We start from the raw sequence: 57,671 nt of genomic DNA, 5'->3' as shown, positions 1-57,671 counted from the left end.
ACGTGCCCCTGGGCAGCGTACCCCTGGTGGGCGACAGCCTGCGCGACCTGCAGGCCGGTGCAGCCTGTGGGTGCGCCCCCTGGCTGGTGCTCACGGGCAAGGGCCGTGCCACCTTGCAGGCGGCGGGCGGCGTGGCGGGCCTGCCCCCTGGAACCCGGATCGGCGACGACCTCTCGTCTGTGGTCGATCAGCTGCTGGGTGAAGGCGCATGATCCGGCTGCGCTCCACGGCATACATGGCATTTCTGGTGATCACTGTCATTCCCTATGCCATTTGCTGTGTCCTGTGGGCGCCGCTGCCACTGGCCTGGCGCTACCGGCTCACGCTGGGCTGGCCCGCGCTGGCGCTGTGGGGCGCCAAGGTCATCCTGGGCATGCGGTACCGGGCCCTGGGCCGGGAGAACCTGCCCGATGGGCCAGCCATCATCCTGTCCAAGCATCAATCTGCCTGGGAGACCCTGTATTTTGCCGTCAAGTTGCCGCGCGACGTGGTCTTCGTCTACAAGAAAGAATTGCATTATGTGCCATTCTTTGGCTGGAGCCTGGCGCTGCTCAGCATGATCCCGATCGATCGCACGAAGGGGCGCGAGTCATTCGATCAGGTCGTACGCACGGGCAGCCGCAGGCTGGCCGAGGGCCGCTGGCCGGTCCTGTTTCCTGAAGGAACCCGGGTGGCGCCCGGCGAAACCGGTCGATACAAACAGGGCGGTACCTTGCTGGCCTGCAAAACCGGGGTTCCAGTGATCCCGGTGGCCCACAACGCGGGCGAATGCTGGCCACGCAATGCGTTTCTCAAAACCCCGGGCCTGGTTACCGTGTCCTTCGGGCCGCCCATATCCCCCCAAGGGCACAGCCCGGCCAGCCTGAACCGTGCAGTACGAGACTGGATCGAGGCCGAGATGCGCCGCCTGAACCCCGAGCGCTATGCAGACGAGCGCACGGAAATTCCGCCCGCAGCCCGGTGAATATTGCGTATGATGAACGGGTCATCTCAAAGGAGTCCTGCCATGCGCCTGTTGCATACCATGCTGCGAGTCGGCAACCTCGAGCGCTCACTCATGTTCTACACCGAGATTCTGGGCATGCAGCTGCTGCGCCGCAAGGATTATCCAGATGGCCGCTTCACCCTTGCGTTCGTTGGCTACCAGGCCGAATCCGAAGGCGCGGTCATCGAGCTCACCCATAACTGGGATACCGCAGAGTACGATCTGGGCAATGGCTATGGCCACATGGCCATCGAAGTCGAAGACGCCTACGATACCTGCGCCACCATCAAGGCGCGTGGCGGTCTGGTGGTGCGCGAAGCCGGCCCCATGAAGCACGGCAGCACGGTCATCGCGTTCATCGAAGACCCCGACGGCTACCGCATCGAGCTGATACAGCGCGGCAGCCGGGCCGACTGACCCCGGCATTCCTGCAACCGGGGCGCAGGGCCGGCACGCAAGGCGGGCACTGGGCCCGCGTGCCTGACAGCCCGCAATTGTGTTTATACTTGGTGGCTTCAGGGGTTTCAAAAGCAAAACAGGCCATCACGAGACATGCAAAGAAAAACCTTTCCCAGCTACGCCACGTGGCTGGACCGCACCTGGTTCTACGCCTATACCACCTTGTGCGTGCTGATACTGCTGTTTCTGCTGCTGCCCGAGCTCACCATCATCCCCTTGTCATTCAATCAGGATACCTTCCTGATCTACCCGATCAAGGAATTCTCGCTGCGCTGGTACGCAGAATTCTTCCAGTCCGACGTCTGGATGCGCGCCACGAAGAACACGTTCATCATTGCACCGGCGGCCACCCTCATCGCCACCGTACTGGGCACACTGGCTGCCGCCGGCATGACGCTGTACCAGTTCAAGGGAAAAGGCATCATCACCGCGATCCTGATCTCACCCATGATCGTGCCGCTGGTGGTCACCGGGCTCGGCATCTATCTGTTCTTTGCACCCTACGGCATGGTCAACAGCTATACCAGCATCATCATCGCCCATGCCGCGCTGGGTACGCCGTTCGTGTTCATCACCGTGCTGGCGACCATGCAGGGCTTCGACAAGAATCTGACCAAGGCAGGCTACAGCCTGGGGGCTGGCCGGCTGCGCACCTTCTTCGACATCACGCTGCCCATCATCGCGCCCGGTGTCATCTCGGGGGCGGTGTTTGCCTTTGCCACCTCATTCGATGAAATCGTGGTGGTGCTGTTCCTGGCGGGGCCCGAGCAGGTCACGCTGCCACGCCAGATGTTCAATGGGGTGCGCGAAAACATCAACCCCACCATTGCCGTGGTCGCTACCATACTGATGGTCTTCTCCACCACGCTGCTGCTCACGCTGCTGTGGCTGCGGGCCCGTGCCAGGCGGCGCACCGGCACCTGAGCCACGACGCTGGGCCGGCCTCGTCCGGTCGGACACGGGCACCGGCCATCCTGCGCCCCGCGCCCGCGTCAACGGCACGAAACGACCAACGGGGCAAAATGGCGGCGCGGTCAGGGTGCGTCAGGGTGCAACGCCGGCGTGCGCCGCCTGGTAGGCCATGCGCAGCTCGCGCTTGAGCACCTTGCCGATCTCGCTGCGCGGCAGGCTGTCGACCAGGCACACATCGGCGACACGCTGCACCTTGCCCACGCGCGAATTCAGCCAATCCCTGATCTGCGCGGTATCTGGCGCCGCCGCACCGGCACGGGCCACCACGAAGGCCACGGGGGTCTCGCCCCAGCGTTCGGACGGCACACCCACCACGGTGCAATCCTGCACCAGGGGATGCGCACACAATACCGCCTCGATATCGACGGGGTAGATGTTGAAGCCGCCGCTGATGATCATGTCCTTGACACGGTCACCCAGGATGATGAATCCATCTTCATCCAGCCGACCCACATCACCGCTGCGTATGAAACGCCGGCCAGCCTCATCGAACCATTCGATCTCCTGCGTTTTCCCGGGCATGTTGTAGTACTCGGTCATCATCAACCGGGAACGCCCGACCATCTCGCCCTGCGAACCGGATGGGCGTTCCCGACCCTGCTCATCGATGAAGCGTATATCCGCGGCCTGGGCGGGCCGACCCACCGTATGCAGCTTGTCGGGATGTTCGTGGCAGCGCAGCTCGCTGCTGACCCCGCCTTCGGTGAGGCCGTAGTATTCAACCAGCTGCCCGGGCCAGCGGCGCAGGACCTCTGCCTTGAGCGCGGCCGAAAATGGGGCGCTTGTGCAGAATTTGTACTGCAGGCTGCCCAGATCCGTGTGATCGAATGCGGGGTGAGCAAGCAGACGCCGGTACTGCACCGGCACCAGCATGGCATGCGTGGCCCGGTGCCGTTCGACCAGTTGCAGATAGTGGCCGGCATCGAACTTGTGCATGAGCACCACCGTGCCGCCCAGCGCCAGCGTGGGCATGACGGCCACCAGTGTGGTGTTGGAATACAGCGGGGTGGCGCAAAGCGATACCGCGCGCTGGTCATAGCCGTTGCGGATCGCGCGCAACACCTGCATCCAGCGCATCAGCCACGACTGCACGATCCCCTTGGGGGCACCGGTGGTTCCTGAAGAATAGATCAGATTGAAAGGCGATTGCGGCCCTGGAACGAACGGCTCCGGGCCGCTGCCCGGCTCGCTGAGCCAGGCCGACCAGGCCACCCCTGCCATTGCACTGTCATCCAGTGCCACGCACTGCGCATCGGCCGCTGGCGCCCACGCTGCCGTAACGTCTGCGTCGCGCAGCAGCAGCCGGGCACCCGAATTCGCGAGCATGCCATCGAGCTGCGCCGCACTGGCCGAAGGGGCCAGTGGCGCCACCATCAGACCAGCCTGCAGCGCCCCCAGGAATGCCTGCAGGTACTCGATCGATGTGCCGGCGCAGACCGCGACCACATCACCGGCGTGCAGACCGGCGCGCTGCAGGCTGCAGGCTGCTCGCCCCATGGTGTCATGCAGTTCGGCGTAGGATACCCTGCGGTCATCCAGGATCAGCGCGGGGTGCCCGGGGCGTACGCGCGCATGATGCCCGATCAGATCCGTAATGGCTGCAAAGCCCAGATTGCGAAGCAGTTCCTTTTCTGCCTGAACCCGATCCACTGGCGGATTTCCGGGGTTTCCGGGATTCCTGGATGAATCCGATGGATCGGGTGGATCGGATGCAGGGTTTCTGGACAGGTGCACCATGGAATGACATGAAAGGACGAAGGCCGCATCGCCCATGATACACGCCCGGCACGTGCCTGAGGCCGCTCTGCATGCCAGGCCGGCAAGTACACCGGGAACGCACCGGGCGGGCTCGAACCAGTGCCCGGAGCGGCGTCGGACAGGGCGCCCGATGCCTTGACACTGCATGCCAGCTGAGTAATGATGTCAGCGTCGAAACCGTGGTTTCCGGGTCTCGATGGCACACCGGCCGGCACTTGGCGGCGATGCGCCCAGGCCCGGGATTCAAACTCTCAAGCAGTCCGCTATGTTGCTCAAGCAGTCCTTTACGTTGTATGCAGAGCTCTTCCCATTGCCGGACGCCAGGTTTCCATCACGCCAGCGGTGCAGGAACGCCCACACGATGGACGCCACAGCAGAACGCCCCCAGCCCCTTCCAGGTCATTACCGGCACCCAGCCTCCCGTATGCCCGGCGCGCGCAGCAACAGGCCGCCGTGCGTCGGGCTGCAACCCCAAGATTGAATTCACACAGGAAAGTCACATGTCAAATCTGTCAACACTGGCCAGCACAGACGCCCAGCACCAGCTGCACTCGTATACCAACATGGTGCAACTGCGCAAGGAAGGCTCCATGGTCATCGAACGCGGCGAGGGCATCTACGTCTTCGACCAGGCCGGCAAGCGCTACATCGAGGGGCTCTCCGGTCTGTGGAGTGTGGCAGTGGGCTTCAGCGAACCGCGCCTGGCCGAAGTGGCCTACCGGCAGATGAAAGAATTGCCCTTCTACCATACGTTTTCGCACAAGACCAACATTCCGTCGATGGAACTGGCCAACAAGCTGGTGCAGCTGACGCGTGGCAAGATGGCCCAGGCTTTCTTCACCAACTCGGGTTCGGAAGCCAACGACACCATCATCAAGCTCGTGTGGTATTACAACAACGCATTGGGGCGCAAGAACAAAAAGAAGATCATCGCCCGCAAGCTGGGCTACCACGGCGTCACCATCGCCGCCGGCAGCCTCACCGGCATGGAGCGCAACCACAAAGACTTCGACCTGCCATTGCCCCGCATCCTGCACACCAGCACACCCTATTGGTATCGCAACGGCAAGCCGGGTGAATCCGAAGTCGACTACGCCACACGCTGCGCACAGGAGCTCGAAGACCTGATCCTGAGCGAAGGCCCCGATACGGTCGCGGCGTTCATCGGCGAACCCATCATCGGCGCCGGCGGCGTCATCGTGCCGCCGCAGACCTACTGGCAGAAAGTCCAGGATGTCTGCCGCAAATACGACGTTCTGGTCATCGCAGACGAGGTCATCACGGCGTTCGGTCGCACAGGCCACATGTTTGCCTCTGATCTCTACGACATCAAGCCTGATTTCATGACCCTGTCCAAGCAGATCACGTCGTCCTATCTGCCGCTGTCAGCCGTGCTCATGAACCAGAAGGTCGCCGACGTCATCAACAGGCACTCCGGCGAAGTGGGCGTGTTCGGTCACGGCTATACGGCCAGTGGCCACCCCGTGTGCACGGCTGTCGGCCTCGAGAACATCCGCATCATCGAAGAACGCAATCTGGTCGAGAATGCGCGCACCACTGGCAAGGTTCTCCAAGAGGGCCTGCGTGCACTGGCCGACCACCCTCTGGTAGGCGAAGTGCGCGGCCAGGGGCTCATTGCCGCAGTCGAAGTGGTGGCCGACAAAAAAACGCGGGCGCCGTTCGACCCTGCCCTGAAAGTGGGCCAACGCCTGCAACAACACTGCCAGGACAATGGCCTGATCCTGCGCGGCATTGGCGAGAACATCGCGTTCTGCCCGCCACTCATCACCACGCCAGAACAGGCCGGCGATATCGTGAGCATCTTCAAGCAGTCTCTCGAAGCACTGCACAAGGAGCTCTGAGCGGTGCAGGGCCGCGAGGCAGGCCCAGGTTTCCGGGTGTCGCCGCGGATCCAGGGCGCGCAGCCATCCATGGCAGCACCGGGCCGGTCTCCCCTGCCACCTCCTCCCGCGCAGCGGCATGATGCGCCGCCTCGGGGGGCGCCTTCCCGTACACGTTTCTTGTACAACCAGGAATCCCAGGACATGCAGACTTCCAACGAGGTACTTGTCAGCTTTCGTCAGGTCCAGAAATCCTACGATGGCACCAGCCTGGTCGTGGTCGACCTGAACCTCGACATCTACAAGGGTGAATTCCTGTCGCTGCTGGGCCCGTCCGGCTCGGGCAAGACGACCTCGCTGATGATGCTGGCCGGCTTCGAAGAGCCCAGCGGCGGCACCATCACCTTGCAGGGCCGGGATCTGCACGACGTGCCTCCGCACAGCCGCAACCTGGGTATGGTGTTCCAGAATTACGCCCTGTTTCCGCACATGACGCTGTACAAGAACATCGAATACCCGCTGAAAGTACGCAAGATGCCGTCCGAAGAACGCCGCACCCGGGTGCAGAAGGCGCTCGACATGGTCGAAATGGGCGAATACGCCAACCGCTATCCAGGGCAGATTTCCGGGGGGCAGAAACAGCGTATCGCGCTGGCGCGTGCACTGGTGTTCGAACCCTCTGTGGTGCTGATGGACGAACCCCTGGGGGCACTCGATAAAAAACTGCGTGAACGCATGCAACTCGAGCTCAAGGATCTGCACAAGATGCTGGGCATCACCTTTCTGTATGTCACGCACGACCAGAGCGAAGCGCTTACCATGAGCGACCGCATCGCGATCTTCAATCATGGCGTGATCCAGCAGGTCGACGTGCCGGCAGTCCTGTACGAAGAGCCCCGCAATCGCTTCGTGGCGGGCTTCATGGGCGACAGCATCCAGATCGAGGGCGTGCTCACGGCCACAGAAGGCGAATACTGCAGCGTGCGCCTGTCCCAGGGGCAGACCCTGCGCGCGCTCAACGTGCACTCACTGGCCACCGGAACAGCATGCGTGATCGCAGTCCGCCCCGAGCGGGTCACGCTCGCGCCCAACGACAGCGACAACCACTTCGTCGCCAATTTCGAAGAAGACGTCTACCAGGGCGACCACGTCCGCGCGCAATTCCGTCTGCCCCAGGGCGGCGACAAGATCTTCGTGAAAATCCCCCTGCAGGAATCCAGCCTGCCAAGAACTGAAAAAGCACCACACCGGCTCTATGTGGAACCCTGCTTCGTACGTGTCCTAGAGCCATGAAACCCGACTTCGAGTCATAGAACAAACAGGAGATCAATCAATGAATCTGAAACTGACGAGCGCACTGCTTATGGGCGCGGCACTGGCCTGGGGTGGTACGGCACACGCCAGGGACCTGACCGTGGTGAACTTCGGCGGCGCAGGCGGCGCAGCCCAGAAGGCCGCCTGGTTCGACCACTACACGAAAGATACGGGCAAACCCATCATCGAAGTGGCCTACAACGGCGAACAGGCCAAGATCAAGGCCATGGTGGATTCCAACAACGTGGTCTGGGACCTGGTCGAGGGTGAAACCGGCTCCATGCCGCAGGGCTGTGAGTCGGGCGTCTACGAAGACATCGACTGGGCCAGCGTCCTGGATGCCGATGACTTCCAGCCGGGCGCACTCGAATACTGTGGTGTCGGTACCTGGGTGTGGGGTTATGTGATGACCTACAACACCGAGCTCACCAAGGAAGCGCCCACCAGTTGGGCTGATTTCTGGGATGTCGAGAAATTCCCGGGCAAGCGCGGCATGCGCAAGACGGCGCTCTACAACATCGAGCCCGCACTGGTTGCCGACGGCGTGCCGGTCGAGGATGTCTACAAGGTGCTGTCCACACCCGAAGGGATCGACCGTGCGTTCAAGAAACTCGACGAACTCAAGCCCCACATCCAATGGTGGGAAGCCGGTTCACAACCTGTGCAACTGCTTGCTGCAGGCGACGTGGTCATGTCGCCCGTGTACAACGGTCGTGTCTATGATGCCCAGAAGGAAGGCTATCCACTCCAGGCCGTCTGGAACGCAAGCCTGTATGACTACGACTACTGGGTCGTACCCAGCGGCTCGCCCAACAAGGACCAGGCCATCGAGTTCGTCAAGTACATCACGCAGCCCGAACAGCAGGCACGCGCAGCCAGTGTGATCCCCTACGGCCCGGTGACCAAGTCCGGCCTGGCCGGTGTCAGCCCCGAAGTGCTGGCCCAACTGCCCAATGCCCCTGAAAACGCCAAGAATGCGATCCGCAACAATATCGAATTCTGGGCGGATCATGGCGAAGAGCTCGAACAGCGCTTTGCCGCCTGGGCTGCCCAGTAAGTTCATGCCCGTTCGGGTCTGTATCGCGTCAGGGCCCGCCAGGGCCCGCGCCCGACGCGATGCAGGCCTGACGGCGACGCTCTGCTGCCGGTGGCCTGCGTGCTCGTTCGCGGGCCACCCGACCTGAGGTAACCAAGGATGGAACTCACTGCGCCCGACAGTACGGCTTTATTGGCGAGCACACGGCGTGAAAAGCGCCGAGTGCGGCGGCGCGCGATTCTGTTGATCACGCCCTTGATGCTGTTTCTGCTCATTCTGTTCATCGTGCCCATCGGCACCCTGCTGGTGCGCGCGATGGCGAACCCCGAAGTCGTGGCTGGCCTGCCGCAGACGGTCAAGGTTCTGGCGCAATGGGACCGCCAGTCCCCCGTACCCGAAGCGGGCTTCAACGCACTGGCACACGACCTTGCGGCAATTCGCGGCGATCGCAAGGCGGGCGATCTGTCACGCAGGCTGAACTACGAAATCCCCGGCTATCGTTCGCTGATCTTCAAGACTATCAACCGGTTGCCCAAAGACCTGTCGGAGAGCCAGCAGTTTGGCTCGAGCGACATCCTGAAGATCGACAAGCGCTGGGCCGACCTGCAATACTGGCACGCCATCGCACGCAACGGTTCGGCATGGACCCCCTACTACCTGCTGACCTCCCTGGACCTGCGGGTCAATGACGACGGCAAAATCACGCAGGTACCGCCAGACCAGTCGGCATTCGTCAATATCTTCGCACGCACATTCGAAATCAGCCTGATCACGACGCTGATCTGTCTGGTGCTGGGCTATGCGCTGGCCTACTGGATGGTCCGCATGCCGGATACCATGGCCAACATCGTGTTCGTCATCATCCTGATCCCATTCTGGACGTCCGTGCTGGTGCGCATATCGGCCTGGATCGTGATCCTGCAGCGCCAGGGCCTGATCAACACCCTGTTGATGAAGCTGTCCCTGACCGACGAACCCATCCCGCTGCTGTTCAACCGCACCGGCGTCTACATCGCCATGATCCAGGTGCTGCTGCCCTACATGATCCTGCCCATCTACAGCGTCATGAAATCGGTATCCCCCAATCTCGAACGGGCAGCGGTATCACTGGGCAGCCATCCCTTGCAGGCATTCATCCGCATCTACCTGCCCCAGACCTATCGCGGCGTGGCTTCAGGCTGCCTGCTGGTGTTCATCATCGCAGTCGGCTACTACATCACGCCGGCGCTGGTGGGCGGCGCAAGCGACCAGTTCATCAGCTACTACGTGGCCTACTTCACCGATACCACCATCAACTGGGGCATGGCCAGTGCCCTGGGCTTGCTGCTGCTGATCAGCACTTTCATCATCTACACCTGCTACCGGTACTTTTCCGAGGAAGACGCGCTGTGACCGCAGAGACCGAACAGCCTGCCGTCCTGTCGACCCTGACTGACGGCATTTGCACGCTGACGCTCAACCGCCCCGGCCAGCGCAATGCGCTCACGGCAGAAATTCGCGCACACCTGACCACACTCATGCAGCAGGTCCGCGATGATTCAAACGTGCGCGTTCTGGTGGTTCGCGGTGCAGGCGGCGCATTCTGTGCCGGTGGCGACATGCAGTCGATGCTGCGCGACAGCCTGAGCGGGCCCGACTGGCGCAGCCGCATCCGCAAACAGCACGTCTGGCTGGATATTCTGACGGATCTCGAAAAGCCGGTCATCGCCTCGGTCGATGGTCCTGCCTATGGCGCGGGCCTCGGGCTCGCACTGGCTGCCGATTTCATTCTGGCCACGCAGCGGGCACGATTCTGTGCCATATTCGGCCGGGTGGGGCTGGCGCCCGATCTGGGCACCATGTACCTGCTGCCGCGCATCGTGGGCCGCCAGCGCGCCAAGGAAATCGTCTTCACCACACGCGTCATCGCGGCCACCGAGGCGCATGAACTCGGCATGGTGTTCCAGATCGTCGAGGATGCAGACGGGCTGGCACGTGCCACCAGCGATCTGGCACGGCGCCTGTGCGCCACATCGCCCGTGGCCTTCGGGGTGACCAAGTCCATCATGAACCAGTCATTCGAACTCGATGCCCGCGCCATGGCCGATCTGGAAGCCTACGCCCAGGCGGTATGCCACGATACCGATTATCACCAGGATGCCCTGCAGCGCTTTCGCGACAAGCGGGCACCGCGCCTGACATGGGACTGACAGCCCTGTCCTGCAGGCGGTCTGCACCCTCTCGAAGAACCCACGGAATTGAACATGAGCCGCAATGATGCCCCCTCGACACCTAACGATGCCCGGCACGATGCACTGGCGGGCATTCGTGTGCTGGATCTCTCGCGCGTTCTGGCCGGCCCTTGGTGCACACAGAACCTGGCCGATCTCGGGGCCGATGTCATCAAGATCGAAAAGCCCGGCGAGGGCGATGACACGCGGCATTGGGGGCCGCCCTACTTTCCCGATGCACAGGGCCGACCCACGGACCAGGGTTGCTATTTCGCCTCGTGCAACCGCAACAAGCGTTCAGTGACCGTCAATATCGCGAGCCAGGAAGGCCAGCAGATCATCCGCGATCTGGCACGCGAATCCGATATCCTGGTCGAAAATTTCAAGGTCGGCAATCTGGCACGCTATGGGCTGGACTACGCCAGCCTGGCTGCCGACAACCCACGCCTGATCTACTGTTCCATCACGGGTTTTGGCCAGACGGGGCCCTTTGCCGGCCGTGCCGGCTACGACCTGCTGATCCAGGCCATGAGCGGCATGATGAGCATCACGGGCCGCGGCGATGACGAACCGGGTGGCGGCCCGGTACGCGTCGGGGTGGCGATCACCGATCTGATGTCGGGGATGTACGCCACCATCGCGATCCTGGCCGCACTCGAAATGCGCCACCGTACCGGGCGCGGCCAGTACATCGACACCTCATTGCTGGATGTGGGCATGGCCATGCTGGCCAACCAGGCCTCGGGCTTCCTGAACACCGGCGAAGTGCCGCCGCGCCTGGGTAACGTACACATGAGCCTGTCGCCCTACCAGGACTTTCCGACGGCGGATGGCCGCGTACTGATGGGGATTGCCAATGACGGCCAGTTCACTCGATTCTGCCAGGCTGTGGGGGTCGACTGGATGCATGACGAGCGCTTCCGCAGCAACGCGGTGCGGGTCGAGAACCGCCCGGTTCTGGTGGCCCTGATGAGCGAACTCCTGCGCACGCGGACCACCGCAGAATGGGTCGAACTGTTCCAGGACAAGGCCGTACCCTGCGGCCCCATCAATGACATCGGGACAGCCTTCGAGAACCGGCAGGTCCATGCCCGTGGCCTGCGTATCAGCCAGGAGCGCTATCCGGACGGGGCCGTGCCGGAGGGCGAGATCATCAATGAAATCGTGGGGGTCGCAAGCCCCCTGCGCCTGTCCGACGCGCCTGCCCGGCTGCGCCATGCGCCACCCGCATTGGGCCAGCATACGGATGAGGTCCTGCGCGAGCGCCTCGATCTGACGCCCGCGGCCCTGCAGGCGCTGCGCGCAAGGGGCGTGCTTTGACCCGGTGCGCGCAGATGCCGGTTCAGCGGTTTTTCGGGCCGCGCCCCTGTTTGCCATCGAGAAACGCCTGCATCAGCTGCCGCGGTTCCGTGCCGTTGTAGCTGCTGGCAAAGGCCGCCACACTGTCTTTGATGTCGCGTTCGATGTGCGGATCTTCCCAGGCCCGCAACAAGGCCTTCTGGCTGCGTATGGCCCCCGGGGCACAGGCCAGGATCTGCGCCACGGCGTCGGCCACGGCGGCGTCCAGCCGCCCGGCTGGCACCACCTGATTCAGCAGCCCCCAGCCCAGCGCCGTATGCGCATCGATGGCCCCACCGGTGAGCACCAGCCAGCGCATATTGCCTTCGCCCACCAGGCGCGCCAGCAGCCTGGCGTGGATGACCGACGGAATGCCAATGCGCACCTCGGGCATAGCGAACCTGGCCGCGTCGGAGCCGATGCGCAGGTCGCAGGCCGCGGCAAACTCGAGGCCCCCACCAATGCACCAGCCCTGAATACGCGCCACTGTGGGCACGGGAAAATCACGCACGGCCTCGCAGAGACTGGACAGGTCGGTGATGAATGCCGCGGCGCCGGCCGTATCCAGGCCGGCCATGACTTCGATATCGACCCCGCCCAGAAAGGCCTTGTCGCCCGCCCCCGAGAGCACCAGAGCCCGAATTGACGGATCATGCGCCAAATGCAGCAAGGTGTCGGTCAATTCAGCCAGGGTGGCTCTGTCGAGCAGGTTCAGCGAACTGCCATTGTCGACCGCAAGGGTCACCACGCCATTGTCGGCATGCGAAACAGTCAGGTTTTGCGAGTTCATGGGGCCTCGAAAAGAAGTTGGGATCACCGCACGGGTATCATAGTGCCCATCATATCAATTGCCAGGTCGACCCACCGGGCCGCACTGGTCATCGAGATTCTGTCGATATTCCGCCCAAGTACAAGCTGCGAGTGCAACCCCATGGCCATCGATTACCACCATCTGAAAAACCGTGAATTTCCTCCTGTCCACCAGCATTACACCGAGCGTGACAGCATGCTTTATGCGCTGAGCCTGGGGCTTGGCAACAACCCCCTGGACGAGCACGCACTCGCCTTCTGCTACGAAGGGGTGCCCGGCGGCCTGCGTGCCCTGCCCACGCAGGCCGTGGTATTGGGCTATCCGGGCTTCTGGGCGCGCGAACCGGACACCGGCATCGACTGGACCCGTCTGCTGCACGGCGAGCAGCGCCTGCGCATCCATCGGCCCATTGCCGCAGCGGGCCACGTGGTCGGCCATACGCGCGTCACGCGCCTCATCGACAAGGGCGCCGATAAAGGCGCCATCATGGTCAGCGAGCGCCGCCTGGATGACCAGGCCGGCAATCGCCTGGCCACCATCGAGCAGGTCACCTTCCTGCGCGGCAATGGTGGCTACAGTACCCAGGGCGCTGGCCAGCCCAGCGACGATCCCCTGCCGACCCTGCCTGCCAGCCCGAGTGACCGCGCCCCCGACTACAATGATTCTTTCGAAATCCCGCACGACACTGCGCTGCTGTACAGGTTGTCAGGCGACCTGAACCCTTTGCACGCAGACCCGGCCATCGCTCGCGCAGCGGGCTTCGAGCGCCCCATCCTGCATGGCCTGGCGACCTATGCCCTGGCCGCCCATGCGCTGGTGCGCCAGTGCTGTGATCATGATCCGGCGCGCTTGCGGGCCTTCGATGTGCGTTTTTCGGCGCCGGTCTATCCGGGCGAGACGCTGGTCACCGAAATCTGGCGCGACCCGCACGAATCCACCCGCCTGTATCTGCGCGCTCGTGTCCCGCAACGCAACATCGAAGTGCTCAGCCGCGGCTGTGCGGAATGCCTGCACGCCTGATGCCGGCGGCCACGCTTGATGACGGCCCGTCATGGGCCCGCGGTTCCGGCCAGCGCGATGCGTGCGCAGCCAGGGTACGCAGCGCGCTCAGGGCCGTATGGACACCCCTGCGGCTGCCAGCGCATCGGCGAGATCCAGGAACTGGCCGATCGACAGCTCTTGCGGGCGGGCCGTGGGCTGTACGCCCAGCGCCTGCCAGTCGAGCAGCCGCGCCCAATCGCCCAGGCTGCCCCTGAGCATTTTCCTGCGCTGCTCGAACACCCTGGCCAGCAAGACCTCGAACAGGGGTTCACTGAGCGCCTGCCGTTGCGCGGACAAGGCCAATGGGCGCATCCGCACCACCGATGACATCACCCGCGGCGGTGGATCAAACGCATCCGGCGGCACATCAAACAACGAGGTGAGCCGATAGCTGCGCTGCAGCTGGATCGAGAGACGCCCATACGCACTGCTGCCGGGCTTCGCCACCATGCGCTCGACGACTTCCCGCTGCAGCATGAAATGCTGATCCTGTACCAGGCCAGCGAAGGCGCGTAGATGAAACAGCAGCGGAGTGGAAATGTTGTAGGGCAGGTTGCCGACGATGCGCAAGGCACCTGCACCCGTATCGGCGGCCAGCTGCCCGAAGTCGACGGACAGCGCATCCGCACAGCGGACCCGCAGGCGGGATTCGGGCCATTGCGCCTGCAGGCGGACCGCCAGATCGCGATCGAGCTCGATGACCGTCAGTTGCCTGACCCGCTGCAGCAGGGGCGCTGTCAGGGCGGCCATGCCGGGCCCGATCTCGACCAGAACGTCGTCGGGCTGCGGATCGATGGCACGCACCATGGCATCGACCACCGACAGGTCTGCCAGAAAATGCTGGCCAAAGCGCTTGCGGGCCCGTTGCGCCATCGATCAGTCTTCTGGGTGACGCCGCTTTTCCAGGCGGTTATCGATGTACGCCTGACTGCGCAACTGATCGATCCAGTCTTCGTAGGCCGGCCCGATGCGACGCTGCAGTAATTCATCGCGAGCCTGCATGCGACGATACTCGCCTTCCATGTCCTTGCTCTGGCGCTTGACCACCTGGATCAGGTGCCAGCCAAACGGGGACCGTACCGGCTCACTGACTTCGCCCTCTTTCAGGGCATCCATGGCCTGCTCGAAGCCTGGCGCGGCCTCGCCGGGGTTGAGCCAGCCCAGGTCGCCCCCCTGAGGGGCCGAGGCGTCCTCGGAATAGCGCTTGGCGAGTTCTTCGAATGATTCACCGTGTTCGATTCTGGTACGCAAGCCTTCGAGCGTCTGGCGTGCCATGTCATCGGTGACCACCTGGGACGTTTTGAGAAGAATGTGGCGCGCATGCGTCTGGGTGACCATGACGGGCCCGGGCGCAGCGACCGGCGGTGGGGTCGGCTTCGGCGGCGGTGCCTTGCGCGCCTGCTTCGGTAGTGCGGGTGGCTCGGCCCAGCCGCGCTGCAGCACTTTGAGGATGTGGAAGCCGCGGCCACTTTGAATCACCCCGCTGACCCCGCCGGGCGGAATATTGGCGATGGTCTTCGCGAACAGATCGGGCCAGTCTTTCAGCGGCCGAACCCCCATGTTGCCACCATCCAGGGCCTGGGGGCCATCCGAAGAGGCGGCCGCCACACCAGCGAAGTCCGCACCCCCACGAACCTTCTTGAGCAGGGCCTCGATCTGCTTGCGCTTTTCATCCACCGTTTCCTGGGAGGCATAATCGGGCACCTCGACCAGAATCTGGGCGACCTCGAAAAGCTCGGGACCACTGGGTTTGGGCGGGGGCGCCGGGCTGGGTTCTGGCTCGGGTTCGGGTTCGGCCTGCGGCAGACGCAGCGGCATATCGCCATGTGTCTGCAGGAAGGCGTCGACGTCCCGGTCGCTGATGAAAATGTGCTCCTGGACGAAGCGCTGGCGCAGCATGTCGTCCTGAATCTGGTTGCTCAGTTCTCTACGATAATTGTCCCAGGACATGCCCGTGGCCTGAACCTCCTGGCGCAGGCGTTCGGGCGTGATGCGATTGCGCTGTGCCACCGACTGAACGGCCTGGTCGATCTGGGCCTCGGTGACCCGCAGCCCGGCACGCTTGGCTTCCTGGTCGAGCAGCACCGCATTGATCATCTGCTGCAGCACCTGGCGCCGCAGCGCCTCGGGGGGCGGTACCGGAATGCCCTGCATGTGCATCTGTTGCTGAACCTGCCGGGCCTTGGCATCCAGTTGGGCCAGCGTGATGACTTGCCGATCGACCACGGCCACGATGCCATCGACAAACTGCTCGGCTGCGGGCTGTGCAGGCTGCTTGCCGGCCACCTTGCCGTTTGCCGCCCAGGCCGTTGCAGGCGCCACCCCCAGCAGGGCAAGCACCAGCGGCATGACACAGGCGATTCGATACAGTGGGGACATCAATCGTACCTCTCGAACTGGGATTTTTCGGGGATGACCGGGGTGGTGGACTGGTACCCCGTAATGCGATCGGACAGCAGCGACATGGGATCGGTGCCCAGGGAGCCCAGACCGCTGAGTTCGAGTTGCAGGAACAGCGACGTGTTGGCGTCTTCGGCCGACACGGCATAGCGCTGCACCACTGCACGGGCTGCCCAGCCCCCATCGCCGCGATATTCGATCCCCGCAATCGACTGCACGTTGCGCTTCTCGACGAGCGAATAATCATAGCGGCCCACCGCATGCCAGCGCGAAGAAAATGGCCATTGCGCGGTCAGGCTGACCTGCTCGCGGGCGCGCTGATCCGCCGAGGGCGGCATGAGGCTGTAGGGCTCGGAGTACACGCTGGGATCGCGCTCGTACCGATAGGACAGGGACACCGACGCCAGCCGCTTGGGCGTCCAGCGTATGCCCGCGCTGAGCCGGTTGCCCTTGAAGGTCTTTTGCCCGAACTGGCCATCGAAGTTGATCGAGAAACGATCGGTCAGTGCAGCCGCAGCACCGACCAGAAAATCGGATTCATCGGCTGTGCGAGGCGTTTGCCCTGGAAGCACGACCTCTTGGTCGGCAAAATAGAAGCGCTGGGCAGCCGACAGCGACAGGCGCTCGACCCCCGTGTCGGCATCCATCCAGCGGGTGGTCAGGCCCGCCGTGAGCTGATTGGCGTTGCTGATGCGGTCCCAGCCGCCACTGTAGATGTTCTCGTCGAAGGCCTGCATGAAATTGAAGGTCGCCACGCTGGTATCGTATACGGGCAGGTCATCCTGGTTGCGGTATGGTACATAAAGATAATACAGGCGGGGCTCGAGTGTCTGGATGGCCGCATTGCCGAACAGCGAGGCATCGCGCTCGAATGTCAGGCCGGCGTCTACCGAGGCGATCGGCAGAACGCGGGTCTGGCTGCGCGGGCGGCCGGCGTACTGGACCATGCTCGGAGAACCTTCGAACCAGTCGGTATCATACTGGCTGACATGCAGCCCCAGCTTCGGCGTGACATACACCCCGGGTTCGACAAACGGGCGCGACACCGAGGTGTACGAGATCATGCGCGTGCCATTGGGCATGATGCGCCGGCCGCTCTGGGATGGAAAGGCGCTGCCCCTGTAGACAGGCGCCACGAAGCGCGTGATCTCGTTCTGCGAGACCACGTCGAAACCGTTCCAGTTGTAGTGCTGGGCGGTGAAATTCAGCCTGGGCAAGAGGTCGTACGGCGGTGCCAGGAATGTCCCGGTGACATCCTGCAGGGTCTGGTAGCGGTAGTATTCGAGATAGGCCGAAAAATACCGATCATCGGACCAGGTCAGCAGCGCCCGGCTGGGCAGGTGGGTAATGGCCGCGTCGGACAGGGTGAACGAAGAGTAATCCCGGAAATAATCGTCATCCGACACCTTGCGGGCATCAAGATAGGCATTGAAGCCCGACCCCAGAGACTGTTCGTGCTGTACCGAGTACATCCAGCGGTGTTCCTGCAGCACCCGGTCTTTTGGATTGAAGGTGCCAAATGCCTGGGTGTACGAGCCGGGCCCCAGATGACGCAGTTCGAGCCCCATGAGCAGGCCTCTTTTGCTCATGTAGCGTGGGTACAGCGTGGCATCATAGTTGGGCGCCAGATTCAGGTAGTACGGGGTGGTGATTTCCATGCCCGCATTGCTCGAGGTGCCGTAATAGGGCAGCAGGAAGCCGCTCTTGCGTTCCTGGCGCAACGGAAACGACAGATACGGTGAATACAACAGCGGCACGCCCTTGAAGTACAACACGCCATTGCGTGCCACGCCTTCGTTGTCTGCCATGTACAGGTCGACCTTGCTGGATTCGATCCACCATGCGGGATCTGGCCCGTCGAAGTTGCTGTAGCGCATGTCGGTCAGCCGCATGTGATCGCGGCTGAAGATTTCGGCCTGTTCTGCCCGGCCGCGGCCTGCCGTGGCGCCCAGCCAGAAACGGGGCGCTTCGATCTCGCCCTGATCCGTCTTGATGTTGTAGCGCAGGTGCGGCCCGCGCACGATATGACCATCGCGCATGAGCAGCCCGTTGCCATGCACATCGACCTGCCCGCTCGCCTGGTCATGCGTGATGCGGTCTCCCTTGACGACGGCATCGAGCCGACGGACCTGCGCATCGCCCTGCAGCAGGACCTGCCCCTGGGCATCGCGCGTGACCTGATCGCCCATCAGGAACGCCGGCAAGGCCTCTTCGGACACCGCCGGGTGCAGGCGCAGGCTGCCCACCATGCGCATGGCATCGGCATCGTTCGAATGCTCGGTGGTCTGGGCACCAGGCCCTGCGGCCCAGACGGACGTCACGAGGCACAGACACAGCAGCGCGGGACGGACAATGGAAGGCAACAAGGCAAGGAGTCCGGGAAATGAAAAAATGGCCTGGCTTGACTGCACACCCAAAGCAGGCAACGACCCAGTATTATAGAGAAGCCTGACCCGCCTCGGGCAGTTTCCTGTTTCCAGGCCCCATTGTATGCCCGACATGACCGCTTCAGCCCCCCCCGATTCTCGCCTCGAACTGCTTCTGGATTGGCTCGCCATGCTGCCCGACACCCTGGGCCTCGTCGTCGACAGCCTCGCGCCCGTCTCGGGCGACGCCAGCTTCAGGCGCTATTTCCGCGTTCTCGGGCAAAATGACACCCCCTTCATCATCATGGATGCGCCGCCCCCGCACGAGGACTGCAGCGCCTTCATCGCGATGGGCCGCCTGCTCGCACACGGCGGGCTGCGGGTACCCGAGGTGCTGGCGCAGGCACCGGCCCACGGCTTTCTGCTGCTGACCGATCTGGGCCCGCAGAACCTCCAGCACGGTCTCGAAGCCGGCCTTTTCGGCCCGGTCGACCTGCAGCGGCACTATCGTGCCGCGCTGCGTGCCCTGGTCCGCCTCCAGCAGTGCTCCGCAAGCCACCTGCCTGCGCTGGATGCCAGCCGCCTGCTCGATGAACTCGGTGTTTTCACGCACTGGTACTTGAAGGTCCACCTGGGTTTTCAGCCCGATGCCCATGTCCGATCCACGCTCCAGCAGGCCTTCGCCCTGCTGGCCCGGCGTGCCGCAGCGCAACCGCAGGTGCTGGTACACCGCGACTACCACTCGCCCAACCTGATCCCGGCGCCCGCGGGCACCGTCGATGATGCCCCCGGCATCATCGACTTCCAGGATGGGCTGCGGGGGCCCATCACCTATGACATCGCCTCGCTGGCACTGGATGCCCGCTGGACCTGGGATGAGCCTGCACAACTCGACTGGGCCATCCGCTATTGGGAATACGCACGTACCGCAGGCCTGCCGGTCGACCCCGATTTCGCGCGCTTCCATATCGAATACGAATGGATGAGCCTGCAGCGCAACCTGCGCATTCTCGGTGTCTTTGCCCGCCTGTCGCATCGCGACCAGAAGCACGGCTACCTGGTGCACCTGCCGCGTGTGCTCACTTATGTGCGGCAGGTGGCTGCACGATACCCCCAATTCCATCCACTGCTGCGCGTGCTCGATGCGGTCGGGCAGCAGCCGCAGACCCAGGGGTACTCGTTCTGATGCAGGCGATGATCCTGGCCGCAGGACGCGGGCTGCGCATGCGCCCGCTCACCGACCAGTTGCCCAAGCCGCTGCTCGAGGTCGCGGGTCGATCATTGATCGAATGGCGCATACAGGCACTGGCGCAGGCCGGCCTGACCGACATCGTCATCAACCACGCCTGGCTGGGCAGGCAGATCGAGGCCGCGCTGGGCGATGGCCAACGCTGGGGTGTGCGGCTGCAGTATTCTGCCGAGCCACTTGCCCTCGAGACGGCTGGCGGCATCGCACAGGCCCTGCCATTCTTCAAGGGGCAGCCCTTCCTGGTCATGAACGGCGACATCTGGACCGACTGGGATCCCGCCCGGGCCCTGCAGGTCGCAAACAGCATGCCGCTCGAGACCCTGGCGCATCTCGTCATGGTGCCCAACCCGACACACCATCCAGAAGGGGATTTCATCCTGCAGCCAGACGGCCGCCTGAGCCTGAACCCGGGGCCGGCACCGGCGCGAACCTACGCCGGCCTGGGGGTGTTTCGCCCTGAACTGTTCGCCCTGCTCGAGCCGGGCCAGCCGGCGCCATTGGCCCCCCTGTTGCGCCAGGGCATCGACGCGGGGCGCATCAGCGGTGAATTGCACCCTGGCAGGTGGGTGGACGTCGGCACCCCCGAACGCCTGGCCTGGCTCGATGCCCACCTGCAGGCACACGGACCCGGCCCCGTCTCGACCCGAATCACACAAGGCACCCGACAGAAGGCACCAGGCAGCGGCACAAAAGACACCGGTACGCCCAAGCAGGATGCAGAACCCCACCCAAACCGTTTATCCTAGGGAACTTGTATGGCAGTCTGAAGCCGGTTCACCGATTTACAGGAATTAAACCATGTCGTTTGGCCCGAAACGCCCCACCTTCAAACCCACCCCATACGGCTACACACGGCGCAGCCGCGGGATCCCGCGCTGGCTGCTGTTGCTCATCACTGGCATTGTGCTGGGCGCCGGTGCGGTCGTCTTCCTGCAACGCAGCTATGGTCCGCAACGCCTGACGGTCGAGCAATCCGAAGCACTGCGGCTCGATCTGAACACGACGCACCTGGAAAACCAGCGGCTGACGGCCGACGCCAAGAAAATCAACGAGGAAATCACCCAGGCGCGCCAGGATCAGCAGACCCAGTCGGCCCGTGCCGACCAGATGAGCCAGCAGATGGCTGACATGCAGGCCAGCGTGTCCAGCCTGATTTCGGCCATCCCACCCGACCCGCGCGGTGGCACCCCGGGAATCCGCGGGGCGAACATGGTACTGCAGGACGGCGAACTGCACTACGAGGCCCTGTTGATCCAGGATGCCCCCGAAGGCGGAGCCGAAGCACCGATATTCAGGGGCGAAGCCAAATTTGTGGCGACCGGTGCCTGGAGCAATGGCAATACGGGTTACGTCGACCTGGCGGTGATGCCCTTCGAAATGGGCCTGTTCACCACCCTGTCGGGCACGGCCGAGCTGCCCAAGGGCTATCGGATCCGTCAAGTGACCGTACAGATCACGCCGGAGGGCAGCGACAAGATCAGTTCGACCCGTACCCTGAAGGTGGCCGTGGCGCGCTGAATCACAGGCTGGCAGATGCAGCGTCCAGGGTATTGGCCCTATCCGCCGGCTACGCGGCGCGACCCGCCATGCCAGCCAGAACCGCCACCAGGAACGGGGGCTTGCGCACCACGCGTGATCAGCCCGCCGAGGGTCGGCCCTGCAGGGCGTGCCGGGCCAGTTTCACCCAGTACGCGGCCCCCAGGGGGATGAGGGCATCATTGAAATCGTAGCTGGTATTGTGCAGTGTGCAGGGCCCGCTGCCGTGCCCGGGCAGCCGGTGGCCGCCCTCGCCATTGCCGATCCAGACATAGCAGCCCGGGCGCTCTTGAAGCATGTACGCGAAATCTTCGGCGCCCATCGATGGCCGCACCTGCGTATCGAGCCGGTCTGCGCCCACCAGTTCATCCAGAACCCGCGCGCACAGCGCCGTTTCGGCACGGTGATTGATGGTGACCGGATATTCGCGGCGAAACTCGAAATCGGCCGTACAGCCCAGCGCGACTGGCAATTGCAATGCGATGTCGCGCATGCGCGATTCGATCAGATCGAGCGCCGCCGTCGACAGCGTACGCACCGTACCACGCATGCTTGCCGTATCGGGGATCACGTTGTCGGCCGATCCGGCATGGATCTGGGTGACACTGATGACTGCCGATTCGAGTGGATCGAGATTGCGCGTCAGGATGCCCTGGAAGGCCTGCACGAGCTGGGCGGCAACCACCACCGGATCCACCCCCAGATGCGGCATGGCACCATGCCCGCCGCGCCCCTGCACGGTGATCCCGAAGCTGTTGCTCGAGGCCATGATGGCCCCTTCGGTCAGGCCGAAATGACCCACGGGCAGGCCCGGCCAATTGTGCATGCCAAAGACCGCGTCCATTGGAAAGCGCTCGAACAGGCCGTCATCGATCATCTTCCTGGCCCCCCCGCCCCCTTCTTCAGCCGGCTGGAAGATCACGTGGACGGTGCCCTCGAAATCACGGGCTTCGGCCAGATGGCGCGCAGCCGCCAGCAGCATGGCCATATGGCCGTCGTGGCCGCAGGCATGCATGGCCCCGGGGTGGCGGCTGGCGTGCGCGAACGTGTTGGCCTCGGTCATGGGCAGGGCATCCATGTCGGCCCGCAAGCCAATGGCCGGCCCCGGCGCTGACCCGGAAATCGTGCCGACCAGACCCGTGCCCCCCAGGCCACGAACGACCTGGATGCCCCAGGATGCCAACAGCGCCGCCACCCGGTCAGCGGTTCGATGCTCCTGGAACGCCGTCTCCGGGTGCGCATGGATGTCTCTGCGAATCTCGGTGAATTCGGGCAGCCAGCGCTGCAGGGTGTCAGTCAGGTGAGTGTTCATGGCAGGACTCGATCGGATCATGAAAGAACGCTGTCCGCCAGGGGCCAGCAGCGTGTGAAACCCCTGGCGGGCTGCAGGTGTTGTACAGCAGGCTTTCGATGCCCCGGGAGGCAGGCATGCCCCCATGAGGCGTGAACCCGCAGGACAGGCCTGTAACAGGATAGGCCTGTAAAATGGCCGCTGCAGGTCGCACGTGTGCGGCGACTGCATTCAGACCACCCATGACCACGAAATCCGTATACTCCATGCGATCCACCCCGAAGCCCCGGCAGCCGGGGCGACTGTCGGACACCTGCCCCGGACGATCATTGTACGTGCAGACCGGGCCGCTGCACATCAGGATGCCATCGTGGCCCTGCCCAGCGAAGTTCTGACGCCAGCGCGCTGGCAGGCAGATGCGCGCGGCATTCCATACCATCCGCAATACGGTGATATCTATCATGGTGTCGCAGGGGCCCTGCCACAGGCGCAGCATGTGTTCCTGCAGGGCAATCACCTGCCCGGACGCTGGCGCGGGCGCAAGCGGTTCACGATCGGCGAAACTGGCTTTGGCCTGGGGCACAATTTCCTGGCCAGCTGGCAGGCCTGGCACAATGACCCCGAGCGCTGCGAGCGACTGCACTACCTCGCTTTCGAGGCGCATCCATTCCACATCGAAGATCTTCGCCGGGCCTGGCGCGGCCTGCCGGCCGGCATGCACGATCAGGTGCAGGCGCTGGCCGCGGCCTGGCCCCCATTGCTGCCGGGCATCCACCAGCTCGAATTCGCACAGGGCCGCGTGACCCTGACGCTGCTGTTCGGGTCGATACGCGTCATGGCCCGCCAGGCGCAGGCCAGTGTGGATGCCTTCTTTCTCGATGGCTTCGCACCCCGCACCAACCCCGAGATGTGGCGTCCCGAACTCTTCGCCCAACTGCGCCGACTGGCCGCCGAGGAGGCCACGGTGGCCACCTGGTGCGCAGCCGGACAGGTTCGGCGCGACCTGCAGGATGCGGGATTCCTGGTCAGCCGGCAAGCGGGGTTTGCAGGCAAGCGCGAAATGACCGTTGCCCGCCTGCGCCCGGGGCTCGGGCGTAGCGCAGACCCGACCGGGCCACAGTCGATCGCCGTGGTGGGTGCCGGCCTGGCGGGGTCGGCGATCGCACACGCGCTTGCCCGGCAGGGTCACGACGTGCGCGTATGGGACGCCGGTGCACGCCGCGCAATCCGGGATCCAGGCCCGCCATCTGGGGCCGCCCTCATCCCTGCACTCAGTCCGGACGATGACACGCGCTCGCGTCTGAGCCGCAACGGTCTCGCCCATGCGCACCGCCACTGGATGCACCTTGCGCCACCGGCCCGGCCACTCGCCTGCGGTGCCCTGGTCTGTGCGGGCTCTCCCGCACAGGCGCGGCGCCAGCAAGCCGCTCTGGCCCGGCTGCAATTTCCGGCGTCCTGGGTACGCTGGCTGACACCCCCTGCCGCCAGCCTGCAGGCCGGCATTGCGCTGCCCCTGGGTGGCCTCTGGTTCCCGCAGGCGCTGCGTGTGGATCCGCCAGCATTGATCCACGCCCTGCTTCAGCAGCACGCAATCGAGTATCATGAGGCATGGATAGCCCGTCTGGCCATGGCCTCGGCCGGCGGCTGGTCGCTGCTGGGCCGTGCGGGCCAGGTTCTGGATCAGGCCGATCAGGTCGTGCTGGCCAATGCCATCGACGCGCCGCGCATGCTGGCGGGCAGCACCACCATGGCATCCTGGCCCGTGCTGCAGAACCTGAAACCACTGGCGGGGCAAATCAGCCTGTATCCCGCAGGGGCCTCGAACCTGCCGAACTGCATCGTGGCGGGTCAGGGTTATGTCCTGCCGCCGCTGGGTGGCTGGGCTGTGGCGGGCAGCACCTACCGGCCGCATGCGGCGCGGGCACAGGCCGACCAGGCGGGCCACGACGACATCCGCGGCCAGTTGGCGCAATGGCTGGCGCCTGGTGCCCTTCCCTGGTTGAGCCACCCAGCGCCGCAAGCCTGGGCGGGGTGGCGCGCCGCCACCCGGGATCACCTGCCCGTGATCGGCGCAACACCCGGCCTGCCGGGGTTATGGCTGGCCTGCGGCTATGGTTCGCGCGCCCTGAGCTGGGCGGCGCTCGCGGGCAACTGGATGGCAGCCAGGCTCGAAGGGGCACCCGAACCCATCGAGCGCGAACTGCTGCAACGCGTCCGTGTACGCTGACGATTTTATTTTATGGCACAAATCCGTCAGAATAACGGTTTTCACTCGACCTTGTGCCAAGGAGCCATAGTGTCTCCCACCACTGATCTGGCGGACCTGATCTTTGAGACCGAAGCGCCTTTTGATGTCGCGCCGGTCCTGCTGACGTCATCCTGCATCGAATGGGCCCTGCGGGCCGATACCTGGTGCCTGCGCATCCAGGCGCATGCACCCGGGGTATTCCGGCTGCGCTGCGGCCCACGGCACTGGCTGGATCCAGCCAAGCCAGGCGCCACTGCACAGCGTCAGTCCGACATGCTGCTGGTTCGCCACGAGGCGGTCGGTGAAATGCAGGCACAGGAACAGCGCCCCGGCCTGTGGCATCTCACCCAGGGCGCTGCCTGCCTCGAAATCAGCAGCGCGCCCATAGCCCTGCGCCTGCTCGTTGCGGGCGAACCCGTCGCCCAGGTCCGCCTGGGTGTACAGGGCGCCACTGCGGGCCAGGATCGATCACAATGGACACTTGAATGGGCCCTGCAAGAAGGCGAGCCTCTGTGCGGCCTGGGCGAAACCACACATGCACTGAACCGCTGCGGCGCGCACCTGCATTCCGATCGGGCACAAGACCGCGCCCTGCCACTGGCCTGGAGCCCCAGGGGCTGGGGCATGCACTGCAGCACACTGCAGGGCGTCGAACACGACCTCCGGGCTGCGGGCCAATACAGGGTATGCACCTCGGACACCGGCCTGGACCTCTTTCTGTACGTGGGCGAACCCGCCGAAATCCTCAACCAATATACCGCCCTCACTGGCCGCGCAGGGCAGCCCAGCCTCTGGCCCATGGGTGTCTGGCTCGATCAGGCATCCGGTCAGTCGGTGCAGCACAGCCTGGAACAGGTCCGTTCACTGCGCGCCCAGGGCCTGGCGCTCGACGCACTCTTGCTGGCGGATCCAGCCATCGTGGGTTTTCAGGCCGACAAGCCGGTATTCGAATGGTCTGCCCGCATCCCCGACTGGCGTGCTCTGGTCGAGGCGGCCGATGCGCTCGATCTGCATCTCGCAGGGACATGCTTTCCGGGGGTTCTTCAAGGCACCGCGCTCTTCGACGAGTTCGAAGACCATGGCTGGCTGCTGCCCGACGATCAGGGCAATGCCTGGATCTGCCCGGGTACCGATGCCTCGGGGGGCCGCCCTTTCGGGGTGCTCGACCTGACCCACAAGGATGTGGCCCGCCTGTGGATCGAACGCCATCAACAGGCCGAACAGGATGGCCTGCGAGCCCCGGCCTGCGAGGCCCGTTTCGACTTCCCAGACAGCGTCGAGGCCCGCAGCCGTGAATCCGGTGCCCTCTTGCGCACGGTCTATCCGCAGCTGGCACGACGCACACTGTTCGATGCCGTGCCGGGCACCCGAACGCCCCAGGAAGGCATCATCCTCAGCCGCGATCTCTTCCCCGGCGTGCAGCGCTTTGCCTGGCAACTGGGCCCCCAGGTCGAAAACTCGTGGCAAGGCTATGCCGACAGCCTGCGCGCCGCCCTGGCCACCGGCAACAGTGGCGTCGCCGTGCAGACCCATAGGCTGGGCAACGCCACTGGCCCGACCGCCGGCATGTCGGCCGAACTGTATCTGCGCTGGCTGGCCATGTGCGTGTTTTCGGCCAATTTCAGCTTCCAGGGCCATCCGGATCTGATGCCGGATGCGTTCGACGACGACACCCGGGCGCTGGTCCGGCACTGGCTGCAGTGGCGCTACCGCCTGCTGCCCTACGTGGCCGGTATCGTGGATGATGCCGTGCGCACTGGCTTGCCCGTACAGCGCTCGATGGTGCAGTCCTACCCGCACGACCCCGAAGCGCATGTCCACGATACGCAATACCTGCTCGGCCCCGCGTTGCTGGTCGCCCCGGTCATGCAGCCGGGCACCCGGGCCGAAATCTACCTGCCCAAGGGGGATGCCTGGTGGGATCTGTCCACCGGCTGGCGCTATGAGGGCGGCACACGCTGGAGCCTGGACTGCGGCCCCGACAGCCTGCCCGTCTTCGGCCGTGAAGGCCACATGCTCTGCCTGGGCCCGACCCTCCAGCACACCGGAGAGATCAACTCGGCGCGTATCCTCGAAGAGGTCTGGATGTTCGGGATGCCCGAACACAATCCCGTGGTCATGCGCAACAAGATCCGCGTCATGCAGATGCAGGGCTCGAGCTATATCAAGGGGCTGGAAGGCCTGCGCATCCTGCCCTCGGAGGGGCTCGAGGTGAAGCGCCGCGGCGCCGAGGTCCGGATCTCCAGGGCCCGCTGAGCCAGAACCTGCTGAGCCAGGGCCCGCTGCCCGCCCGGGCTCAGCGTCGGGCGACCTCGGAACCCGGCTGGTCGAGCAGCCCCGCAAGCGGCAGTTCGAGGCACAGGCCAGCATCGAAGTGGGTGTTTTCATCCACCCCCTTGATGCAGTATCCACGCGGATTGCACAGCACACGGGTGCCGAACGCATGGTAATCGAAGCTGTCGTGGGTATGGCCGTGCACCCAGAGATCGGCGCGCCCCAGCAGGCCGGAGCAATCGGACACGAAGCCGGCGCTGAGCAGCGACTCGGCAAACCGCGGGTGCACACTGCGCATGCTGGGCGCGTGGTGGGTGATGACCACCGTAGGCCCGTCATGCGGGAGATCCAGCTGGGCGTCGAGCCACGCATGCTGCTCGGCAAACAGGGCTGCCGCATCGCGAGGGCTGAACATGCTGCCATCGGCATTGCGAATGACCTTGAAATCACGCATGAGTTCGGCAGCCTTCTGCATGGCCGAATCCTGGAGCTCGACACCATACAGCCGGAAGTCGGTCCAGAGGGTGGCACCCAGGAAGCGCACACCTTCAAAGACGACGGCCTGCTGATCGAGCAGGCGGATGCCATGCGCCTGGGCCGCGCGCGACAGGTCTGCCCGTACACCCGGAATACTGCCACCGTAGAATTCATGGTTGCCGGGCACATACAGGACCGGGCGCGGAATCTGGCTGGCCCACTGCATGGCCGCCTCGGGCCGGGCCACGTCGCCCGCCAGTATGGTGACGTCTGCAGCCACGTCGGGCAGGGCAAGGTTCTGCATGCTCAGGTGCAGATCGGACAGAATATGCAGACGCAAGGATGAACGACCGTGATGTACCGACATGAAACGCCCCAACCGAATGATGTTGAATATTGACTACGAACCGAAACAATGTCATTATGCACGGCTTGCGTTGGGTCGTTAGCTCAGCCGGTAGAGCACCGGACTTTTAATCCGTTGGTCGCGCGTTCGAATCGCGCACGACCCACCAACCGCCTGCTTTCTGCATGCCAGACACCAGCCCTCACACTCGGGGGCCTGTTTTATTGTGCGGCCACATTCAGCCCGAAGATATCCGTGTTTCTGCCGATAGCCATCGGCACGGACAGGTAAAATGCAGGGCTCCACCGCCAGCGAGACCTGCCTGGCCGAATGTCATGCAACCTGGAACCTGTCATGTCCAATCCTGTCTCACTACCCGACTATCCAGCTGTCCTGCGTGTAATGCCCATGCCGGCCGATGCCAACATCCATGGCGATGTGTTCGGTGGCTGGATCATGTCACAGGCCGACATTGCCGGATCGATTCCAGCCACCCGGCGCGCCGCTGGCCGGATAGCCACCGTGGCCGTGAATGCCTTTTCATTCCAGCAGCCTGTCTTCGTGGGCGACCTGCTCAGTTTCTATGCGGTCATCACCCACACCGGACGCACCTCGATCACCGTGCAGGTCGAGGTCTATGCCGAACGCCAGCGCATGGAAACCGAAGTGGTCAAGGTGACCGAAGCCACGCTGATCTACGTGGCCACCGATGACGAGCGTCGCAGCCGTCCCCTGCCGGACATGCCCGGAGCCTGAGCCCCATGGCCGATCAGCCCATCATCCCGGACACCCCTGTCCCGGTCGTCATCCCACGCCGCCTCGACCCTGAAGACGCCCAGCTGGCCCTGCAGGAACTGCAGGCCATCCTGAAGCGCCAGGAAGTCGTCGACGCACTGGCGCAGCGGCAGCACGACACCGAAGATGAAGATGGCTCCAACCTGCTCGAAGGCATGCTGCAGCGCCAGCACGAAGACGAGATCGGCCAGATCATCAATGCCCTGCATCCTGCCGACATTGCCTTCATCCTCGAATCGCTGCCCGTGCAGCAGCGACAGGCGGTCTGGCAGCTGGTCCATCAAGAGCACGACGCCGATGTGCTCCTCGAGGTCGAAGACTGGGTTCGCGAATCGCTCATCGAGTCCATGGACCACGATGACCTGCTCGCCGCCACGGGCGAGATGGACGCCGATGAAATCGCCGATCTGGCACCCGATCTGCCGCCGGGCGTCATTGCCGAAGTCCAGAAGGGCCTGACGGAAGCCGAGCGCGCGCAGCTGATCGCGGCCATGGGCTATCCCGAAGACACCGTCGGGGCCATCATGGACTACGACATGGTGCGGGTCCGTGAAGATGTCACGCTCGAGGTCGTGCTGCGCTATCTGCGCCGCCTCCAGGAACTGCCCGACCACACCGACCAGATCTTCGTGGTCGACCGCAGCGACCAGCTGCGCGGCACGCTGTCGCTGTCGCGCCTGCTGCTCAGCGAACCCGACACCCTGGTCAGCTCGGTCATGGAACCGGATGTCCTGAGCCTGAATCCACTCGATTCCGACGCCGATGCAGCCGGTGCCTTCGAGCGCTATGACCTCGTTTCCGCGCCGGTGGTGGATGAGCAGGGTCGGCTGATCGGCCGTCTGACCATCGACGAAGTCGTCGACGTGCTGCAGGAAGACTCACAGGAGCAAGAACTGTCGCGTGCCGGCCTGCAGGAAGAAGACATCTTTGCACCCGTGCTGTCGGCCCTGCGCAACCGGGCCCCCTGGCTGCTGATCAATCTGTGCACCGCCTCGATTGCCTCGCTGGTGGCCTCACGCTTCGAGGACACGGTCAGCCACATCGTCATTCTGGCGTTCCTGATGTCCATCGTGGCCGGCATTGGCGGGAATTCCGGCAACCAGACCATGACCATGATCATACGCGCCATGGCCACCGGGCGCGTGACCGGGTCCAATATCTGGACACTGGTCAAGCGCGAACTGCAGGTGACATTCCTGGTCGGCAGTTGTGGCAGCCTGGTTGCGGCCACCTTCGCCTGGGTGATTTCCGATTCTTACGCCGTCGCCGGGGTCATGATGGCCGCGATGGTGGGCAACATGCTGATCGGCGCAGCGCTGGGCGTACTGATCCCCCTGCTGCGCGACCGTTTCGGCAAGGACCCGGCCATGGGCTCATCGGTGCTGCTCACGTTTGCCACCGACTCGCTGGGGTTCTTCCTGTTCCTTGGGCTGGCCACGATATTCTTGCTGTAGCCCCGCACGGTTCTTGCTGCAGCCCCACACGGCCACGACTTCACGAAACCCTGGCGTGTCACGAAGCCCTGATATCGTCTCCCGCCGTAAGACCGGCGGATCCCTGTGGCGCGCAGGCGCGCCCCGGGCTCAGGCCAGCCGTCCGTGGCAATGCTTGTATTTCTTGCCGCTGCCACAGGGGCAGGGTTCATTGCGCCCGACCCTGGGCACGGCCCCCGGCGGTACGGCGGCCCGCTGCCCGGCGACCGGCGACTCTTCTTCAGGCAGGCCCAGATCATCGCCGCGCAGGGCTGCGTCGTAGTCGGCATGATGGTAGCGCACATTCTCGAGCGCCGGGCTCGCGGGCTCTTCGACCTCGACCTGCTCGCGTGACTGGATCCGGACCGTCATGAGCACGCGCACGGTCTCGTTGCGAATCCGGTCGAGCAGGTCGGAAAACAGTGCGAACGCTTCTCGCTTGTAGGCCTGCTTGGGATCCTGCTGGGCGTAGCCGCGCAGATGGATGCCCTGGCGCAGGTGATCCAGGGTGGCCAGGTGGGCGCGCCAGTTGGTATCGATGGACTGCAGCAGCACCGAGCGCTCGAATGGGCGCCAGGCGTCTTCACCGACCAATGCCACTTTTTCATCGTACAGCCGGCGAATCTCGGCCAGCACCCGTTCGAGCAGGTCGTCATCGGTGAGATCCGGCTCCTTCTCGAGCATCTCGGCCAACGGCATGACGACGGACCAGTCGGCTTCGAGAGTAGCCTGCAGCGTGGGCACGTCCCACTGCTCTTCCATGGTTTCCTCGGGCAGGTACTGACGGAATATGGAGGTGATCTCGGCATCGCGCAGGCTGGCAATGGTATCGGCCACCGATGTGGACTCGAGCACTTCGTTGCGCTGGGAGTACAGCACCTTGCGCTGGTCGTTGGCGACGTCGTCGTATTCGAGCAGTTGCTTGCGGATGTCGAAGTTGCGCGCCTCGACCTTGCGCTGCGCCGATTCGATGGAGCGCGAGACCATGCGGGCCTCGATGGGTTCACCTTCGGGCAACTTGAGCCGTTCCATGATGGCCCGCACGCGGTCGCCGGCAAAAATGCGCATCAGGGAATCATCCAGCGACAGATAGAAGCGGGAAGAACCCGGGTCGCCCTGGCGCCCTGCCCGCCCCCGCAACTGATTGTCGATGCGGCGCGACTCGTGGCGTTCGGTGCCGATGATGCGCAAGCCCCCTGCCTTCTTGACTGCTTCGTTGGCGGGTGCCCACTCGCGCCGTATCGTCTCGATGCGGGTCTGCCTTTCTTCGGGTGACAGCGTTTCATCGGCGCGCACCAGGGCGATCTGCTTTTCGACGCTGCCACCCAGGACGATGTCCGTACCCCGACCCGCCATGTTGGTGGCGATGGTGATGTGACCGGGCTTGCCGGCCTCGGCCACGATCTCGGCCTCTCGGGCATGCTGCTTGGCGTTGAGGACCTCGTGGGGCAGACCATCCCGGGTGAGGGCCGCGGAGAGACGTTCGGAGTTTTCTATGCTGGTCGTGCCCACCAGCACCGGCTGGCCCCGCTTGTGGCAATCGATGATGTCGGCGAGGATGGCCTGGTATTTCTCGGCATCGGTCTTGAATACCTGATCATTCTGATCATCACGGACCATGGGCCGGTTGGTCGGAATGATCACGGTCTCGAGGCCGTAGATTTCCTGGAATTCATAGGCTTCCGTATCGGCCGTGCCCGTCATGCCGGCCAGCTTGTCATACATGCGGAAATAGTTCTGGAACGTGATCGACGCCAGCGTCTGGTTTTCGTTCTGGATCCGCACGCCTTCCTTGGCCTCGACCGCCTGGTGCAGCCCATCGGACCAGCGCCGGCCCGCCATGAGCCGGCCGGTGAACTCATCGACGATGACCACCTCGTCGTTCTGCACCACATATTGCTGGTCGCGATGGAACAGGTTGTGTGCACGCAGCGCGACCAGCAGGTGATGGATGAGCGTGATATGGCGAGGATCGTACAGCGATTCGCCGGCAGGCAGGATGCCCTGGCTGGTCATGACCTGCTCGGCCCTGACCTGCCCGGCCTCGGACAAATGGACCTGCTGCGCCTTTTCGTCGACCCAGAAATCGCCCTCGGGCTCGGGTTCGTGGGGCTTGGGTTCTTCAGCCATGCGAGCCAGCAGCGGCGGGATCGCATTCATGCGGACATACAATTCGGTATTGTCTTCGGCCTGGCCCGAAATGATCAGTGGCGTACGTGCCTCGTCGATCAGGATCGAGTCGACCTCGTCGACGATGGCATATGCCAGACTGCGCTGGCGCCGATCTTCGACGCGGTATTCCATGTTGTCGCGCAGATAATCGAAGCCGTATTCATTGTTGGTGCCGTAGGTGATGTCAGCCCGGTAGGCTGCGCGTTTTTCTTCGTTGTCCTGCTGGGGCACCACCACGCCCACGCTCAGGCCCAGAAAACCATAGAGTTGCCCCATCCATTCGGCATCCCGTCGCGCCAGATAGTCATTCACCGTCACCACATGTACGCCGCGCCCGGCAAGGGCATTGAGGTATACCGGCAGCGTGGCCATCAGGGTCTTGCCCTCACCTGTGCGCATTTCGGCGATCTTGCCATTGTGCAGCGCAATGCCACCCAGCAGCTGGACATCGAAATGCCGCATGCCGAACACCCGCTGGCTGGCTTCTCGAACCACTGCAAAGGCTTCCGGCAGCAGGGCATTCAGGGACTTTCCTTCTGCCAGCTGCGCACGGAACTGTTCTGTCCTGGCTTTCAGTTCGTGATCGGACAGGCCCTGCATTGCAGGCTCGTGCGCATTGATTTGCACAACCAGCCGACGATACTGTTTGAGCAGACGATCATTGCGGCTACCCAGGATTTTCTTGAACAGAGAGACCATGACGTTGGATGACTGCGAGCCCGCAGGCTCGGGTTTGCAAAAGGGGGCTGTGAAAGTGGCTATGAAAAACGCGATCACAGGTAAACGATGCAGTTTAACGCAGTGAGCCATCCGTCGCAGATGGCAACGCACCCTGAGAGGCGCCAGGCGCTGCGCGCGCCAGGGTCACCGGCGTGCGGTCCTGCAGGAACAGGCCCGGATCGAGCGGGTAGTCGGCCATACGCACTTCGAAATGCAGATGCGGGCCCGTGGACCGCCCGCTGCTGCCCACTGCAGCAATTTCCTGCCCCTGCTGGACGATATCGCCCTGCTTCACGCGCAAGCGGGATGCATGCGCGTACCGTGTGCGCAGACCATTGCCATGATCGATCTCCACCATGCGCCCGTAGGCCCCCCAATACCCCGCGCGCACCACGAGCCCGCCCGATGCCGCACGAATCGGCGCCCCATGGGGTGCCTTGAAATCCAGCCCTTCGTGCATGCCCTGCCGCTGGCTGACCGGATTGCGCCGCCAGCCGAACGACGAACTGAGCGCAGGGGCATCCACGGGCGCCATCGTAGGCAGACTGGCCTGAAAGCCGCTTTGCCCGGATACGGCTGCATCGAGCAGGGCATGCGCATCCTCCTGGGCCTCAAGACGGCGGCCTAGACGGTCGAGGCCCTGACCCAGTTGCTGGGCCGGCCCCATGCCTGATTCGAGCGCAATCACATCAGGAGCTGCGGCACCCGGCACGCCAGCGGCCGCCCGGGCGCGATCCGTATCGGTGTCCATCGCACCCGATCCGGTCATCAGGTCATCCAGGCCAACCGCCCGGGCCATGCGTGCGTGGACGGCTTCCATGGCCATCAGCCGCCCCTGCAACTCACCCAGCCTGCCAGCCAGTTCGCCCAGCCCGCCCGCCAGGAAGGCGGCCTGCTCACGCTGGCGCAGGTCTGCCAAATACGCGCGGGCGTCGTCGAGCCCGGGCAAACGATTCGCCTGCCAGCGGGCCCCGGCCCAGGCCGACAGGGCCAGGGCGCCCACCAGCGCCGACAGGCCGATGACTGTTCGTATAATGAAACGGAAATCCTTGCGGCTCATCGTGTCTGCATTGCGCATTCGAGAATCCTCATGTCCAGGCCTGCCCCATCCCGCCGCGCTCGGGCGAGCGCCACCCAGCCCCTGCAATGGCTGGCCCACCACCCGCAAGCGGCCTCGCTGCTGCACGTGGCACGCGAACTGCTGGCCCTGGAAAACGACATGATGCCGGTGCTGCCACGGACGCTGGGCCGGCACGTGCGTGTGGCCAGCCTCGAGGGCGGCATGCTGGCGCTGAGGGCATCGGGCCCGGCACAGGCTGCGCGCCTGCGCCAGATCACCCCCGCCATCGTGCGCCAGCTGCAATCGCGGGAGTGGCCAGTGACGGACATCATGATACGGATCGATGCTTCGATGGGTGCGGGTGTGGCACAAAAGGCCCGACGCGAAACCCGACCCCTCGATGGCCAGGCGCTGGGCCTGTTCGAAGCCCTGCAGGAAAAAGTATCACCAGGGCCCCTGTCAGAGGCTATCGCACGCCTTCTGGCCCACCATCGATGAACCGCGCCCGGCCAGCGCGTCAGGCGAACTGCCAGTCACGCGTGAACGCGGCTGGTGCCGCCTCCTGGCTGGCATAGTGGATGATTTCCCAACTGCCCTGCCGGGCCAGCAAGGCCCGTACAAGCTGGTTGTTCAGGCCATGCCCCGACTTGTTGGCCACATAGCGAGCCACCAGGGGATAGCCGACCAGATAGAGATCGCCGATGGCATCGAGAATCTTGTGCTTGACGAATTCATCGTCATAGCGCAGGCCATCGTGATTGAGGACGCGGTATTCATCCATCACGATGGCGTTATCGAGGCTGCCGCCTCGCGCCAGCCCCATGGAGCGCAGTGCCTCGACCTCGCTTGCAAACCCGAAGGTACGCGCCCGCGCGATGGTCTTCACGTAGGACTCATGGGCAAAATCGATTTCGGCCCGATTGGCCGTGGAATCGATGGCCGGGTGATGGAAATCGATGGCGAATGACAGCGCGAAGCCTTCGTGGGGCTCGAGCCGTGCCCACTTCGCTGCCGACCCTTCGCCCTCGCGCACTTCGATGGGCTCGAGCACACGCAGGAACTGTTTGGGCGCCGCCTGCTCGACCAGACCTGCGCTGCGCAGCAGATAGATGAATGTAGCGGCACTGCCGTCCATGATGGGGACTTCTTCGGCATCCAGATCGACGTGCAGATTATCGACACCCAGGCCTGCCAGTGCCGACATCAGATGCTCTACGGTCGATACACGGACCGCGCCCTGCTGCAGCACCGACGCCAGGCGGGTATCGCCCACGGCATCGGCGCGCGCGGGCAGATCGACCACCTGGGGGAGATCGACACGATGAAATACGATGCCAGTGCCGGGCTGGGCCGGCCGCAGGGTGATCTTGACGCGGTGGCCCGAGTGCAGGCCCACGCCCGTAGTGGAAATCGACTGTTTTATGGTGCGCTGCAGCAGCATACTGGCCTTCATGGGGTTGGCATGCAAGACGATGCCCGCATGACTCGAAACAGGGTATTCTAACTTGAATCGGGGTTTTCCACGAGCGCCGCCACGCCAGTTGCGCCATGCAGGCCTTCAGGGGAGCAGGCCGGCATGTCGCAAAGACAGTCTCTGGCGGATCGGCTGGCGCTTGACGAGGAAACGGCGTCAGTGACCCGAACAGGGTCAATCGGCCTGTTTGCGCAGAAAAGCCGGGATATCGTAGTGATCCACACCCGCCCCTTCGAGCGCGCGGACCTGGGCCGAGGCCTGGGTTATAGAGCGCGGTTTGCGTATCACAGTCGGGGCATCCGTACCGACATAGTTCTGTGTGTGCAGCAACGGCAGATCGTCTGTTCCGGTACGCGAGGCCTCGGCCTGGCTGGATACCAGCTGCGGGCGCGCAGCGCCCAGCCCCGTGGCCACGACGGTCACGCGCAGGTTCTCACCCATCGCCTCATCGTAGGCCGTGCCGAATATCACGGTCGCATCCGCTGCGGCATAGCTGCCGATGGTATCCATGATCTCGCGCGTCTCACGCATCTTCAGGCCATGGCTGGCGGTGATATTGACCAGGATGCCACGCGCGCCGTGCAGGTCCACCCCTTCGAGCAATGGGCAGGCGATGGCCTGTTCGGCAGCCACGCGGGCGCGATCGGTGCCCGAGGCCATCGCCGTGCCCATCATGGCCTGGCCCTGCTCACCCATGATGGTCTTGACGTCTTCGAAGTCGACGTTGACGTTGCCTTCGACGTTGATGATTTCTGCAATGCCGGCGCAGGCATTGTGCAGTACGTCATCGGCGGCCCTGAAGCACTCGTCCTGGGTGGCGTCTTCGTCCATCAGGTCGTACAGGTTCTCGTTGAGCACCACGACGAGCGAATGCACGTTGCGCGAGAGCTCGTGTATGCCCTCTTCGGCCATGCGCATGCGCTTGGTGCCCTCGAACACGAAGGGCTTCGTGACCACACCCACCGTGAGTATGCCGAGTTCCTTGGCGACTTCGGCCACCACGGGGCCCGCGCCAGTACCGGTGCCACCGCCCATCCCGGCCGTAATGAAGACCATGTGGGCACCGTTGAGTGCAGCACGGATCTCTTCGCGGGCTGATTCGGCCGCTGCACGACCCTGGTCGGGCTTGGCCCCGGCGCCCAGGCCCGTATGCCCCAACCGGATCTGTACCGGCGCCTCGCTGGAGGCGAGCGCCTGCGCGTCGGTATTGGCGCAAATGAATTCCACCCCCTGCACCCCGGAGCGGATCATGTGGCCGACGGCGTTGCCGCCAGCCCCGCCGACCCCGACCACCTTGATCACCGTGCCGCTGCGGCTGGTGTCCAGTATCTCAAAATTCATCATGTCGATTTCCTCGTTACAGTGAAACAATGCATCCCCTGATGGCTCATGTCAACCTCCCGGTCAATTCATGAACCACTCCTTCATGCGCGTCAGAAATGATCGGAACCGACCCTTCTGCTGCGCCACCTTGCGACCACGAGCGTGCTGCATGCGCGCCTCGGTCAACAAACCCATCACCGTCGCAAAGCGCGGATTGCGCATCACGTCGGACAGACTGCCGCTGTACAGTGGCACGGCCACCCGTACCGGCGTCAGAAAAACGTCTTCAGCCAACTCGACCATGCCCGGCATCAGGGCCGTCCCACCGGTGAGCACCACCCCTGAGGCCAGCAGTTCTTCATGCCCGGACTCACTCACCACTTGCCGCACGAAACCGAACAACTCTTCCAGGCGCGGTTCGATCACGGCCGACAGGGCCTGGCGCTTGACATGCCGATTGGGCCGATCGCCCAGGCCCGGTACCTCGATGACTTCTGCGGCATCGACCAGAGCCTGCTTGGCAATGCCATACTGCAGCTTGATTTCCTCTGCATCCGGCGTGGGTGTGCGCAGCATGGCGGCGATGTCGTTGGTGACCTGGTCGCCCGCGATCGGAATGACAGCCGTATGGCGAATCGCGCCGCCGGTATAAATCGCGATGTCGGTCGTGCCTGCACCAATGTCCACCAGCACCACGCCCAGTTCTTTCTCGTCGGAAGTCAGGCACGAAAGGCTGGACGCCAAAGGTTGCAGGATCAGATCCTGCACCTCGAGCCCGCAGCGGCGCACGCACTTGATGATGTTCTGGACTGCGCTGACCACACCGGTCACGATGTGCACTCGCACCTCGAGCCGCATCCCGCTCATGCCGATCGGCTCACGAATGTCTTCCTGGGAATCCACGATGAATTCCTGCGTGAGCACGTGCAGAACCTGCTGATCATTCGGAATGTTCACCGCCCTGGCAGTCTCGACCACACGCGCCACATCCGCTGCCGTCACCTCCTTGTCCTTGACAGCGACCATGCCGGCCGAGTTGAAACTGGCGATGTGACTGCCTGCAATCCCCGTATAGACTTCGCGGATCTTGCAGTCCGCCATCAGTTCGGCTTCCTCGAGCGCCCGCTGGATGGAGTTCACTGTGGACTCTATGTTGACCACCACGCCCTTGCGCATGCCTTCGGACTCGTGCTGGCCCAGGCCCAGCACATCGAAGCCGCCATCCGGGAGGATCTCGGCCACCACGGCCACCACTTTGCTGGTGCCGATATCCAATGCAACGATCAGGTCCTTGATGTCACGTGTCATGGTGTACTGGAAGAAGAGGATTGGACAGGCCCGTTTGCCAGGCTGATGGCAAACCCGTTCGGGTGCCGCAGGTCGGCATGGCGTATCGCCTGCCCCAGGCGACGCGTCAGTTCGGGCCATGCCCGGACGAACCGATCGATACGGGCAGCAAACGGAAGGGCACCCGCACGACCGTGCGGGTCAGGTACATCTGCGGCAGGATCCCGCCCCAGCGTCAATTGCATGCCGTCGGACAGCGTGACCTCCCAGGCATAACGCGGGGTCAGCGTGGCCTCCTGTACGCTCAGGCCCAGCGGCGCAAACCGTCCGGCGATCTCGGCATAGCGCTGCACCACCAGCCGTTCGGAATGCACCGGCCCATTCAGCTGCGGGATGTTCAGGCCATCGGGCAATTCGCCGGGATTGGCCGTGAACGTCTCGCCCCAGGTATTGATCATCTGATTTTCATTCCAGAATGCCAGCGGGCGCTGCTCTTCGATACTCACTCGCAGGGTGTCGGGCCAGATGCGCCGGACATCGGCGTGCCGTATCCAGGGGGCGGATTCGATCACCGCGCGCGCCGCGCCCAGGTCCAGCAGAAAGAAATTGCCCTGCAACTGCCCATCCAGGCTGGTCTGCAGATTCGCCGCAGTGACATACTCGAGACTCATGTCAGCCATGGGGGCAATCTCCAGGCGCCTGATCTCGAAATAAGGCCGGCGGATGATCCACGCCACCACCCCGACCACCATGGACAGGACGGCGATCAGCGCGAGCAGGTTGGCCAGTAAATTCACCAGGCGGGCTTCCAGCAGCATGGCCTGACCCTCATGGTGTCCGGCCACGCTGCAGCTTGCAGCGTGCCGTGGACAGGATTTCCAGGCACAGTTCGGCATAGCTCATGCCGGCCGCGCGGGCCCCCATGGGAACGAGCGAGTGCCCGGTCATGCCCGGCGAGGTATTGAGTTCGAGCAGCCACGGCCGTTCCTGTTCATCCAGCATGAGGTCGATACGGCCCCAGCCTTCGCCATCGAGCGCCTGATAGGCCTGTACGGCCAGTGCCCGGATTGCGGCCGCCAGCCCGGCCGGCAGATGCGCCGGGGTCTCGTAGACCGTATCGCTGGAGACATATTTATGTTCATAGTCATAATTCCCGCCCGGCGCAATGATTTCAGTGATGGGCAGGGCACGTGCAGTGCGCCCGGTGCCCAGGATGGCGACCGTGAGTTCGCGGCCACGTATGAAACGTTCCGCCAGTATCCGGTCATCGTAGCGGCAGGCCAGTTGCCGGGCGGCCGGCAACTGGCTGGCCGCCAGCACGCGCGTCAGGCCCAGGGTAGAACCTTCATGCGGCGGCTTGATGATCAATGGCAGGCCCAGGCGGCCCTCGAGGTTTTCCGGGGCTTCATCACAGCGCAGTTCGACGAAATCCGGGGTGGGCAGGCCGTGCTGCAGCCACACCCGCTTGGTCGTGATCTTGTCCATGGCCAGACTGCAGGACTTCGGGCCGCTGCCCGTATAGGGGATACCCAGCAACTCGAGAGCGCCCTGAAGGGTGCCGTCCTCCCCATATCGTCCATGCAGGGCGATGAACACGCGATCGAAGCCCGCGCGCGCGAGCTCGGCCAGCGTCTGATGGCCCGTGTCGAACAGATGCGCATCCACCCCAAGGCCCCTGAGGGCCGCATGGACCCCGGTGCCCGACATCAGGGACACCTCGCGCTCGGCGGAAATGCCCCCATACAGAACGCCGACACGCCCGAAACGACTCATGCCCCTTCTCCGAATTCTGCCGGCACACGGCTGATCGATCCAGCCCCCATGAGGATCACCACATCCCCATCACGCACGAATTCGCGGATGACCCCGGCCATGTCGGCTACATCAGGGATGAACACTGGCTCGACCTTGCCCGCCACCCGCAGGGCACGCGCCAGCGCCCGCCCATCGGCAGCGATCAGGGCGGGCTCGCCTGCAGCATAGACCTCGGTCAGCAAGACCGCATCGGCCTGACCCAGCACACGCACGAAGTCTTCGAAGCAGTCGCGTGTCCGCGTATATCGATGGGGCTGAAAGGCAAGCACGATGCGCCGCCCGGGCCATACGCCTCTTGCCGCCGCCAGCGTGGCGGCCATCTCGACCGGATGGTGGCCGTAGTCATCCACCAGTTCGAACGTACCGCCTCCCTGTGGCTCGGGGACTGGAAACGGCCCCGACAGGGTGAAGCGGCGGCCCACGCCACGAAACTGCATCAGCGCTTCGGCGATGGTCTCATCGGCCACACCGAGCTCAGTGGCCACGGCAATGGCCGCCAGTGCATTCAGGACATTGTGCCGACCGGGCAGGTTGAGGCAGATCGACAGCGCAGGCAGGGGCCCCTGGGCCCCTTGCCGGTCAACCTCGAAACACATGCGCACGCCATCCTGCCGAAGATTGCGCGCCCGGAAACGGGCTGGCACGTCAATCCCGTAGGTGGTGACGGGGCGCGACACAAAGGGAATCAGTTCGCGCACATTGGCATCATCCGCGCACAGGATCACACTGCCGTAAAAGGGCAGGCGCTGTGTGAATTCGACGAATGCGCTCTTCAGGCGGGCCACATCATGATCATATGTATCCATATGATCGAGGTCGATATTGGTGATCACCGCCATCACCGGGAGCAGGTTCAGAAAGGATGCGTCGGATTCGTCGGCCTCGACCACGATGAAATCACCCTGGCCCAGACGCGCATTGGCATCTGCTGCATTCAGGCGTCCGCCGATCACGAACGTGGGATCCAGGCCGCCAGCGGCCAGGACACTCGCGATCAGGCTGGTCGTGGTGGTCTTGCCATGCGTGCCGGCTACCGCAATGCCGCGCTTCAGGCGCATGAGTTCCGCCAGCATGAGCGCCCGTGGCACGACCGGAACATGCGCGGCACGCGCGGCCAGCACTTCGGGATTATCGGCCTGGATGGCGCTGGAGGTCACCAGGGCGCCTGCGCCCTGCATGTTTTCTGCTGCATGGCCAATGGCAACCTGCGCACCCAGGGCGCGCAGGCGACGGGTGACTGCGGTGTCCTGTACGTCCGAACCGCTGATGTCATAGCCGAGATTGAGCAGGACCTCGGCGATCCCGCTCATGCCGGAGCCCCCGATACCCACGAAATGCAGCTTGCGTATGCGATGTTTCACGCGCTTTCCTTCATCGACTGTATGCAGACCTCGGCGATGCGCTGCGCCGCCTCGGGACTGCCGTGTTCGAGCGCATGGCTGGCCACGGCGGCCAGTTCAGTGCGCGTGCGCGCCGTCAGCCAGCGGGCCAGTGTGCCACCATCCAGTTGAGCCTGCGGAATCATCCACGCCCCCCCGCATTCGGAAAGATAGCGCGCATTGGCCGTCTGATGATCGTCGATCGCGTGGGGCAGCGGTATGAACAGGGCCGCGACCCCAACCACCGCCACTTCGGCCACCGTCATGGCCCCGGCGCGACAGACGACCAGATCAGCCCACGCCAGGGCCTCGGCCATGTCTTCGATGAAGGCGCTGACGTCGCCCTGCAGCCCGAGATGGGCGTAGCGCTCGCGTACCGTTGCCACATGCGCCTCTCCCGCCTGGTGACGGACCAGCGGGCGCTGCGCCGGCTGCATGAGCGCCAGCGCTTCGGGCACCAGTTCGTTGATGCGCAGGGCCCCCAGACTGCCACCGACCACCAGAACCCGCAACGGACCCGAGCGCCCGGCATAGCGCTGGTCGCTGGGCACGACACCGGCCAGCGTGGCACGCACCGGATTGCCGGTCATCACCCCCCCTGGCAATACCCCCGGAAAGCCGGTCAGCACCCGCCTTGCAAGCCGAGCCAGGATGCGATTGGCGGTGCCGGCAACGGCATTCTGTTCATGGATCACCAGCGGAATCCTGGCGAGCCAGGCCATCACACCCCCTGGAAATGCAGCATAGCCGCCCATCCCGAGGATCACATCGGGGCGCCGCACCCGCAACAGACGACGCACCTGCCAACACGCCATGGCCAGCCTGACCGGCAAGCTGAGCAGCGCCACCAGCCCCTTGCCGCGCACGCCGTCAAAGCGCAGCGGCAGAAGCTCGATGCCTTGCCCAGGCACCAGCCGGCCTTCCATGCGCTGGGGGTCACCGAGCCACTGCACGCGACAGCCCCGCGCCTGCAAGACGGCCGCAACGGCCAGGCCGGGCATGATATGCCCGCCCGTACCGCCGGCCATGACAAGAATCAGGGGCGGATTCATCGGCGCCTCCCCCGCATCAGGCCACGCATCTCATGATCGATACGCAGGAGAATGGCCATGGCAGCCAGATTCATCACGATACCCGACCCGCCATAACTGACCAACGGCAAAGTGAGCCCCTTGGTGGGCAGCAGCCCCAGACAGACCCCCACGTTGATGAACGCCTGGACCCCGATCCACAGTGCCACCCCCTGTGCGACCAGCGCTTCGAAGGTACGCTCGAGCACCATCGCCTGGCGCGCGATATCGAAGGCCCGCAGAACGATGAACACAAATACGGACATCAGGCCCAGCAAGCCCACAAGGCCCAGTTCCTCGCCGATCACGGCGACAATGAAGTCGGTATGGGCCTCTGGAAGGTAGTGCAGTTTCTCGATACTGGCGCCCAGACCCACCCCGAACCACTCGCCACGCCCCAGCGCAATCAGCGAATGCGAGAGCTGATACGCACTGCCATACGCATTTTCAGGATTCCATGGATCCAGATAGACGAACAAGCGCTCGCGCCGCCAGGGCGACAGCCAGATCAGGAGCAGAAAACTGGACATCACCCCGCCCAGCATGAGCGAAAACAACTTCAGGTTGATGCCGCCGATGAACAGGATCCCGACGGCAATGGCCCCGATGACAATGAAAGCCCCGAGATCCGGTTCCAGCAGGAGCAGCACCCCGACGACGATGAGGGCCAGGGCAATAGGCAGGAAGCCGCGCACAAAGCCCGCCACAAACCCTTGCAGGTGGGGCTGCTTGCGTACCACATAATCTGCTGCATAGAGCATCATGGCAAATTTCATCAGCTCCGAAGGCTGAAAATTGAGTACACCCAGCGGCAACCAGCGGCGCGCGCCATTGACCTCACGGCCCAGACCGGGCACCAGCACCACGATCAACAGCAGCAGGGTGCAGATGAACAGCGGTACCGTGAGCTTGTGCCAGACCCGCATGGGTACGGCAGCCACCACCAGGGCACCCAGCAGGCCCACAACGATGAACAGGGCATGCCGGCTCACGAAATAGAATCGGCCATAGCCCTGGTAGCGAGGGCCGTCGGCCAGTGCAATGGACGCCGAATACACCATCAGCAAGCCGAACAGCACCAGGGCGAGCACGGCCACCAGCAGGCCGATGTCGAGCATGGGCATGGCACTGCGGGGCGCCCTGGCCGAGCCGGAATTTCGCCCCAGGACGCCGAGCAGACTCATGCCACTTCTCCCCGGTCTGCGGCAAGCGCCTCGACGCAGGCGACGAAATGCTCTCCACGATGCACATAATTGCGAAACATGTCCATGCTTGCGCAGGCCGGCGACAGCAGCACGGCATCACCCGGCCGGGCCTGCTCGAAACCCAGCCGGACGGCCTCTTCGAGGCTGGCGCACTGGTCTGTCGGAACCCCGCTGCCCGACAGTGCCTGCGCGATGACGCCGGCATCCTGCCCCATCAGCACCACCATCCGGGCGTGGTCGCGCACCACATCACACAGCGGGCTGAAATCCTGCCCCTTGCCCAGCCCCCCGGCAATCAGGACCACGGGGCGGCCGAGCCCCTCGAGCGCCGCGACCGTCGCCCCGACATTGGTGCCCTTGCTGTCATTGATGAAGTCTACACCCGCCACTGAACGCACGAACTGCATCCGGTGGGCCTCGCCCCGGTACGCACGCAAGGCATGCAGCATCGGCGCCCAGTCCAGCCCGATCGCACGCCCCAGGGCCAAGGCCGCCTGGGCATTGAGCACGTTGTGCCCACCCGGTATGCGCAGCGCTTCAACCGGCATCAGATCGAGCAGAGGACCGGTTGCACGTACGTCACCCAGCCCGGTCTGACGCGAACCCTTGCGCCCAGGCACCGGCCGGACCGTGCGATCTGCGTCCATGACCGCTAGCCAGGCCATGCCACCCTGTTCATGGATGCCCAGATCCCCGACCCGCGGCGGCAGGCCTGCCCCGAAACTGCGGATACAAAGGGCTGTCGGGTCGGCGATCATGTCTCTGACCCAGGCGTCGTCCCGGTTGAACACCAGGCAGTCGGCCATTTCGTAGAGCCGCGCCTTGGCGGCGGCATACGCCGACATCGAACCATGCCAGTCCAGATGATCCTGGGTCACATTCAGCACCACTGCGGCATCCGCCCGCAGGGACCGGGTGCCTTCGATCTGAAAACTGGACAGTTCCAGCACCCAGATTTCGGGCAATCTGTCCTGCTCGAGCGCATCCAGCAATGCAGCCAGGGCCGCGGGCCCGATATTGCCTGCGGCCCGTATCCTGTATCCGGCGGCTTCGCCAAGCGCGCGCACCAGCGCGGTCACCGTCGTCTTGCCGTTGGTGCCGGTCACCGCCAGGACCCGGGGCGCATAGCCCTGCTGCGCCAAATCCTTCAGGGCTCTGGCAAAGAGTTCGATCTCCCCGAGCACATCGACACCGAGCGCCCGCGCCTGCGCCAGAAAATCCGCCACGTTCGCATCTCGTGGACAGATCCCCGGGCTGAGGACCAATGTACGCACGCCGTCCAGCAGCCTGGCATCGAAGTGCCCCACACCCAGGTACGTCTGCGCTGCAATGCCATGGGCCTGCAATGCGGCCAGCCCGGGCGGCTGCGGGCGCGTATCCAGCACCCGCACGGTATCACCCTGGCCGGCACACCAGCGGGCCGCAGCCACGCCCGTCTCGCCCAGACCCATGATCAGGGTGACCGGCGCAGGCCCCTCGGCGCCCTGGTTGCGCGTTGATGCCCAGAATGCAGCAGGGGTGCTCATCGCAGTTTCAGGCTGGCCAGACCCACCAGCACCAGCATCATGGTGATGATCCAGAAACGGACCACGACCTGGGTTTCCTTCCAGCCGCCCACCTCGAAATGGTGATGCAGTGGTGCCATGCGAAAGAACCTGCGTCCCTCTCCGTAGCGTTTGCGGGTGTATTTGAACCAGCCGACCTGCAGCATCACCGAGAGCGTCTCGACCACAAACACCCCGCCCATGATGAAGAGCACGATTTCCTGCCGCACGATGACCGCAATGGTGCCCAGAGCCCCCCCCAGAGCCAGTGCGCCCACATCCCCCATGAACACCTGCGCCGGGTAGGCGTTGAACCACAGAAACGCCAGGCCTGCGCCAGCGATCGCAGCGCACAGCACCATCAGTTCGGAGGCGCCCGGAATATAGGGAAAGAGCAGATATCTGGAATAGTCTACCCGCCCGACCACATAGGCGAAAATCCCGAGCGCCACGGCGATCATCACCGTGGGCATGATGGCCAGGCCATCCAGGCCATCGGTCAGGTTGACCGCATTGCTGGTGCCCACAATGACGAGCCAGGTGAGCGTCATGAACCCAAAAACCCCCAGCGGGTAGCTGACGGTCTTGAAGAAGGGCACGATCAGGTCGGCCCGGGTGGGCAAGGGCATGGCGAAACCGCTCAGCACCCATTCACGGAACAGGGGCCACAGCCCGGTATTGCCCGGGACGGAAACCGCAAAACTCAGGTACATGGCCGCGATCACACCGATCAGGGCCTGCCAGAAAAACTTCTGGCGCGCCGGCATGCCTTCTGGATCATGGTGGACGACCTTGCGGTAATCATCTGCCCAGCCGATCCAGCCGAATCCGAACGTGACGAGCAGAACCACCCACACGAAGCGGTTGGACCAATCCGCCCACAGCAGGGTGCTGGCGCCGATGCCGATGAGGATCAAGGCGCCGCCCATGGTCGGCGTGCCGCTCTTCTGCAGATGGCTCTGGGGGCCATAACTGCGCACGGCCTGGCCGATTTTCATCGCCGTCAGGCGTCGGATCAGCCAGGGCCCGGACAGCAGCCCGATCGCCAGGGCCGTGGCACTGGCCAGCACCGCCCGGAACGTGATGTACTCGACCACGCCAAACGCCCGGAAGTGATGATCCGCCAGCCAGCGCGCCAACTCAAGAAGCATGATGGCCCCCCGACTGGCTGGCCATATCGGCCTGCAATGCATGCACGACCCGTTCCATCTGCATGCTGCGCGATCCCTTGACCAGAATATGACCCGGCCGCGCTGCGAGCAGCTGCGGCAGAAGTGCCTCGAGCGAATCGAAGGACCGGGCAGCCGAACCAAAGGCTTCTGCAGCACCACGACTTGCCGGACCCAGCGTCAGCAGCACATCGATGCCACAGTCGCGCGCATGTGCGCCGACCTCGGCATGCATGGCCGGGCCCTGTAGCCCCACTTCGCCCATGTCACCAAGCACGAGTATGCGTCGGCCATCGAGCGCAGCCAGCACTTCGATGGCCGCCCGCACGGAATCGGGATTCGCATTGTACGTATCGTCGATCAGTTGAAAGCCGTCGGCCATGGTGCTCGGCTGCATCCGGCCCCCCACGGGCACGAACTGCTGCAGACCTTCGACAATGGCCGCCACGGGTGCCCCCGCGGCCCAGGCGCAGGTGGCCGCTGCCAGCGCATTATGCAGGTTGTGCCGGCCCGGTGCGCGCAGGACGACGTCATGGGACTGCCCGGCCAATTGCAGCTCGAATTCGGTGCGTTGCGGCCGCGCACGAATTCGCGCCGCCCGGACCTCGGCCCGATCGGAAAACCCGAAACAACGGACCCGACGCGACGCGGCAAGGCCGCGCCAGACGGATTCATAGGCATCTTCGGCGGGGAACACCGCGATGCCGTCCTCTGGCAGCGCGCACAGCACCTGGCCGTTTTCCCGGGCGACCGCCTCGACCGACAGCATGAACTCCTGGTGCTCGCGCTGCGCATTGTTCACCAAAGCCACGGTGGGTTGTGCAATCGCAGCGAGCTCTGCGATTTCCCCCGGATGGTTCATGCCCAGTTCGAAGACGGCCGCCCGGTGTCCCGCGTGCAGGCGCAGCACCGACAGTGGCACGCCAATGTCATTGTTGAAATTGCCCGGCGTGGCAAGGCGCTGGTCCGCCCCCCACCACACGGCCAGAATGGTGCTGATCATTTCCTTGGTGGTGGTCTTGCCGTTGCTGCCCGTGACGGCAATGACCGGCAGGTGGAACTGCCGGCGCCAGACGCTGGCCCACAGGCGCAGGGCATGGCGCATGTCCCCCAATACCAGTTGCGGCAGGTCCACATCCGGCACCCTGTGCTCGACCAGCGCTGCACGGGCCCCTGCGCGTGCGGCGGCCTGAACGAAATCATGCCCGTCGTGGCGTTCGCCGCGCAGGGCCGGAAAGAGGGCGCCGGCGGGAAAATCACGGGTATCCGTGGCTAGATGCGCGCCCTGTTGCCAGGTCAGTGCCAGACAGGCCCAGTCGCGGTCATCGAACGGACGACGAACACCACGGATTTCCTGCCAGGTCTCATGCCCTTTGCCCGCCAGCAGGATCACGTCGCGTGGCGCGGCACCCCACAGGGTTTCGAGAATGGCACGCGCCCTGTCCAGCTGCACATGCACCGGCTTTGTCATGCCCGACAGAATGGCCTGGGCAATGGCCTGCGGAGGCTCGTTGCGTGGGTTGTCGCTGGTGACCACTATCCTGTCGGCAAGGCGCTCGGCCACGGCACCCATCATGGGCCGCTTGCCGGCATCGCGGTCACCCCCACAGCCGAATACGCACCAGAGCTGGCCCTTGCGCTCCTGCGTCATGGGTCTGAGCGAGACAAGGACCCGTTCGAGCGCATCGGGCGTATGCGCGTAGTCGACGACCACCAGCGCATGCCCATGCGGCCCCTGGGTCGCCCCCCCCGGCAGCGCCGCGACCGCCTGCAGACGCCCCGGTACAGGCTGCAGGCGCGCCAGCGCGCGCGCCGTGCGGCTCAGGCCCCAACCCAGTTCACGCAGGACACCGGCGACCAGCAGCAGATTGGAAATATTGTGTTCACCGACCAGATGCGTGACGATCTGCGCCCGACCCCGTGGCAGCAGCAGGTTGAACACCAGCCCATCCGCACTGTGCTGGATGTCTTCTGCCCTGAACAGTGCCGACTCGCCAGCCATCAGGCCATAGCCGTGGCGATGCCCCGAGGCCGGCTGATGGGCGAGCAGTTCACGCCCTGCGGGGTCGTCGGCATTGATGATGGCGCCACGCAGGCCGGGTCGATCGAACAGGGCGAACTTGGCCTTTTTGTACGCATCGAGGCTGCCGTGGTAGTCGAGATGATCCCGGGTCAGGTTGGTGAAACCGGCCACCTGGATCGTGACGCCATCCAGGCGACCCTGCTCGATGCCGATGGACGACGCCTCGATCGCTGCGGCCACCGCACCGGCCCTGTGAATGGCGGCCAGACTGCGATGCAGCGTCAACACGTCCGGGGTGGTCAGCATGCCGCCCAGATTGCGGCCGTCGGCCAGGGTGACCCCCAACGTACCCACTGTTCCACAGGGCATGTCTTCGGCATTCAAGGCGGCCGCGATCCACTGGGTGGTCGAGGTCTTCCCATTGGTGCCCGTCACGGCGATCACCGTCAGCGCATCGGATGGCCGGCCATACCATAGATGAGCGATCTCGCCCAGATGACGGGCCAGATCATCCACTTCGAGCACCGGAACGCCCTCGGGTGAAGGGAATTCCCCCCCGCGGGTCCGCACGATCGCCCCCGCTCCGGCATATACTGCAGCCTGCATGAAGCCACGGCCATCGGCCAGAAGACCCGGGCAGGCAAAAAACACATCGCCCGCCTGGACCTGGCGTGAGTCCAGGCAGAGATCAGCGGTACGCGCAACCTGCTCGTCCAGCCATGTGAGAATATCCAGACTGCTCATCGAATGCCCCCCTCGCGAGCAGGCGCTGCGGCCACCAGGGCATCGACGGGCGCGTCGGGCCGGACCCCCATGCGCCGCAACGTGCCCGATACGATATCCGCAAACACCGGTGCCGCGACACGCCCACCGTAATAGCCCCCGGCACCGGGCTCATCGATGGACACGGCGACGACGATGCGCGGATCCGACACGGGTGCGAAGCCGACGAACGAACTGCGATACTTGTTCTTGCTGTAATGGCCATTGACGATCTTGCGCGCGGTACCACTCTTGCCGGCCACCCGATAGCCGCGCACCTGGGCCAGGCGTGCACCATCAGGGCCTGCGGCCGCTTCCAGCATGCCGCGCATGAGGCGTGCGACTTCAGGCGTGTAAACCTGCACGCTGGTCGGACGCCCTTCTCGCCTCACCATGGAGAGCGACACCATGTCGCCGTCGCGGGCAAAGGCCGTATAGGCGCGCGCCACCTGCAGCAGGGACACCGACAGCCCGTATCCGTAGGCCATGGTGGCCTGTTCGATCGGGCGCCAGCGCTGCCAGGGACGCAAGCGCCCGGACGCCATGCCCGGGAACAGCATGTTCGGCACACGCCCGAAGCCAAGTTCGGAAAACGTGGTCCACATGCTGCGTGCGTCCAGACGATCGGCGATCATGGTCATGCCGATATTGCTCGATTGCCGGATGATGCCACGCACGTCGAGCCGGCCGTTGCGTGAGACATCCGAAATGACGGCACCATGATACGCGTAGCGCCCATTTCCCGTGTCGAACTGGGTATCCAGACCAATACGACCCGAGTCCAGGGCCAGCGCAGCAGTAAACGGCTTCATGATCGAACCCGGCTCGAACGTGTCGGTGACGACCCGGTTGCGCACAGCCGGGCCGCTGCGCTGCGCTGTCTCATTCGGATCGTACGAGGGCAGGCTGACCATGGCCAGGATTTCGCCAGTCTGTACGTCGAGGACGATGGCGGTACCCGCCTGGGCCTTGTGCATCGCCAGTGCATCCTGCAAGGCCCGCCAGACATCGAACTGTATGCCGGCATCGATCGACAGGCGCAGATTGTGGCCATCCGTTGGTGGCACGATCGCCTGCACATCCTCGACAATACGTCCCAGACGGTCACGAATCACGCGCCGCATGCCCGGCTGCCCGGACAGATGGCCATCGAAGGCCAGTTCCGCGCCCTCGATCCCGTGATCTTCAATGTTGGCAAAGCCCACGACATGCGCCAACACGTCGCCTTCCGGATAGATGCGACGGGTTTCGGGCAATTGCTGCACGCCAGGGATCTTCAGCGCACTGATCCTGCGCGCCACATCCACCGGCACCTGACGCCGCAGATAGACAAAACTCCTGGCGTCACCGGCCGTACGCTGGCGCAGTTCGCCGACCGGCAAGCCAAGCAGGTCAGCCAGTTGGCGAACCTGTGCGTCATCAGCCCGGTTGAACTCTTCCGGAACCGCCCAGATAGCGCGTGCCGGTACGCTGGATGCCAGCACGACCGTACCGCTGCGATCAAAGATCTTGCCGCGCGTGGCCGGCAGTACCAAAGTGCGTTCGTAGCGACGCTCCCCCTGCCGCTGGAGAAACTCGTTCGACAGGACCTGCAGATCCAGGGCCTTGACCGCGAGCGCCATGAAGGCCAGAAGCAGTACCAGTACCACCAGCCGCGCGCGCCAGAACACCGGCCGCATCCCCAGAACGGGGCTGGCATGAAAGCCGACGCGCTTCATGGCTGCCCCTCCGAACGCCCCTGACCCTGCTGCAGATACAAGGTGCGTTCCGGATCGACCGGCACGAGGTGCAATTCATTGCGCGCCAACGCATCGATGCGCGCATTGCGTGCGAGTTCAGCCCGTTTCAGCTGCAGCCGGCGCCAATCGTTCTCCAGATCATGGGCGCCGACCTTCAGTTGCTCGACCTGCATGAACAGTTCGCGCGCCTGGAAACGCAGCGTCACCAGGGACAGGGCCGACACCATGAGCAGGCCGGCGAGCACGACGGACAGACGCATCATGAGCGCCTCCGTGCAGGATCGCGGGGCACGGCCCCCCCCGGCGCCGGGCACAGGCGCGCGGCACTCTGTGCCGACAAAGGCGTATCCGTGCGTTCGGCGACGCGCAACACCGCCGAGCGCGCACGGGGATTGGCCGCCACTTCGTCAGCGTCAGGCAGGCGGCGGCCCAGCAGCCTGACCCAGGGGCGGGGCATGGCGGATTCGGGGATCGGCAAGCGCGCCTGATCCCGACCGGGATGCGCCGCTGCGCCAAGGCATTGCTTGACCATGCGATCCTCGAGCGAGTGAAAGCTGATCACCGCCAGACGCCCCCCTGTGCAAAGGCGCCTCAGGGCTGTCGGGAGGGCGTGCGCAAGCTGCGCGAGCTCGTCATTGATGTGAATCCGTATAGCCTGGAAGCTGCGGGTAGCCGGATGGCGACCCTTTTCGCGCGTGGGGATGACACCGGCAATGAGCTCGGCGAGTTCACCCGTTGTGTGCAGCGGCCGGGATTGGCGGCGCGCAACAATCGCTTTTGCAATCCGAAGAGCAAACCGTTCTTCGCCATAATGTGCAATGACCTCCTTGATCTGATTCTGCTCGGCCCGGGCCAGCCATTCAGCCGCTGTCTGACCGAAGCGATTGTCCATGCGCATGTCGAGCGGGCCGTCATGCTGGAACGAGAAGCCCCGATCCGCCACATCCAGCTGGGGCGACGAGACCCCGAGATCCAGCAGGATGCCATCCAGACAGCCGATGCCCAGGACATCCAGGTGTTCGTCCATGGCGGCAAACGTGTCGTGCACCACGATGACCCTGGGGTCTGCGCGCTGCAATTCATGCGCGGCGGCAACCGCTTCGGGGTCCCTGTCGAATACCAGCAGGCGCGCTTTTGGCGGGAGCCGTGCCAGCAGATGCCGGGCATGGCCACCCCGTCCGAACGTGCCGTCCATATAGACGCCGTCCAAGCGCGGCCCCGGCCCCGCAGGCCCTTTGCGGCCAAACCCCGGAGCCAGCAAGGCATCCACGGCCGGTTCCAGCAGAACGGTACGATGTGCAGACACCATGAAAGGGCTCAGAATGAAATTTGTTCAAGAATGGCCGGATCGAGATTCTTCAAATCATCGGCACACCGTGCATCCCATTGGGCTCTGTCCCACAATTCAAAATTGGCCCCCAACCCCAGCAGCATCACGTCACGGTCCAGGCCCGCTGCCGTGCGCAATTCGGGTGCCACAAGAATCCGACCCGCTGAATCCATATCGACATCCTGGGCACTGCCAAGCAGCAGCCGCTGCAGCGCACGCGCCGACGCCGGCAAGGCTGCAATCTTCGTGCGCCGGGCTTCCCACTCGGAGCGTGGGTAGAGGATCAGGCAGCCATCAGGGTGACGGGTCAGCGTCACACGCCCGTGTTCTTCGGTCTGCAGGACGTCACGATACCGGGCCGGAATCGACATCCGGCCCTTGGCATCGAGCGTCAAGGCACTGCTTCCCTGGAACATGGGGGAATCTCCCACTTCATGACACAAAAATCTACTTTCACCCACTCTAAGGGAAGCACGCGCGTCGGTCAAGTCGAAGATGCAGATTTATTCAATCACAACAAGCACTTACAAGTGCATACCAGCTGGTTTTGGCAAATAAAACCATGTCAAATCAATGCATTACACAGAGATTTGAATGTGTGTTGTGAAAAATGGAAGACGGGACAGGCCTGTAGGCCGGATTCTGTACACCGGAGTGGCTCCGGTGGGCGATCATTCATCTGGGTACGCCATTGCTGGCATACTCTAGCTACCTACCCGCATGCTCGGACGGGTCGCCCTTTCGGCCCATGGCCTGCGCATGCCTATTTGATATTGCTCCGGGTAGAGGTTGCCGCGTTTCACCCTGCCATGCCCGAGCCGCATCACGACCCGGCAACACGGAGATGGCCGTGCCGGTGTACCCATGGGGAACCCGCATGGCAGACTCGTCTCTGTGGCCCTGTTCCTCGGCTCGACCGCAGGCCGGTGGCCTGCGGGCTTGCCGGACGGCTGTTGGCCGCTACCGCACCCTGTGGAGTCCGGACCTTCCTCGATGCGTGTCGCACCGCGATCGCCCGGCCTGCCCCGCGCGCACATTGTACACTGCGCTATCATGACGGACACTGTTCTCGCGCTTTCAAAAGCGCAACTGGCCTATGGCCACCATCCACTTCTGGACCATGCCGACCTGCAGTTGCAGGCTGGCGAGCGAATCGGCCTCATCGGCCGGAACGGGGCCGGAAAATCATCCCTGCTGCGCGTTCTGGCCGGCAGCACCACGCTGGACGATGGCGAGATCCGGCGCAGCCCGAGCCTGCGCGTCGCACTGGTTGCCCAGGAACCCGAATTCCCGGCGCACTGCACGGTAGGGGATCATCTTGTCGGCGACGTGCTGGCCAGCGAAGACTGGTCTCGTCCGGCCCGTGCAGATCAGTTCATGGCTACGCTGGGCCTGTCCCACAGTCAAACGCTCTCCGATCTTTCAGGTGGCCAGCGCAAGCGGGTGGCACTGGCCCGCGCCCTGATCGACGAACCAGACCTTCTTTTGCTGGACGAACCCACCAACCATCTCGATTTCGACGGCATCGCCTGGCTCGAGGATCACCTGCTCAAGGCACGCCTCACGCTGGTGGTCATCACCCATGATCGCCGCTTCCTGGATACGGTGGCCACCCGTATCATCGAACTGGATCGAGGGCAGATACTCAGCTTCCCCGGCAACTTCAGCCGCTGGCAAGAGCACAAGGCACAGTGGCTGGAAGCAGAAGCCCTGGCGCAGGCACGCTTCGACAAATTCCTGACCCAGGAGGAGGCCTGGATCAGGAAGGGGGTCGAGGCGCGCAGAACACGCAACGAGGGTCGTGTCAGGCGGCTCGAGGGCCTGCGCCGACAGCGAGCCGCCCGGCGCGAGATCCAGGGGCAAGTGCGTTTTTCGCTGACGGACGGGCAGCGTTCCGGCAAACGCGTCATCGAACTCGAATCAGTCGACTTCGGCTATGACGACACCCTTCTGGTGCGCAACTTCAGCAGCTTGATCCAGCGCGGTGACCGGGTGGGCCTGATCGGCCCCAATGGGGCGGGCAAGACCACGTTGCTGCGCCTGATGCTCGGCGAACTCACGCCACTCAGGGGGCACGTACAGCACGGTACCCACCTGTCGATTGCGTATTTCGACCAGATGCGCAATATGCTCGACGAGCAGGCGACGTTGGCAGACACCATCAGCCCGGGCAGCGAGTGGGTTGAAATCGGCGGGCAACGCAGGCATGTCATGGGCTACCTGGAAGAGTTCCTCTTCCCGCCCCAGCGCGCCCGTTCGCCCGTCTCCAGCCTGTCGGGTGGCGAGCGTGCCCGCCTCGCCCTGGCGCGCCTGTTCGCTCAGGCCCACAACGTGCTGGTGCTCGATGAACCCACCAATGATCTGGATATCGACACGCTGGAACTGCTGGAAGCGCTTCTGCAGGACTATGCCGGCACGGTGCTGATGGTCAGCCATGATCGCACCTTCCTCGACAATATCGTCACCCAGGTGATCGTTGCCGAGGGCGACGGACATTGGGCGGAGTATGTGGGGGGTTATACTGAATGGCAGGCACGGCAGGGGCCGGGCTCGGTTGACGCAGCAGATACAGCGGCTCGTCCCTCGAGAGCCGATCACCCCCAAGGCGCCGCAGCAAGCGCAGCAGCAAGCACAGCCGCCCCGCGCGGCAACCCGCCCGCAGCGCATGACAGCCAGCCAACGCCACGCAAGAACCGGCTCGCCCCCTGGGAAGAAAAGGAATTGGCCGAATTGCCCGACCGGATTGCCGAGCTGGAAACCCGGCAGGCCAATCTGGCACAAAGCCTGTCGAACCCGGATCTCTACAAAGAGGGCGGCACGGAGGGCAGCGCACAGGCACAGGCCATACAGGATACGCTCGACCAGACGCATGCCGAGCTTGAAGCCCTTTTTGAGCGCTGGGCCGCCCTCGAGGCACGCAACGAGAACTGATCCCCAGCCTGCAGTACCCCCGGGTCAGCCCGCCCTGAACGGGTCCAGGCCGAGCCGAGCCCGATCAGGGCTCTGAGGAAGTGTCCAGAACCCGCCACGGCAGGCACTCACCCGCAGCCAGTGGAATGATTTCCCGCGCGCCATCGAACAGGCGCTCGGGGACCTGATCGGCATGCCGCTCGAGAACCAGTCGGCCCGTATTGACCGGCAAGCCATAGAAAGCCGGCCCATGCAGGCTCGCAAAGCCTTCGAGACGCGCCAGTTCGCCAACCGAATCAAATGCCATGGCATAAAGTGCCATGGCATGCCGCGCCGTGTAGCAGCCTGCGCAACCGCAGTCCTGCTCCTTGGCGCTGCGGAGGTGCGGTGCACTGTCCGTGCCCAGAAAGAAGCGGGCGTTGCCACTGGTGGCCGCCTGCAGCAAGGCCTGCCGGTGGGTCTCCCGCTTGAGCACCGGAAGACAGTACCAGTGCGGACGCAATCCGCCCTGAAACAGGGCATTGCGGTTGTAGAGCAGGTGGTGTGCCGTGATGGTCGCTGCCACCGGACCGTCGGCATCCCGAACGTAGGCCACCCCTTGCGCCGTGGTCAGATGTTCGAGCACGACTTTCAGTGCGGGAAAATCCCGTCGCAATGGGCCCAGGACGCGGTCGATGAAGACCGCCTCGCGATCGAACAGATCGACCGACGGGTCCGTGACTTCTCCGTGTATCAACAGAGGCATGCCGTGCTTCTGCATGGCCTCGAGTGTCGCGCGGCAGTGTCCGAGCAGATCGGTCACCCCCTGATCCGAATGGGTCGTTGCCCCCGCCGGATATAGCTTGACCCCATGAATCAGACCGCTGTCGCTCGCGCGCCGGATCTCATCGGGCGCCGTCTGATCGGTGAGGTAGAGCGTCATCAGCGGCTGGAAAGCTGCGGCCGCACCGCCTGCCCCAGAATGCGCCAGTGCCGCCTGGATGCGCGCGCGATAGGCGAGCGCCGCGGCTGTCGTGGTCACGGCAGGTTTCAGATTGGGCATGATGATGGCGCGCCCGAACTGGCGCGCTGAATCCGCGACGACCGCCTGCAGCATGTTGCCATCACGCAGATGCAGGTGCCAGTCATCAGGGCGGATGATGTCGAAGCGATTCGCGGACACTGAATTCATCGACAAGCCTCCTGTTCAACAAATGAGCCGTTTTGTATTTCGGCGAAACACGCGTTATGCTGCGAAGGCATTTCTTCAACCAAGCAGGAGCCTGAAACCATGCCAAGCACTCAAAAGACGGGGCGCAAGCCCAATGCGGCCTTCATGAAACCCCTGACACCTAGTGCAACCCTGGCAGCCGTCATTGGCAATGAAGCCATCCCGCGCACTGAAGTCACCAAACGCATCTGGGAATACATCAAGAAGCACGACCTGCAGGATCCTTCGAATCGCCGCAACATCAATGCAGATGACAAGTTGCGGCCCCTGTTCGGCAAAGACCAGGTCTCCATGTTCGAGCTTACGAAACTGGTCAGCCAGCACCTGAGCTGAGCACAACGCATCTGCCGCAACCCGAGCCGAACACCACGCATCCGCCGCACACGCAGCCCGTGGTGGATGCCCTGGCGGCCCAACGGCGCGGCAGCGTGCTCTCGCATTTCGCGGCCATGCACCTGCCCCTGCACACGCGATCTGGCAAGCGATTGCGCAGGCCGCTCACAGCCCCGGCAAGGGGGTTTCACCTGCAAAATGAGCCAACCACCCCTTGACCACCCGATAGATCACCCAGACCAGCACAATGAGCCCGGTGACATAGCCTACGAACACCAGGCTCGCTGCTGCACTGAGCAGGGACCATAGCAGCCCCCACCAGAACGTTCTGAGTATCCAGTCGATGTGACCGGCATAGACCGTGCCGATCATTTCCCCACGCTTGAGGTAGGCCAGGACGACGGCTGCAATGATGGCCGCGCCAAGGAAGCCTGCCGTCAGCACCCCCAGGGCAAACAAACCGTACATCAGATGGATCAGTTGTCGCGAGCTCAAGCCTTTTTCGGCCTCGGACCGGCCATCTTCCTGTGTCATGCAAAGCCTCCGGGCCAACACTGCCCTGTGAATCCGATCCTTGCGATTCTAACGTATTCTGCCATGGTATTCCGCCATGGCAGAACGTGACCGCGATATTCCACGCCTGCATTCCAGAGCCGCATTTCACGGCGGCATTCCAAAGCTGTATTTCAAGGCGGCATTTCACGTGTGCATTCCAGAGCCACGCTCCACGGCTGCAAATATGGCAAGCGCCGCGCGCCACAAACGTCAAAAGCCCCTGCAACGCATGTTGCAGGGGCCCTTGGCATGGGGTGCCTGACGATGACCTACTTTCACGGATGTCCATCCACTATCATCGGCGCGAAGGCGTTTCACTGTCCTGTTCGGGATGGGAAGGAGTGGGGCCACCTTGCTGTGGTCGTCAGGCAT

The 57,671-nt window shown here is 64.0% G+C and carries 47 protein-coding genes, 1 tRNA gene, 1 rRNA gene and 1 other RNA gene (1 of these 50 running past the window's edge); 22 read left to right on the top strand and 28 right to left on the bottom strand.

The genetic code is table 11. From position 1 onward, the window contains the following. The 4 genes from gmhB to WCY17_RS08625 all read left to right on the top strand — a co-directional run. A protein-coding gene (gmhB, locus tag WCY17_RS08640; protein ID WP_372701777.1) for a D-glycero-beta-D-manno-heptose 1,7-bisphosphate 7-phosphatase crosses the window boundary here: on the top strand, positions 1–212 show its 3' end. It extends 343 nt beyond the left edge of the window; the window shows 212 of its 555 coding nt (coding positions 344–555); its start codon lies off the left edge, out of view; its stop codon occupies positions 210–212. Next, positions 209–964 (top strand): lysophospholipid acyltransferase family protein, encoded by a 756-nt coding sequence (locus WCY17_RS08635; protein ID WP_372701776.1) that lies wholly within the window; start codon positions 209–211, stop codon positions 962–964. Before gmhB ends, WCY17_RS08635 begins: the two co-directional genes overlap by 4 nt. 42 nt (positions 965–1,006) lie before the next feature. Next, a complete protein-coding gene (gene gloA / locus WCY17_RS08630; protein WP_372701775.1) occupies positions 1,007–1,402 on the top strand; it encodes a lactoylglutathione lyase in 396 nt (131 codons plus the stop codon). 135 nt (positions 1,403–1,537) lie between these two features. After that, entirely contained in the window at positions 1,538–2,368 is an 831-nt protein-coding gene (locus WCY17_RS08625; RefSeq protein WP_372701774.1) for an ABC transporter permease, read from the top strand. A 120-nt stretch (positions 2,369–2,488) separates the two neighbouring features. Here the strand turns inward: WCY17_RS08625 and WCY17_RS08620 are convergent, their stop codons facing one another. Beyond that, on the bottom strand, positions 2,489–4,066 hold the full coding sequence (locus tag WCY17_RS08620) for a class I adenylate-forming enzyme family protein (RefSeq protein WP_372701773.1): 1,578 nt from the start codon (positions 4,064–4,066) through the stop codon (positions 2,489–2,491). Between the two features lie 608 nt (positions 4,067–4,674). Between WCY17_RS08620 and WCY17_RS08615 the strand changes: the two genes are divergently transcribed. From WCY17_RS08615 to WCY17_RS08590, 6 genes are all read left to right on the top strand, one after another. Then, on the top strand, positions 4,675–6,036 hold the full coding sequence (locus WCY17_RS08615; RefSeq protein WP_372701772.1) for an aspartate aminotransferase family protein: 1,362 nt from the start codon (positions 4,675–4,677) through the stop codon (positions 6,034–6,036). A 183-nt stretch (positions 6,037–6,219) separates the two neighbouring features. After that, positions 6,220–7,308, top strand: a complete 1,089-nt coding sequence (locus WCY17_RS08610; protein WP_372701771.1) for an ABC transporter ATP-binding protein — start codon at positions 6,220–6,222, stop codon at positions 7,306–7,308. A 40-nt stretch (positions 7,309–7,348) separates the two neighbouring features. Continuing rightward, positions 7,349–8,386 carry an ABC transporter substrate-binding protein gene (locus tag WCY17_RS08605; RefSeq protein WP_372701770.1) on the top strand — a complete coding sequence of 346 codons (1,038 nt, stop codon included), beginning with the start codon at positions 7,349–7,351 and terminating at the stop codon, positions 8,384–8,386. A 138-nt stretch (positions 8,387–8,524) separates the two neighbouring features. Then, positions 8,525–9,757, top strand: a complete 1,233-nt coding sequence (locus tag WCY17_RS08600) for an ABC transporter permease (RefSeq protein ID WP_372701769.1) — start codon at positions 8,525–8,527, stop codon at positions 9,755–9,757. Further along, complete coding sequence (locus WCY17_RS08595) at positions 9,754–10,554, top strand: enoyl-CoA hydratase/isomerase family protein (protein ID WP_372701768.1); 801 nt, start codon at positions 9,754–9,756, stop codon at positions 10,552–10,554. The genes WCY17_RS08600 and WCY17_RS08595 overlap by 4 nt, the downstream gene beginning before the upstream one ends. 54 nt (positions 10,555–10,608) lie before the next feature. Continuing rightward, positions 10,609–11,895, top strand: coding sequence for a CaiB/BaiF CoA transferase family protein (locus WCY17_RS08590; protein WP_372701767.1), 1,287 nt, complete (start codon positions 10,609–10,611; stop codon positions 11,893–11,895). A gap of 22 nt (positions 11,896–11,917) precedes the next feature. Here the strand turns inward: WCY17_RS08590 and WCY17_RS08585 are convergent, their stop codons facing one another. Beyond that, the gene (locus WCY17_RS08585; protein WP_372701766.1) at positions 11,918–12,703 is read right to left on the bottom strand and encodes an enoyl-CoA hydratase; all 786 of its coding nucleotides are present in this window, start codon (positions 12,701–12,703) and stop codon (positions 11,918–11,920) included. Between the two features lie 141 nt (positions 12,704–12,844). Here WCY17_RS08585 and WCY17_RS08580 point away from each other — a divergent pair, with 141 nt between their 5' ends. After that, a complete protein-coding gene (locus tag WCY17_RS08580; protein ID WP_372701765.1) occupies positions 12,845–13,744 on the top strand; it encodes a MaoC/PaaZ C-terminal domain-containing protein in 900 nt (299 codons plus the stop codon). Positions 13,745–13,831: 87 nt separating this feature from the next. Here the strand turns inward: WCY17_RS08580 and rsmA are convergent, their stop codons facing one another. The 3 genes from rsmA to WCY17_RS08565 are packed head-to-tail and all read right to left on the bottom strand — an operon-like array spanning position 13,832 to position 18,486. Beyond that, a complete protein-coding gene (gene rsmA / locus WCY17_RS08575; RefSeq protein WP_372701764.1) occupies positions 13,832–14,638 on the bottom strand; it encodes a 16S rRNA (adenine(1518)-N(6)/adenine(1519)-N(6))-dimethyltransferase RsmA in 807 nt (268 codons plus the stop codon). A 3-nt stretch (positions 14,639–14,641) separates the two neighbouring features. Next, positions 14,642–16,147, bottom strand: a complete 1,506-nt coding sequence (locus tag WCY17_RS08570; RefSeq protein ID WP_372701763.1) for a peptidylprolyl isomerase — start codon at positions 16,145–16,147, stop codon at positions 14,642–14,644. Beyond that, positions 16,144–18,486: an LPS-assembly protein LptD gene (locus tag WCY17_RS08565; protein ID WP_372701762.1), complete on the bottom strand. Its 2,343-nt coding sequence runs from the start codon at positions 18,484–18,486 to the stop codon at positions 16,144–16,146. Before WCY17_RS08565 ends, WCY17_RS08570 begins: the two co-directional genes overlap by 4 nt. 178 nt (positions 18,487–18,664) lie before the next feature. Here WCY17_RS08565 and WCY17_RS08560 point away from each other — a divergent pair, with 178 nt between their 5' ends. The 3 genes from WCY17_RS08560 to WCY17_RS08550 are packed head-to-tail and all read left to right on the top strand — an operon-like array spanning position 18,665 to position 21,298. Then, on the top strand, positions 18,665–19,717 hold the full coding sequence (locus WCY17_RS08560; RefSeq protein WP_372701761.1) for an aminoglycoside phosphotransferase family protein: 1,053 nt from the start codon (positions 18,665–18,667) through the stop codon (positions 19,715–19,717). Beyond that, positions 19,717–20,526: an N-acetylmuramate alpha-1-phosphate uridylyltransferase MurU gene (gene murU, locus WCY17_RS08555; RefSeq protein WP_372701760.1), complete on the top strand. Its 810-nt coding sequence runs from the start codon at positions 19,717–19,719 to the stop codon at positions 20,524–20,526. The genes WCY17_RS08560 and murU overlap by 1 nt, the downstream gene beginning before the upstream one ends. A 52-nt stretch (positions 20,527–20,578) precedes the next feature. Continuing rightward, on the top strand, positions 20,579–21,298 hold the full coding sequence (locus tag WCY17_RS08550) for a hypothetical protein (protein ID WP_372701759.1): 720 nt from the start codon (positions 20,579–20,581) through the stop codon (positions 21,296–21,298). A 118-nt stretch (positions 21,299–21,416) separates the two neighbouring features. On the opposite strand, the gene WCY17_RS08545 is transcribed toward WCY17_RS08550, so the two are convergent. Continuing rightward, positions 21,417–22,628, bottom strand: coding sequence for a M20 aminoacylase family protein (locus WCY17_RS08545; protein WP_372701758.1), 1,212 nt, complete (start codon positions 22,626–22,628; stop codon positions 21,417–21,419). 349 nt (positions 22,629–22,977) lie between these two features. Here WCY17_RS08545 and mnmD point away from each other — a divergent pair, with 349 nt between their 5' ends. Both mnmD and WCY17_RS08535 read left to right on the top strand, forming a co-directional pair. Next, positions 22,978–24,834, top strand: coding sequence for a tRNA (5-methylaminomethyl-2-thiouridine)(34)-methyltransferase MnmD (gene mnmD, locus WCY17_RS08540; protein ID WP_372701757.1), 1,857 nt, complete (start codon positions 22,978–22,980; stop codon positions 24,832–24,834). Between the two features lie 69 nt (positions 24,835–24,903). Continuing rightward, on the top strand, positions 24,904–27,111 hold the full coding sequence (locus tag WCY17_RS08535) for a glycoside hydrolase family 31 protein (protein ID WP_372701756.1): 2,208 nt from the start codon (positions 24,904–24,906) through the stop codon (positions 27,109–27,111). Positions 27,112–27,151: 40 nt separating this feature from the next. On the opposite strand, the gene WCY17_RS08530 is transcribed toward WCY17_RS08535, so the two are convergent. After that, a complete protein-coding gene (locus tag WCY17_RS08530) occupies positions 27,152–27,973 on the bottom strand; it encodes a metallophosphoesterase (protein WP_372701755.1) in 822 nt (273 codons plus the stop codon). A gap of 72 nt (positions 27,974–28,045) precedes the next feature. Here WCY17_RS08530 and WCY17_RS08525 point away from each other — a divergent pair. The 3 genes from WCY17_RS08525 (at position 28,046) to mgtE (ending at position 30,201) form a co-directional block, all read left to right on the top strand. Continuing rightward, positions 28,046–28,121 (top strand) — tRNA-Lys (locus tag WCY17_RS08525). Positions 28,122–28,306: 185 nt separating this feature from the next. Further along, positions 28,307–28,708: an acyl-CoA thioesterase gene (locus WCY17_RS08520; RefSeq protein WP_372701754.1), complete on the top strand. Its 402-nt coding sequence runs from the start codon at positions 28,307–28,309 to the stop codon at positions 28,706–28,708. A gap of 5 nt (positions 28,709–28,713) precedes the next feature. Next, on the top strand, positions 28,714–30,201 hold the full coding sequence (mgtE, locus tag WCY17_RS08515; RefSeq protein ID WP_372701753.1) for a magnesium transporter: 1,488 nt from the start codon (positions 28,714–28,716) through the stop codon (positions 30,199–30,201). 129 nt (positions 30,202–30,330) lie between these two features. On the opposite strand, the gene secA is transcribed toward mgtE, so the two are convergent. Together secA and WCY17_RS08505 are read right to left on the bottom strand one after the other, a co-directional pair. Then, positions 30,331–33,090 carry a preprotein translocase subunit SecA gene (gene secA / locus WCY17_RS08510; protein ID WP_372701752.1) on the bottom strand — a complete coding sequence of 920 codons (2,760 nt, stop codon included), beginning with the start codon at positions 33,088–33,090 and terminating at the stop codon, positions 30,331–30,333. A 94-nt stretch (positions 33,091–33,184) separates the two neighbouring features. Next, on the bottom strand, positions 33,185–34,189 hold the full coding sequence (locus WCY17_RS08505) for a M23 family metallopeptidase (RefSeq protein ID WP_372701751.1): 1,005 nt from the start codon (positions 34,187–34,189) through the stop codon (positions 33,185–33,187). Positions 34,190–34,201: 12 nt separating this feature from the next. Between WCY17_RS08505 and WCY17_RS08500 the strand changes: the two genes are divergently transcribed. Then, positions 34,202–34,669, top strand: a complete 468-nt coding sequence (locus WCY17_RS08500; RefSeq protein WP_372701750.1) for a DciA family protein — start codon at positions 34,202–34,204, stop codon at positions 34,667–34,669. Positions 34,670–34,688: 19 nt separating this feature from the next. Here WCY17_RS08500 and lpxC read toward each other — a convergent pair whose 3' ends face one another. The 16 genes from lpxC to rnpB all read right to left on the bottom strand — a co-directional run bounded on the left by lpxC (position 34,689) and on the right by rnpB (position 53,318). After that, positions 34,689–35,612 carry a UDP-3-O-acyl-N-acetylglucosamine deacetylase gene (gene lpxC / locus WCY17_RS08495; RefSeq protein ID WP_372701789.1) on the bottom strand — a complete coding sequence of 308 codons (924 nt, stop codon included), beginning with the start codon at positions 35,610–35,612 and terminating at the stop codon, positions 34,689–34,691. Between the two features lie 207 nt (positions 35,613–35,819). After that, positions 35,820–36,989, bottom strand: coding sequence for a cell division protein FtsZ (gene ftsZ / locus WCY17_RS08490; protein WP_372701749.1), 1,170 nt, complete (start codon positions 36,987–36,989; stop codon positions 35,820–35,822). 60 nt (positions 36,990–37,049) lie between these two features. Continuing rightward, complete coding sequence (gene ftsA / locus WCY17_RS08485; RefSeq protein WP_372701748.1) at positions 37,050–38,276, bottom strand: cell division protein FtsA; 1,227 nt, start codon at positions 38,274–38,276, stop codon at positions 37,050–37,052. Further along, positions 38,273–39,073, bottom strand: a complete 801-nt coding sequence (locus tag WCY17_RS08480) for a cell division protein FtsQ/DivIB (protein ID WP_372701747.1) — start codon at positions 39,071–39,073, stop codon at positions 38,273–38,275. Before WCY17_RS08480 ends, ftsA begins: the two co-directional genes overlap by 4 nt. 10 nt (positions 39,074–39,083) lie before the next feature. Next, positions 39,084–40,028 carry a D-alanine--D-alanine ligase gene (locus WCY17_RS08475; RefSeq protein ID WP_372701746.1) on the bottom strand — a complete coding sequence of 315 codons (945 nt, stop codon included), beginning with the start codon at positions 40,026–40,028 and terminating at the stop codon, positions 39,084–39,086. Continuing rightward, positions 40,025–41,431: a UDP-N-acetylmuramate--L-alanine ligase gene (gene murC, locus WCY17_RS08470; protein WP_372701745.1), complete on the bottom strand. Its 1,407-nt coding sequence runs from the start codon at positions 41,429–41,431 to the stop codon at positions 40,025–40,027. Before murC ends, WCY17_RS08475 begins: the two co-directional genes overlap by 4 nt. Beyond that, positions 41,428–42,501, bottom strand: coding sequence for an undecaprenyldiphospho-muramoylpentapeptide beta-N-acetylglucosaminyltransferase (gene murG / locus WCY17_RS08465; protein WP_372701744.1), 1,074 nt, complete (start codon positions 42,499–42,501; stop codon positions 41,428–41,430). The genes murC and murG overlap by 4 nt, the downstream gene beginning before the upstream one ends. Continuing rightward, a complete protein-coding gene (gene ftsW / locus WCY17_RS08460) occupies positions 42,498–43,703 on the bottom strand; it encodes a putative lipid II flippase FtsW (RefSeq protein WP_372701743.1) in 1,206 nt (401 codons plus the stop codon). Before ftsW ends, murG begins: the two co-directional genes overlap by 4 nt. After that, positions 43,700–45,250: a UDP-N-acetylmuramoyl-L-alanine--D-glutamate ligase gene (gene murD / locus WCY17_RS08455; protein WP_372701742.1), complete on the bottom strand. Its 1,551-nt coding sequence runs from the start codon at positions 45,248–45,250 to the stop codon at positions 43,700–43,702. The genes ftsW and murD overlap by 4 nt, the downstream gene beginning before the upstream one ends. Beyond that, a complete protein-coding gene (mraY, locus tag WCY17_RS08450; protein ID WP_372701741.1) occupies positions 45,247–46,419 on the bottom strand; it encodes a phospho-N-acetylmuramoyl-pentapeptide-transferase in 1,173 nt (390 codons plus the stop codon). Before mraY ends, murD begins: the two co-directional genes overlap by 4 nt. Beyond that, the gene (gene murF / locus WCY17_RS08445) at positions 46,409–49,204 is read right to left on the bottom strand and encodes a bifunctional UDP-N-acetylmuramoyl-L-alanyl-D-glutamate--2,6-diaminopimelate ligase MurE/UDP-N-acetylmuramoyl-tripeptide--D-alanyl-D-alanine ligase MurF (RefSeq protein WP_372701740.1); all 2,796 of its coding nucleotides are present in this window, start codon (positions 49,202–49,204) and stop codon (positions 46,409–46,411) included. The genes mraY and murF overlap by 11 nt, the downstream gene beginning before the upstream one ends. Further along, positions 49,201–50,940: a peptidoglycan D,D-transpeptidase FtsI family protein gene (locus WCY17_RS08440; RefSeq protein ID WP_372701739.1), complete on the bottom strand. Its 1,740-nt coding sequence runs from the start codon at positions 50,938–50,940 to the stop codon at positions 49,201–49,203. The genes murF and WCY17_RS08440 overlap by 4 nt, the downstream gene beginning before the upstream one ends. After that, entirely contained in the window at positions 50,937–51,224 is a 288-nt protein-coding gene (ftsL, locus tag WCY17_RS08435) for a cell division protein FtsL (RefSeq protein WP_372701738.1), read from the bottom strand. The genes WCY17_RS08440 and ftsL overlap by 4 nt, the downstream gene beginning before the upstream one ends. Next, entirely contained in the window at positions 51,221–52,270 is a 1,050-nt protein-coding gene (gene rsmH / locus WCY17_RS08430; RefSeq protein WP_372701737.1) for a 16S rRNA (cytosine(1402)-N(4))-methyltransferase RsmH, read from the bottom strand. Before rsmH ends, ftsL begins: the two co-directional genes overlap by 4 nt. An 8-nt stretch (positions 52,271–52,278) precedes the next feature. Continuing rightward, the gene (mraZ, locus tag WCY17_RS08425; RefSeq protein WP_372701736.1) at positions 52,279–52,707 is read right to left on the bottom strand and encodes a division/cell wall cluster transcriptional repressor MraZ; all 429 of its coding nucleotides are present in this window, start codon (positions 52,705–52,707) and stop codon (positions 52,279–52,281) included. Between the two features lie 199 nt (positions 52,708–52,906). Continuing rightward, an RNA gene (rnpB, locus tag WCY17_RS08420) (RNase P RNA component class A) lies at positions 52,907–53,318 on the bottom strand. A 26-nt stretch (positions 53,319–53,344) separates the two neighbouring features. On the opposite strand from rnpB, the gene WCY17_RS08415 reads away from it, so the two are divergent. Further along, on the top strand, positions 53,345–55,222 hold the full coding sequence (locus WCY17_RS08415; RefSeq protein ID WP_372701735.1) for an ATP-binding cassette domain-containing protein: 1,878 nt from the start codon (positions 53,345–53,347) through the stop codon (positions 55,220–55,222). 64 nt (positions 55,223–55,286) lie between these two features. Here WCY17_RS08415 and pyrC read toward each other — a convergent pair whose 3' ends face one another. After that, positions 55,287–56,372 (bottom strand): dihydroorotase, encoded by a 1,086-nt coding sequence (pyrC, locus tag WCY17_RS08410; protein ID WP_372701734.1) that lies wholly within the window; start codon positions 56,370–56,372, stop codon positions 55,287–55,289. 99 nt (positions 56,373–56,471) lie between these two features. On the opposite strand from pyrC, the gene WCY17_RS08405 reads away from it, so the two are divergent. Next, positions 56,472–56,744, top strand: a complete 273-nt coding sequence (locus WCY17_RS08405) for an SWIB/MDM2 domain-containing protein (RefSeq protein ID WP_372701733.1) — start codon at positions 56,472–56,474, stop codon at positions 56,742–56,744. Between the two features lie 165 nt (positions 56,745–56,909). Here the strand turns inward: WCY17_RS08405 and WCY17_RS08400 are convergent, their stop codons facing one another. Next, positions 56,910–57,278 (bottom strand): DUF4870 family protein, encoded by a 369-nt coding sequence (locus tag WCY17_RS08400; protein WP_372701732.1) that lies wholly within the window; start codon positions 57,276–57,278, stop codon positions 56,910–56,912. Between the two features lie 277 nt (positions 57,279–57,555). Further along, positions 57,556–57,668: ribosomal RNA gene (rrf, locus tag WCY17_RS08395) — 5S ribosomal RNA — on the bottom strand. Between the last annotated feature and the right edge of the window lie 3 nt (positions 57,669–57,671).

The sequence above is a fragment of the Castellaniella sp. genome (assembly GCF_041677825.1).
Taxonomy (GTDB): Bacteria; Pseudomonadota; Gammaproteobacteria; order Burkholderiales; family Burkholderiaceae_B; genus Castellaniella.
The sequence above is the reverse complement of the archived record's forward strand: the minus strand, read 5'-3'. Positions and strand labels throughout refer to the sequence as shown.

Coding starts and splice junctions, on each gene's coding strand:
- rsmA (WP_372701764.1), bottom strand. CDS start 14,638: ATGGCGCAACGGGCCCGCAAGCGCTTTGGCCAGCATTTTCTGGCAGAC.
- WCY17_RS08475 (WP_372701746.1), bottom strand. CDS start 40,028: ATGAGTCGTTTCGGGCGTGTCGGCGTTCTGTATGGGGGCATTTCCGCC.
- WCY17_RS08615 (WP_372701772.1), top strand. CDS start 4,675: ATGTCAAATCTGTCAACACTGGCCAGCACAGACGCCCAGCACCAGCTG.
- WCY17_RS08560 (WP_372701761.1), top strand. CDS start 18,665: ATGACCGCTTCAGCCCCCCCCGATTCTCGCCTCGAACTGCTTCTGGAT.
- secA (WP_372701752.1), bottom strand. CDS start 33,090: ATGGTCTCTCTGTTCAAGAAAATCCTGGGTAGCCGCAATGATCGTCTG.
- WCY17_RS08610 (WP_372701771.1), top strand. CDS start 6,220: ATGCAGACTTCCAACGAGGTACTTGTCAGCTTTCGTCAGGTCCAGAAA.
- murU (WP_372701760.1), top strand. CDS start 19,717: ATGCAGGCGATGATCCTGGCCGCAGGACGCGGGCTGCGCATGCGCCCG.
- WCY17_RS08505 (WP_372701751.1), bottom strand. CDS start 34,189: ATGCGCAATGCAGACACGATGAGCCGCAAGGATTTCCGTTTCATTATA.
- WCY17_RS08400 (WP_372701732.1), bottom strand. CDS start 57,278: ATGACACAGGAAGATGGCCGGTCCGAGGCCGAAAAAGGCTTGAGCTCG.
- ftsZ (WP_372701749.1), bottom strand. CDS start 36,989: ATGATGAATTTTGAGATACTGGACACCAGCCGCAGCGGCACGGTGATC.
- murD (WP_372701742.1), bottom strand. CDS start 45,250: ATGAGCACCCCTGCTGCATTCTGGGCATCAACGCGCAACCAGGGCGCC.
- WCY17_RS08440 (WP_372701739.1), bottom strand. CDS start 50,940: ATGAAGCGCGTCGGCTTTCATGCCAGCCCCGTTCTGGGGATGCGGCCG.
- murF (WP_372701740.1), bottom strand. CDS start 49,204: ATGAGCAGTCTGGATATTCTCACATGGCTGGACGAGCAGGTTGCGCGT.
- WCY17_RS08600 (WP_372701769.1), top strand. CDS start 8,525: ATGGAACTCACTGCGCCCGACAGTACGGCTTTATTGGCGAGCACACGG.
- WCY17_RS08405 (WP_372701733.1), top strand. CDS start 56,472: ATGCCAAGCACTCAAAAGACGGGGCGCAAGCCCAATGCGGCCTTCATG.
- WCY17_RS08480 (WP_372701747.1), bottom strand. CDS start 39,073: ATGCTGCTGGAAGCCCGCCTGGTGAATTTACTGGCCAACCTGCTCGCG.
- murG (WP_372701744.1), bottom strand. CDS start 42,501: ATGAATCCGCCCCTGATTCTTGTCATGGCCGGCGGTACGGGCGGGCAT.
- WCY17_RS08500 (WP_372701750.1), top strand. CDS start 34,202: ATGTCCAGGCCTGCCCCATCCCGCCGCGCTCGGGCGAGCGCCACCCAG.
- WCY17_RS08585 (WP_372701766.1), bottom strand. CDS start 12,703: ATGAACTCGCAAAACCTGACTGTTTCGCATGCCGACAATGGCGTGGTG.
- WCY17_RS08580 (WP_372701765.1), top strand. CDS start 12,845: ATGGCCATCGATTACCACCATCTGAAAAACCGTGAATTTCCTCCTGTC.
- WCY17_RS08625 (WP_372701774.1), top strand. CDS start 1,538: ATGCAAAGAAAAACCTTTCCCAGCTACGCCACGTGGCTGGACCGCACC.
- WCY17_RS08550 (WP_372701759.1), top strand. CDS start 20,579: ATGTCGTTTGGCCCGAAACGCCCCACCTTCAAACCCACCCCATACGGC.
- mgtE (WP_372701753.1), top strand. CDS start 28,714: ATGGCCGATCAGCCCATCATCCCGGACACCCCTGTCCCGGTCGTCATC.
- WCY17_RS08590 (WP_372701767.1), top strand. CDS start 10,609: ATGAGCCGCAATGATGCCCCCTCGACACCTAACGATGCCCGGCACGAT.
- WCY17_RS08415 (WP_372701735.1), top strand. CDS start 53,345: ATGACGGACACTGTTCTCGCGCTTTCAAAAGCGCAACTGGCCTATGGC.
- ftsL (WP_372701738.1), bottom strand. CDS start 51,224: ATGATGCGTCTGTCCGTCGTGCTCGCCGGCCTGCTCATGGTGTCGGCC.
- WCY17_RS08605 (WP_372701770.1), top strand. CDS start 7,349: ATGAATCTGAAACTGACGAGCGCACTGCTTATGGGCGCGGCACTGGCC.
- mraZ (WP_372701736.1), bottom strand. CDS start 52,707: ATGTTCCAGGGAAGCAGTGCCTTGACGCTCGATGCCAAGGGCCGGATG.
- WCY17_RS08520 (WP_372701754.1), top strand. CDS start 28,307: ATGTCCAATCCTGTCTCACTACCCGACTATCCAGCTGTCCTGCGTGTA.
- WCY17_RS08530 (WP_372701755.1), bottom strand. CDS start 27,973: ATGTCGGTACATCACGGTCGTTCATCCTTGCGTCTGCATATTCTGTCC.
- ftsA (WP_372701748.1), bottom strand. CDS start 38,276: ATGACACGTGACATCAAGGACCTGATCGTTGCATTGGATATCGGCACC.
- WCY17_RS08545 (WP_372701758.1), bottom strand. CDS start 22,628: ATGAACACTCACCTGACTGACACCCTGCAGCGCTGGCTGCCCGAATTC.
- WCY17_RS08635 (WP_372701776.1), top strand. CDS start 209: ATGATCCGGCTGCGCTCCACGGCATACATGGCATTTCTGGTGATCACT.
- mraY (WP_372701741.1), bottom strand. CDS start 46,419: ATGCTTCTTGAGTTGGCGCGCTGGCTGGCGGATCATCACTTCCGGGCG.
- gloA (WP_372701775.1), top strand. CDS start 1,007: ATGCGCCTGTTGCATACCATGCTGCGAGTCGGCAACCTCGAGCGCTCA.
- pyrC (WP_372701734.1), bottom strand. CDS start 56,372: ATGAATTCAGTGTCCGCGAATCGCTTCGACATCATCCGCCCTGATGAC.
- rsmH (WP_372701737.1), bottom strand. CDS start 52,270: ATGGTGTCTGCACATCGTACCGTTCTGCTGGAACCGGCCGTGGATGCC.
- lpxC (WP_372701789.1), bottom strand. CDS start 35,612: ATGCTGCTGCAGCGCACCATAAAACAGTCGATTTCCACTACGGGCGTG.
- ftsW (WP_372701743.1), bottom strand. CDS start 43,703: ATGAGTCTGCTCGGCGTCCTGGGGCGAAATTCCGGCTCGGCCAGGGCG.